Annotated in this window: 38 protein-coding genes (1 of these 38 cut by a window edge); 22 read left to right on the top strand and 16 right to left on the bottom strand. The window is 68.5% G+C overall.

Annotated features, from left to right (window positions below; translation table 11 throughout):
• Positions 1-173, top strand: the final stretch of a protein-coding gene (locus tag ACZ5ZX_RS16890; RefSeq protein ID WP_465502914.1) for a hypothetical protein. The gene continues 1270 nt to the left of window position 1, outside the view; the window shows 173 of its 1443 coding nt (coding positions 1271-1443); its start codon lies off the left edge, out of view; it ends in the stop codon at positions 171-173.
• A gap of 73 nt (positions 174-246) precedes the next feature.
• On the opposite strand, the gene ACZ5ZX_RS16885 is transcribed toward ACZ5ZX_RS16890, so the two are convergent.
• From ACZ5ZX_RS16885 to ACZ5ZX_RS16870, 4 genes are all read right to left on the bottom strand, one after another.
• Positions 247-1452, bottom strand: a complete 1206-nt coding sequence (locus ACZ5ZX_RS16885) for an acyl-CoA dehydrogenase family protein (protein ID WP_465502913.1) — start codon at positions 1450-1452, stop codon at positions 247-249.
• Between the two features lie 202 nt (positions 1453-1654).
• Positions 1655-3355 carry an ABC transporter ATP-binding protein gene (locus ACZ5ZX_RS16880; protein WP_465502912.1) on the bottom strand — a complete coding sequence of 567 codons (1701 nt, stop codon included), beginning with the start codon at positions 3353-3355 and terminating at the stop codon, positions 1655-1657.
• Complete coding sequence (locus tag ACZ5ZX_RS16875; protein WP_465503105.1) at positions 3352-5106, bottom strand: ABC transporter ATP-binding protein; 1755 nt, start codon at positions 5104-5106, stop codon at positions 3352-3354. The genes ACZ5ZX_RS16880 and ACZ5ZX_RS16875 overlap by 4 nt, the downstream gene beginning before the upstream one ends.
• Positions 5106-6005 carry an alpha/beta hydrolase gene (locus tag ACZ5ZX_RS16870; protein ID WP_465502911.1) on the bottom strand — a complete coding sequence of 300 codons (900 nt, stop codon included), beginning with the start codon at positions 6003-6005 and terminating at the stop codon, positions 5106-5108. Before ACZ5ZX_RS16870 ends, ACZ5ZX_RS16875 begins: the two co-directional genes overlap by 1 nt.
• 95 nt (positions 6006-6100) lie before the next feature.
• Between ACZ5ZX_RS16870 and ACZ5ZX_RS16865 the strand changes: the two genes are divergently transcribed.
• From ACZ5ZX_RS16865 to fxsT, 5 genes are all read left to right on the top strand, one after another.
• Positions 6101-7135 carry a helix-turn-helix domain-containing protein gene (locus ACZ5ZX_RS16865; RefSeq protein WP_465502910.1) on the top strand — a complete coding sequence of 345 codons (1035 nt, stop codon included), beginning with the start codon at positions 6101-6103 and terminating at the stop codon, positions 7133-7135.
• A gap of 507 nt (positions 7136-7642) precedes the next feature.
• Positions 7643-8359, top strand: coding sequence for a S1 family peptidase (locus ACZ5ZX_RS16860; RefSeq protein ID WP_465502909.1), 717 nt, complete (start codon positions 7643-7645; stop codon positions 8357-8359).
• 188 nt (positions 8360-8547) lie between these two features.
• Positions 8548-10359 (top strand): VMAP-C domain-containing protein, encoded by a 1812-nt coding sequence (locus tag ACZ5ZX_RS16855; RefSeq protein ID WP_465502908.1) that lies wholly within the window; start codon positions 8548-8550, stop codon positions 10357-10359.
• Between the two features lie 13 nt (positions 10360-10372).
• The gene (locus ACZ5ZX_RS16850; protein WP_465502907.1) at positions 10373-11455 is read left to right on the top strand and encodes an AAA family ATPase; all 1083 of its coding nucleotides are present in this window, start codon (positions 10373-10375) and stop codon (positions 11453-11455) included.
• A 1-nt stretch (position 11456) separates the two neighbouring features.
• Positions 11457-15800, top strand: coding sequence for an FxSxx-COOH system tetratricopeptide repeat protein (gene fxsT, locus ACZ5ZX_RS16845; RefSeq protein ID WP_465502906.1), 4344 nt, complete (start codon positions 11457-11459; stop codon positions 15798-15800).
• 1 nt (position 15801) lies between these two features.
• Here the strand turns inward: fxsT and ACZ5ZX_RS16840 are convergent, their stop codons facing one another.
• From ACZ5ZX_RS16840 to ACZ5ZX_RS16830, 3 genes are all read right to left on the bottom strand, one after another.
• Positions 15802-17580, bottom strand: coding sequence for an aKG-HExxH-type peptide beta-hydroxylase (locus ACZ5ZX_RS16840; protein ID WP_465502905.1), 1779 nt, complete (start codon positions 17578-17580; stop codon positions 15802-15804).
• A 38-nt stretch (positions 17581-17618) separates the two neighbouring features.
• Positions 17619-17816 carry a hypothetical protein gene (locus tag ACZ5ZX_RS16835; protein ID WP_465502904.1) on the bottom strand — a complete coding sequence of 66 codons (198 nt, stop codon included), beginning with the start codon at positions 17814-17816 and terminating at the stop codon, positions 17619-17621.
• A 77-nt stretch (positions 17817-17893) separates the two neighbouring features.
• On the bottom strand, positions 17894-18607 hold the full coding sequence (locus ACZ5ZX_RS16830) for a Crp/Fnr family transcriptional regulator (RefSeq protein WP_465502903.1): 714 nt from the start codon (positions 18605-18607) through the stop codon (positions 17894-17896).
• Between the two features lie 269 nt (positions 18608-18876).
• Here ACZ5ZX_RS16830 and ACZ5ZX_RS16825 point away from each other — a divergent pair, with 269 nt between their 5' ends.
• Entirely contained in the window at positions 18877-19203 is a 327-nt protein-coding gene (locus tag ACZ5ZX_RS16825) for a hypothetical protein (RefSeq protein ID WP_465502902.1), read from the top strand.
• Between the two features lie 260 nt (positions 19204-19463).
• Positions 19464-21989 carry a phosphocholine-specific phospholipase C gene (locus tag ACZ5ZX_RS16820; protein ID WP_465502901.1) on the top strand — a complete coding sequence of 842 codons (2526 nt, stop codon included), beginning with the start codon at positions 19464-19466 and terminating at the stop codon, positions 21987-21989.
• 1125 nt (positions 21990-23114) lie between these two features.
• Here ACZ5ZX_RS16820 and ACZ5ZX_RS16815 read toward each other — a convergent pair.
• Positions 23115-24329, bottom strand: a complete 1215-nt coding sequence (locus tag ACZ5ZX_RS16815) for a cytochrome P450 (protein WP_465502900.1) — start codon at positions 24327-24329, stop codon at positions 23115-23117.
• A gap of 133 nt (positions 24330-24462) precedes the next feature.
• Between ACZ5ZX_RS16815 and ACZ5ZX_RS16810 the strand changes: the two genes are divergently transcribed.
• Positions 24463-25398 carry an ATP-binding cassette domain-containing protein gene (locus ACZ5ZX_RS16810; protein WP_465502899.1) on the top strand — a complete coding sequence of 312 codons (936 nt, stop codon included), beginning with the start codon at positions 24463-24465 and terminating at the stop codon, positions 25396-25398.
• Between the two features lie 17 nt (positions 25399-25415).
• Positions 25416-26138 (top strand): ABC transporter permease, encoded by a 723-nt coding sequence (locus ACZ5ZX_RS16805; RefSeq protein ID WP_465503104.1) that lies wholly within the window; start codon positions 25416-25418, stop codon positions 26136-26138.
• Here the strand turns inward: ACZ5ZX_RS16805 and ACZ5ZX_RS16800 are convergent.
• The 3 genes from ACZ5ZX_RS16800 to ACZ5ZX_RS16790 form a co-directional block, all read right to left on the bottom strand.
• Positions 26122-29271 (bottom strand): AfsR/SARP family transcriptional regulator, encoded by a 3150-nt coding sequence (locus tag ACZ5ZX_RS16800; protein WP_465502898.1) that lies wholly within the window; start codon positions 29269-29271, stop codon positions 26122-26124. The genes ACZ5ZX_RS16805 and ACZ5ZX_RS16800 overlap by 17 nt on opposite strands.
• Before the next feature lie 32 nt (positions 29272-29303).
• A complete protein-coding gene (locus tag ACZ5ZX_RS16795) occupies positions 29304-29876 on the bottom strand; it encodes a YbhB/YbcL family Raf kinase inhibitor-like protein (RefSeq protein WP_465502897.1) in 573 nt (190 codons plus the stop codon).
• A gap of 121 nt (positions 29877-29997) precedes the next feature.
• A complete protein-coding gene (locus ACZ5ZX_RS16790) occupies positions 29998-30711 on the bottom strand; it encodes an NBR1-Ig-like domain-containing protein (RefSeq protein WP_465502896.1) in 714 nt (237 codons plus the stop codon).
• Between the two features lie 302 nt (positions 30712-31013).
• Between ACZ5ZX_RS16790 and ACZ5ZX_RS16785 the strand changes: the two genes are divergently transcribed.
• Entirely contained in the window at positions 31014-31835 is an 822-nt protein-coding gene (locus ACZ5ZX_RS16785) for a peptidoglycan-binding domain-containing protein (RefSeq protein ID WP_465502895.1), read from the top strand.
• A gap of 90 nt (positions 31836-31925) precedes the next feature.
• Here ACZ5ZX_RS16785 and ACZ5ZX_RS16780 read toward each other — a convergent pair whose 3' ends face one another.
• Complete coding sequence (locus ACZ5ZX_RS16780; protein WP_465502894.1) at positions 31926-32606, bottom strand: GbsR/MarR family transcriptional regulator; 681 nt, start codon at positions 32604-32606, stop codon at positions 31926-31928.
• Positions 32607-32756: 150 nt separating this feature from the next.
• On the opposite strand from ACZ5ZX_RS16780, the gene ACZ5ZX_RS16775 reads away from it, so the two are divergent.
• Positions 32757-33572, top strand: coding sequence for an oxidoreductase (locus tag ACZ5ZX_RS16775; RefSeq protein WP_465502893.1), 816 nt, complete (start codon positions 32757-32759; stop codon positions 33570-33572).
• Between the two features lies 1 nt (position 33573).
• Here ACZ5ZX_RS16775 and ACZ5ZX_RS16770 read toward each other — a convergent pair whose 3' ends face one another.
• Positions 33574-33843, bottom strand: a complete 270-nt coding sequence (locus ACZ5ZX_RS16770; RefSeq protein ID WP_465502892.1) for a hypothetical protein — start codon at positions 33841-33843, stop codon at positions 33574-33576.
• A gap of 190 nt (positions 33844-34033) precedes the next feature.
• Between ACZ5ZX_RS16770 and ACZ5ZX_RS16765 the strand changes: the two genes are divergently transcribed.
• Positions 34034-34330 carry a DUF1540 domain-containing protein gene (locus ACZ5ZX_RS16765; RefSeq protein ID WP_016331847.1) on the top strand — a complete coding sequence of 99 codons (297 nt, stop codon included), beginning with the start codon at positions 34034-34036 and terminating at the stop codon, positions 34328-34330.
• A 94-nt stretch (positions 34331-34424) separates the two neighbouring features.
• On the opposite strand, the gene ACZ5ZX_RS16760 is transcribed toward ACZ5ZX_RS16765, so the two are convergent.
• From ACZ5ZX_RS16760 to ACZ5ZX_RS16750, 3 genes are all read right to left on the bottom strand, one after another.
• Positions 34425-36605, bottom strand: coding sequence for an RICIN domain-containing protein (locus ACZ5ZX_RS16760; protein WP_465502891.1), 2181 nt, complete (start codon positions 36603-36605; stop codon positions 34425-34427).
• Positions 36606-36762: 157 nt separating this feature from the next.
• A complete protein-coding gene (locus ACZ5ZX_RS16755) occupies positions 36763-37656 on the bottom strand; it encodes a helix-turn-helix domain-containing protein (protein WP_465502890.1) in 894 nt (297 codons plus the stop codon).
• A 40-nt stretch (positions 37657-37696) separates the two neighbouring features.
• Positions 37697-38317 carry a TetR/AcrR family transcriptional regulator gene (locus tag ACZ5ZX_RS16750; protein ID WP_465502889.1) on the bottom strand — a complete coding sequence of 207 codons (621 nt, stop codon included), beginning with the start codon at positions 38315-38317 and terminating at the stop codon, positions 37697-37699.
• 79 nt (positions 38318-38396) lie between these two features.
• Here ACZ5ZX_RS16750 and ACZ5ZX_RS16745 point away from each other — a divergent pair, with 79 nt between their 5' ends.
• From ACZ5ZX_RS16745 to ACZ5ZX_RS16705, 9 genes are all read left to right on the top strand, one after another.
• Positions 38397-39101, top strand: a complete 705-nt coding sequence (locus ACZ5ZX_RS16745; RefSeq protein WP_465502888.1) for an alpha/beta fold hydrolase — start codon at positions 38397-38399, stop codon at positions 39099-39101.
• Between the two features lie 121 nt (positions 39102-39222).
• Complete coding sequence (gene vanH, locus ACZ5ZX_RS16740) at positions 39223-40263, top strand: VanH-AOV family D-lactate dehydrogenase (protein WP_465502887.1); 1041 nt, start codon at positions 39223-39225, stop codon at positions 40261-40263.
• Entirely contained in the window at positions 40256-41296 is a 1041-nt protein-coding gene (gene vanA, locus ACZ5ZX_RS16735; protein ID WP_465502886.1) for a D-alanine--(R)-lactate ligase, read from the top strand. The genes vanH and vanA overlap by 8 nt, the downstream gene beginning before the upstream one ends.
• Positions 41293-41901, top strand: coding sequence for a D-Ala-D-Ala dipeptidase VanX (gene vanX / locus ACZ5ZX_RS16730; protein ID WP_465502885.1), 609 nt, complete (start codon positions 41293-41295; stop codon positions 41899-41901). The genes vanA and vanX overlap by 4 nt, the downstream gene beginning before the upstream one ends.
• 140 nt (positions 41902-42041) lie before the next feature.
• A complete protein-coding gene (locus ACZ5ZX_RS16725) occupies positions 42042-42632 on the top strand; it encodes a M15 family metallopeptidase (RefSeq protein WP_465502884.1) in 591 nt (196 codons plus the stop codon).
• A gap of 1447 nt (positions 42633-44079) precedes the next feature.
• Complete coding sequence (locus ACZ5ZX_RS16720; protein ID WP_465502883.1) at positions 44080-45045, top strand: ParB/RepB/Spo0J family partition protein; 966 nt, start codon at positions 44080-44082, stop codon at positions 45043-45045.
• 132 nt (positions 45046-45177) lie between these two features.
• Positions 45178-46005, top strand: coding sequence for a prephenate dehydrogenase (locus ACZ5ZX_RS16715; protein WP_465502882.1), 828 nt, complete (start codon positions 45178-45180; stop codon positions 46003-46005).
• Positions 46006-46141: 136 nt separating this feature from the next.
• Entirely contained in the window at positions 46142-48094 is a 1953-nt protein-coding gene (locus tag ACZ5ZX_RS16710) for an ABC transporter ATP-binding protein (protein WP_465502881.1), read from the top strand.
• Between the two features lie 2 nt (positions 48095-48096).
• Complete coding sequence (locus tag ACZ5ZX_RS16705) at positions 48097-57540, top strand: amino acid adenylation domain-containing protein (protein ID WP_465502880.1); 9444 nt, start codon at positions 48097-48099, stop codon at positions 57538-57540.
• Positions 57541-57671 lie beyond the last annotated feature (131 nt).

Raw genomic sequence — 57671 nt, 5'->3', positions numbered from 1 at the left:
GCGCGGTACTCCGCGTGAACTACGCCTTCTTCGACTTCGACGTCCGCCCCCGCCATCCCGAACTCGTGCTGCGACGGCTGGCGGCCCCGCCGCCGGACGCGCTCGCGCACTGGACGCTCGACGCGCCGACACTCGGAAAGCAGGAGCTGTACCTGGTGCCGAACGAGGAGTGAAAGCCCGAGCCCGCCCGTGAAACGTTCCGGGCGGGCTCGGGCGGTGACCGCTTCTGGTTCCCGATGTCGCGGCTCAGGTGTACCAGGTGGGTTCCGGGAGTTCGTGGAGCAGCGCGTAGGCGCCGACCTCGCGGCGTTTGTAGGCCACCGGGTCGTGCAGTGAATGCGTGCGCAGGTTTCGCCAGAACCGGTCGAGGCCGTATTTCGTCGCGCTCGCGCGGGCGCCGGTCAGCTCGAAGATCTTGGTGCCGATTTCGAGCCCGGTGTCGATCACGCGCTGTTTGGCGGCGGCGATGAGGACCGCGATCTCGCCGCGCGTTTCGGGCGTGAGTTCTTCGCGTGGCGCGTGCAGCACGGCCGAGATCGCCGTCCCCGCCTTGTCCACCAGCGCTTCGGCGGCCCACAGTTTCGACTGGAGATCGCCGTAGCCGTCGAGGATGTACCACTCCTCGCCGGAAGATCGCTTGTTGTCGCCGCCGTACGGCCACGCGCGGGTGTGCTCGCGCGTGTACTCCAGCGCGGTTTCCAGCGCTCCCTGCGCGATGCCGAGGTAGAAGTTCGCGAACACCAGCTGGATCGCCGGGACGTTCAATGTGTTGTAGGTCAGCGGGCGGAACTTCTTGTCGACGTATCCCGCCGCGCTCGCCCACGGGACGCGCACGTCGGTGATGGTCACACTGCCCGATTCGGTGAGCCGCTGACCGATGTTGTCCCAGTCGTCGTGGAAGACGATACCGTCCTGTTCGGACGGAACGATGGCGAAGATGTGGTCTTCGGTGCCTTCGAGCACCCCTTCGAGCACAGTCAGATCGGAGACCTTGCCGCCGGTGGAGAACGACTTATGTCCATTGTAGACGATCTGGTCGCCGTCTTCGGTGATCTTCAGATCGGAATCGCGGGGGTTGACCGCGCCGCCGAAGAAGAGGTTGTCGCGCGTGTACAGCTCTTCGACCGCGGCGACCTGCTCGTCGGTCGCCACCAGGCGGGCGGCCCAGGCCCAGAGGTAGTGATAGCCCAGCAGCTGGCCGATCGAGCCGTCGCCGCGGGCGACCTCGCGGATCACGCGATAGGCGGTTTCCCAGCTCTGCCCGCCACCGCCGTATTCGACCGGGCCGAGCAGCGTCACCAGGCCGGAATCCTTGAGCAGCCGGACTTCCGCATAGGGTGTTTCGTTCTTCCGATCGCGCTCGGCCGCGTCCACCGCGAGTTTCGCGGCGACGTCTTTCGCGATGGTCAGCCATTCCGTGGCGGACCGGACCCGGTTCTCGGTCGTGGTCATGCTTCGATTCCGTTCTGTGCGTGGGCGAACGGGAATTCCGGGCAGGGCGGAGTGCCCGGCATTCCCGGGTGATTCTCAAAGCGAGCGCGGAGACTGCCTCAGGCCGGACAGAGAGTGCCTTCCATGCGTCCGAGTAGAGCAGTGGCACTACAGGGTGTCAACGAACGTCCGCGCTCTGAGATCGTGGCCGCCCACGGTGTGGTCATGCGAGTTGCAACTCCCAGAAATCGGCGTACCGGCCGCCCCGGCGCAGCAGTTCGTCGTGGTGGCCTTCCTCCACGATCCGGCCGCCGTCCAGGAAGACCACGTGGTCGGCGCGTTGGACGGTCCGCAGCCGGTGCGCCACCATGACCACGGTCCGGCCGGTCATCAGCCGTTCGATTCCCTCGTGGACGGCGGCTTCGTTCACCGGATCCAATGCGGAGGTCACCTCGTCGAGGAGCACGATCGGCGCGTCCTTCAGCAGCGCCCGCGCGATCGAGACCCGCTGGCGTTCCCCGCCGGACAGCAGCGCGCCGCCCTCGCCGACGTTCGCCGACCAGCCGCCGGGCAGCCGTTCGATCACCTCGTCCAGCCGCGCGGCCGTCGCCGCGGCCCGCACTTCGGCGTCGTCGGCGTCCGGGCGGCCGAGGCGGATGTTCTCTTCGATCGTGCCGTCGAAAAGGTAGACGTCCTGGAACACGATCGCGATCCGCGACATCAAGTCCTCGGTGCTGATCGCGCGGACGTCGGCTCCGCCGACACGGACCGCGCCCGAATCCACGTCGTAGAACCGCGCGAGCAGTTGCAGCACTGTGCTCTTTCCCGCGCCGGATGGACCGACGACGGCGAGCCGTTGTCCTTCGTGGACGGACAGGGTCAGTCCGTCGAGCACCGTGCGGTCGCCGTGGGCGAAGACGGCCGAGGAGAATTCCAGATCGTGCCGTTCCGGCCGGACCGGGGACGGCGGTTCCGGCAGCGGTTCGGTCCGCAGCACCTTGTCGAGCCTCGCCAGCACCGAACGCGCGCCGCGCAGCTTGCCGCCGATGTCGGTCAACGAGAGCAGCGGATCCGCGCAGCGCGCTGCCAGCACGAGGATCGTCAGCACCTCCGCCGTCCCGATCCGCCCGCCGAGGGCGAGGAAAGCGCCCAATGCCAAGAGAACCGTGAACATCGCCTGCACCGTGAACGTCAGGCCCACGATGCCGGGCAGCGCCGACAACGTGGATCGGCGGTTCGCCCGCTGGAGGTCCCGCAGCGAGTCGTCGAGCAGCCGGAACCGTTCCGCGGCCCGCCCGCCTGCCCGCAGCACCGGTTGCGCCTGCAGATACTCGATGACCCGTCCGGTGGCCTCTTGTCCGCGTTCGGCGCCCTCCTCGTCGGCGGCGGCCGTCGAGCGGCCGGTCCAGACCTGGATCGCCGCCACGACGGGGACGGCGATCAGCGCGGCCAGCCCGAGCCGCCAGTCGAAGACGAGGATCACGAACACGATCGTCAGCGGGGTGACGCAGGCGGCGATGAACGGGGCCAGCAGATGCGCGATCACGCTCATCGCCCGCAGGACACCGGGTCCGGCCAGCACGGACACCTCGCCGACGCGGCCACTGCTGTACCAGCCGATCGGCAGCCTGGCGAGATGGTCGCCGAGCCGGTGGTACATCCCGCGCAGCAACGTCGTCCCGACCCGGAAACCGGAGAGATCACTGCGATAGCGCAGGATGGCGAACACCGCGACGGCCGCACCGAAAGCGAACAGCCACGGCGGCGCGTCGCCGGGAGTGCTCCCGAACAGCGTCCGCAGCAAGGGAACCAGCAGGGCGTAGGACAGGCCTTCGACGATCGCCGTCGTCGTCATCAGTGCCACGGTGCGTCGCACCGGCGGGGCGTACTCGGGCCCGAGAACACGCAGCAACATCCGGATCATCGGGGTTCTCCCTGGGTTTCGGCCGGGCGGTGGGCATGCCAGAAGGCGGCGAACTTCCCGTTCCGTGCCAGCAGTTCCGCGGGTGTGCCGCGTTCGGCGATGGTGCCGTTCTCCAGCATCACGACGGTGTCGGCGTCGGCGACCGTTTCGAGGCGGTGGGCGATCACCAGGACCGTCCGATCGCCCCGCGCCGCCGTCAGTGCCTCGCGCACGGCGAGTTCGGTCCGCGGATCGGCGAACGCGGTGGCTTCGTCGAGCACCAGGACCGGCGTGTCGGCGAGCAGTGCGCGGGCCAGCGAGATCCGCTGGGCCTCGCCACCCGACAGGCCGGTCTCCTCCTGGAGCACCGTTTCGTAGCCGCGCGGGAGTTCGAGGATGCGGTCGTGGATGTTCGCCTGGCGGGCGGCGCGGACGACGTCGTCGAGGTCGGCGTGGGGAACCGCCAGCGCGATGTTGTCCGCGACCGACGCGCGCAGCAGGCGGACGTCCTGGAACACGAAGGAGACCTTGCGGTACAGCTCCCGGCTGTCGATCTCACGCAGGTCGGCCCCGCCCAGCAGGACGGAACCCGTTACCGGGTCGAAGAACCGCGGCAGCAAAGCGACCAAAGTGGACTTTCCGCTGCCCGACGGCCCGACCAGGGCGGTGACCGTCCCCGGTTCGAGCACCAGGTCGATCCCGCGCAGGACCTCGTGACCGGCTTCGTAGCCGAACCGGACGTCACGCAGTTCCACGCGATGACCCCGTGGTGTGACCGGCTTCGACGGCTCCGGCAGTGCCGGAACCCCGAGGACGTCCCGGATCCGGCCGACCGCGCGCCGCGCGGCCTGCAGTTCGTCGAAGCCGTGGCCGAGTGCGGCCACCGGCGCGGTCAGCCCGAGCCCGAGTACCAGGAACGGCAGGAGATCGGCCGGTGCCAAAGCGCCGTTCGTGATCAGGACCGTGCCGCCGATCAGCACCACCAGCAGGACGAACGGGGGCGACAACGCCAGCTGCATCCCGGCCGCCGGTCCGGCCATCCCGCGCACCCAGCGGGTGAAGGTGGCGACGAAATCGTCCGCGGCGGTGCGGAATCTGCGGTGGGCGCGCCCGGTGCCGCCGAACGCCTTGACCACCGCGATGCCCTGTACGAATTCGACGACCGAACTCGAGATCGCCGCCATCCCGCGGTCGAACTCCTCCTGCTCGCGCAGCCGGGAGGGCGTCATCATCAGCGGGACCAGCGCCACCGCCAGCAGCACCGGGATCAGCGTGATCAGGGTGAGCCGCCAGTCGATGGTGAGCAGGTAGACCAGCGACACCAAGGGAACGACGAACGCGGAGACGAGTTCGCCGGGGGTGTGGGCGATGAACGGGTGCACCGCGCCGACGTCCTCGCCGACGACCTTGGCCAGTTCACCGGTCCGGCGGCCGGAGAACCAGCCGATCGGGACGCGCCCCAGGCGCTGCGCCAGCAGACGGCGGAAGGTGAGCTGGACCCGGCCGTCGAGCAGATGCCCGATCCCGGACGACGCCGCGGTGAACAGCAGCCGGACGAACAATCCGCCCGCGCCCACGAACACCGCGGCCCAGACGCGGCCTTCGTCGACCGGGCCGGACGCGAGCAGCGTCCGGCCCAGTTCGACGACCGCCAGCAGCGGCGCCAACCCCGCGATGGCGCCGATGACCTGAAGGACCACGAGAGCGATGAAACTCCCGGTATAGGGGCGCAGCAGCCGGGCCAGGGTCGGCGCCCGTTCGGCGGTCGTCATCACTCGGCCAGGGCGCGGCGCAGGGCGACGCCCAGTTCCGTGAGCTGACGGCGCGACACGTCGGCGCTCAGGATCGCCTGCGATCCGTGGAAGGTGCCGGACCACTGGTGCAGTTCGACCGGCACCCCCGATCGCAGCAGCCGGACCGCGTAGTCGATGTCCTCGTCGCGGTTGGGGCAGAACTCGGCGGTGGCCATATAGGCGGGCGGCAGCCCGGACAGATCGGTGGCCCGCGCCGGGGCGGCGTACGGCGAAGAGGCGGGCTGTCCGGCCAGGTAGTGCCGCCACATCGCGGACACCTTTTCGCGGTTCATCCAAGGCGTGTCGGTGAAGGACCGGGCCGACCAGGTCTCCTGCCGGTCGTCGAGGCCGGGCTGGTTGAGCAGCTGAAAGCGGATGGACGGGCCTTGTTCGTCGCGGGCCCGCAACGCCGCGGCCGCCGCGAGGCCTCCGCCGGCACTGTGCCCGCCGATCGCGATCCGGTCCGGGTTGACGCCGAGTTCCGCGGCGTTCCCGGCCGCCCAGTTCAGCACGGTGTAGACGTCGTCGAGCGCGGCGGGGAACGGATTCTCGGGGGCGAGGCGGTAGTCCACCGAGATCACCACCGCGCCGGAGCCTTCGGCGAGCCGGGCCGCCCACGGATGTTCGGTCTCCAGGTCGCCCATGACCCAGCCGCCGCCGTGCAGCCAGACGATGGCGCCTTGCGCCTCGTGCGGGCGATAGACGCGGATCGCGACGTCCGGGTCACCGGGCACCGTCCGGTCCTCGACGGTCATCGCCGAGGTGTCCGGTTTCGGCACCGACGTGGCGAGTTTGGCGAAGTTCGCTCGTTCGGTGATCGGGTCGTCGAGCTTGGCGGGAGGGAACAGGGCGATGAAGGCTTCCAATTCGGGATCCATGACGATCATCCTTCCGGTTCCGGGCCCGGAGGTCGGCCGCCAACCGTCGCGGGTAATCGCCACCTCGCGCGACGATCGCCGCGTACGCTCACCTCATGGAGGCACTGGCGGCGCGGCTGTCGCATCTGGATTCCGACGTCGAAGGCGTGATCCGGGTCGTGATGTTCTACGACACCCTGATGCGGCGGCGGGTCGACCTTCCCGCGCTCGCCCGCGCCACGGCGGGTCTCGCGGAATGCGTCGCGGGCATCCGCCTCCACAGCACGGGACGCACCATCCGCATGGGGCCCGACGGCCGGGAAGCCGCCGCGTCGTCCGCGCCCGGATCCACCACGGTGGCGATCACCCTCGACGACGAGGAGATCGGCACCGTGTGGCTGGAACGCGAGAGCGCGCCCGGCGCACTCGACGACGCGGTGCTGGAGCGGCTCGCGATCGCCGTGGCGACCGTCGTCGAACGCTACGGTCCGGCCCGCACCACCATGGCCGATCCCGCACTCGTGGAACTCGTGATCAGTTCCACCAGCGACGACGCCGCCAGGAACCGGGCCCTGCGCCTGCTGGGTTTTCCCGCCGACGCGCCGATACGGGTGGTCGCAGTCCGGTCGAGCGTCCCGCTCGAAAAGATCGGCGGCCTGATCTGCCAGGGGCGTCCGGTCAAGGCGGCGCCGCTCACGGACGTCGGCATCATCCTGGCGGCCACGGTGGACGCGGCCCGGTTGCCGGAAGGTGTTCGCGCGGGCATCGGAGCCGCCGGATGCCCGCATCGGTCCTGGCAGGACGCCAGGACCGCGCTGCGCTTCACGACCGATCGCCGCCCGGTGATCCACTACGCCGACCTCGGCGCGCTGGCACTGCTCGCGCGGGTCCCCGAGGCGGACACGCGGGCCAACGCCGACGTCATCGCGATCGCGGACCTGTCCGCGGATCCGGAGGACCTGCGGACCCTGGAGGCCTACTGCGCCACGGGTTCCGTGCGCCAGGCAGCCGACTCGCTCCACCTGCACCACAGCAGCGTCGCGCGACGGCTCACGCAGATCGGGAAGAACCTGGGCATCGAACTGAACGAGCCCAGTGGCCTGACGCGGGCCCGGCTCGCCCTCACCGCCTGGCAGCTCCTCGAGGACTGAGGGCGCGTTGGGTCGTGAGTGGCGATTCACCCACCTGTCACGCTGAGTCACTCCCGGCCGCAATCTGGCCCCCGGCGACCTGGGACTGTGTGGATATTGCTTCATCTGACGCAACAAAATCAACACGGTCACCGATCTCCACGCTCCGGGACGACAAGCGGGCCGCGGCCGGGATTCGATCACGCCACGTTTGCCTTACCCCTCGATAACCTGAATCGTCACTCGCGACCCGCGGCACCTCAACGGCGGTCTCACGTGACTGACCGGACGACACGCGTGATCCGGCAGGCGACACGCGTGACTGGATGGAGGACACACGCGCAGCCAGGTTCGGACTACCTAATGATCTTCGTCCGGTACTCAAAAATCGCCGCCGTCCGTCATGGAAATAAATAGGTAGCCGACGCGAACTTTCGTCGGTTACCGGGTTCCCTTGGCACGACACAGAATCAGCGCGTTGGTCCCCACGGACGCGGCCGGGACCCGGCCGCAGAAATGAGTCGGAACATGCGACTGCGTTCCCTTGTCCTGCTGGCGGGCACCGCCTTCATGGCGTTGCTCGGCACGACCGCCCCCGCCGCGACCGCCGCCGAGCCATCCGGCGCGCAGCCGATGATCATCGGTGGCCAGTACGCGCAGAGCGCTCCCTGGGCGGCCCGGCTGTTCGTCAACGGTCAGCAGAACTGCACCGCGACGATCATCGCGCCGCAGTACATCCTCACCGCGAAGCACTGTGTCGCGAGCAGTGGCAGCTACACCTTCCGGATCGGCAGCCTCGACCAGCAGAGCGGCGGCACCATGGCCACCGCGGCGAGCATCACCCGGCATTCGGGCGCGGACCTCGCCATCGTCCGGCTGACCAGTTCGGTCAACGCCACCTACGCGCCGCTCGGTACCACGAGCAACGTCGCGGTCGGCCAGAACGTCCAGGTCTACGGCTGGGGCGCGACCAGCCAGTGCGGTTCGGAGATCAACTGCCAGTCCCGCTACCTGAAGGTCGCCACCGTCCGGGTCAACTCGGTCAGCTGCAGTGACTACAACGGCGGCGTCGCGGTGTGCGCGAACTGGGTCGACGGCATCACCGCCGGCGGCGACTCGGGCGGCCCGATGTTCTCCGGCGGCCGTCAGGTCGGTGTCGCCTCGACCAGCGACCGGTCGAACAACACCGCCTACACCAACATCACCCGGTACCGCAGCTGGATCCAGCAGGTCGCCGGCGTCTGACCCCCGGTGAAAGCGGAGCCCTCCCCGGCGTGGCCGGGGAGGGCTCCGTGTCGTGGTGGGGAAATCACCAGCACGGGAAAGGGTGAAGTCATTTGTCAATTGACACTCAACCCCAGGGCGATTGACGCGATAATGTGGCGGTCGGCGCCGATGTCGGCGTCGGTGTCACGGACCTTGGGAGGGGGCCAGTGGTACGACCGACACAGGCTCTCGACCGCACGATCGTCGTGGTGGACGTCGCGGGGTTCACCGCCCCGGACCGGTACCTTCCCGATCGGCTGGCCGTCCGTCAAGGCATGTATGAGCTGCTGAAGACCGCTTTCGCCGAAAGTGACGTCGACTTCGACTCCTGCGCGCGGGGGGATCGCGGCGACGGCGCGCTGATCCTGTTGCCGCCCGGGACGACCAAAAGCGTTGTCGCCGACCGGTTGCCCGATCGCATCGCGGTGGCGCTGCGCCGGTACAACCACACCCGGACCCCGCAGGCGCAGATCCGCCTCCGGGTGAGTCTCAACTCCGGCGAGGTGCTGAACGACGGGAACGGGTGGGTCGGCGAGGCCGTCGACACGGCGTTCCGCATCCTCGACGCGCAACCGGTGAAGGACGCGTTCGCGGAATCCGGCCGCATGCTCGCCTTCATCTCTTCGGAGCGCTTCTTCTCCGACGTCATCGAGCGGGATCCGGGTCTGCTGCCCGAGTCGTACAGTCCGGTACCGGTTTCGGTGAAGACGTTCACCGGAACGGCTTATTTACGGCTGCTCGGCGAAGTCACCGCGCCGATGTCGAAACCGTCCGCTTTCGTGGCGGAACCCCTCGGCGAATCGGTTCTCGCGGACGTGAACAGCGCGGTTCTTGATTTGATCCCCCGCAAGGATCTGGCAGGCCTCCATCACCATCTGACCCGGATGGAGGTCCCCCAGTTGGCGGTGATGATGAGCCGCGCGCTCGGTCCGGCGGTCCCGTTGCCCCGGCTGGACGGCGTCACCGACGCGTGGAGCGCCTTTCACCTGCTCACCGACTTCAACGCGGGCCCGGACGGGATCCCGCCCGCCGTAACGTTTCTGCGTCTGCTCGCCGAGAGCGCCGAAGGTGAGCCGGGCGCCATGATCGCCGGCTGGATCGCCGACCAGGCACGATCGCTGCGTCTCGGCCCCGCCCTCGGCTACCAGCGGCAGAACCGGCCGCCCATTCCCGAGCGTCCGCATTTGCATTTGATGATCATGCTCGAACCCGTTTCCGCGGATCCGACGCGGTGCACGCTCGCATTCTGGCGTCAGGATGACCCGGAAGTGTGGCCGCCGGCGCTGGGCGGGGTCCGTGAAATCGGAATAGACGAGGTCGAGTTCAGGGTCGACGACGTCATCCTGGAGACTGAGGGTGTCTGGTCGGGCCAGAGTGTGTCCGCGTCGGTGGAATTCCTGCTGCCGCGCACGTTGATCAATTTGCCCGTGCAGCGGTGGGCCAAGGAACATGAGACCGGTCAGCCCCAGCCGCTGCGTTACGGGTACCGGTTGGGAATACGGTCATTGGAGAGGATGCGGGCGAGGCATTGGCATCGCGCATGGCACGTTCGCTGGGACTCGATGGTGAAGGATCCGTCCCCCGATCGCCTGCACTATTCCGGTTGCGCGGAGTTCGAGGACCATCCGATCGACGCGATACTGAGCGACGACCACTGGGTCGGGCTCGTAATGGCGAAACCGCCGTCGCCCCAAGCGGAACCGGGTGCGGAGCCGGACGAGCTGACGAGCGCGCTCCGCAGTGGATTGCCGGTGGTGCTCTGGCATCCGGACGCCGAGCCGGAGAGCCTGCGCGAGCTGCTCGACTGGGTATTGTCCACCGATGCCGGTTTTATCGAACTTCCGGATCGTCGCAAACTGGCGAATTCCGGTGCGGCGGTACCGTTCAAGAATTCTCTGGCTCACGACCTGGTGGTAATGTGGGACGATCCGAAACGCGTAATCGTTCTAGACCAGCCGTTGATCCCGACTCGACAGTAAGGGGATGCCGCGGATGAGCGTGAACGAACAGGACGCGGCCGTGGACGGTCGGACGCCGCGGCTCGATGCACCCGATTGGTGGATTTACCGGGGCACCGGCAGGCCGATCCACGACATCGATCTCGCGCAACTGCTGCCCGCGCCGCCGCCCTGGCGTTCCTATCGCGGGGATCCGCCACCGGAGAACGACGTGCCGCCGCCGGACGACGGCGAGGCGGAGCGCCGTCTCGGCACCGCGTTCACCTTCTCCGAGCGGGACACCGACGCGGAAGAACTGAACATGGTCAACGCCGCCCTTTATCTGCGGCGTCCCTTGCTGGTCACCGGAAATCCGGGCACCGGGAAGTCCAGCCTCGCCTACCGGATCGCCAGGGAACTCGGCCTCGGCCGGGTGCTGCGCTGGGCGATCACCAGTCATACGTCGTTGAGTTCCGGGCTGTACGGCTACGACGCGATCGGCCGGGTCCAGGCCGCGGCGACCAGCCAGGCTCAGCGCGGCGGTGAGGCCGAAGAGCCGCCGATCGGTGATTTCGTCCGGCTCGGCCCGCTCGGCACCGCGTTCCTGCCCGGCAGGCTGCCTCGCGTGCTCTTGATCGACGAGCTGGACAAATCCGAGGCGGATCTGCCCAACGATCTGCTGTCGATCTTCGAGGACGGCGAATTCTCCATCGAGGAATTGGCCCGCGTGCGCAACCGGCATCCCGAAGTCGTCGTGCACACCGCCGATCCGCAGCGCACCGCCGTCGTCCGTGACGGTCGCGTCGCCTGCCACGCCTTCCCGGTCATCGTCATGACCAGCAACGGAGAGCGTGAGTTCCCGCCCGCGTTCCTCCGGCGGTGCCTGCAATTGCGGATCGAGAACCCCGACCACGACCAGCTCGCGGCGATCGTGGCCAGTCATCTGGTCGACGAGGACGGCGAACACCGTGACAGGCTCATCCGTGACTTCGCCGAACGGAGCAAGGCGGAGGGCGGTCTTCCCACGGACAGGTTGCTCGATGCCGTCTATCTCGCGACGTCGGGCGCCTACCGGCCGGATCAGGAGGAATGGCCGCGGCTGGTGAACGCTCTTTGGCAACGACTGACGGTGCGGTGACATGGCCGGGCCGGGCAGCGAATTCAAGCTGAACTGGACCGATGTCGCGGACATCGTCTGGCTGGCCGCGGCCATCGCTCCCCAGCGCGAAGCCGAGCGGCCAGACCCCGTCGAGGAGCCGAAGCCGCCATCCGACGACGTGCGGATTCGCAACGCGCCTTCGGAGCGCCGGGAAATCCCGCCGCCGCCCGAATCGCGGCAGGTCCCGCCTCCCGGTGGCGAGGCACCGAGCGGCGAAGACGGCTTGGCCGTGGAGATCGACGCCGTCCCCGGCGCGCCGCCCGAACCGGCGGTGGACGGCACGGGACCGGGCGGAACCGTGGTCCTCGAATCGCTGGCGTACTTCCGCGCGTTGAGAAAGGTGAAACGGGAGACGCCCTCGTTGCGACACAACGATGTGGTCCTGGACGAAGAGGCGACCGCCGTCCGGGCCGCGGAGACCGGACGGTGGTGGCCGGTCACCCGATCGAGAAAAGAGCGCTGGCTCGACCTGACGCTCGTCATCGACAACGGCCCGTCGATGGCCTTGTGGCGGCCGCGGGTGTCCGCGTTCGTCGAACTGCTCCGGCAGGTGGGTGCTTTCCGTACCGTTCAGGTCCGGTTGTTGGAAACCGCGAAGGACAACGGTCAGGAGGGTCCCGTTCTCCGTGGTGGCGCGCCCGGCGCGCCCGCCCGCGACCCGAACGAGATCCTGGATTCGTCGGGACGGCGAGTGGTGCTGCTGCTGACCGACGGTGTCGGGGACGCTTGGCAGAAGAAGGACGCGCTGTACCCGATGCTGGCGCGCTGGGGTGCGTCGATGCCGGTGAGCCTCGTCCACCTGCTCCCGCAATGGCTGTGGGGCCGCTGCGGGATGAACCCCCGTAAGGCCCGCTTGCGGGTCCCGAACGCGTTGGCGCCCAACGGTCGCTGGAGCTGCGACCTCGCGGACGCCTGGCTCGATCCCGGTTCGGGGATGCCGGACGGGACCGTCCCCGTCCCGGTGCTCGAACTGCGGCCGCCGTCGCTCGGCTGGTGGGCCGGACTGATGACCGGCGAAAACGCCACGGCCGTCGAAGGAACCGTCGTACTCACCACAGAACGGATTTCCCGCCCCGAATCCGACGACCCGCCGGTAACTTTGTCACCCGCCGAAAGAGTGCACAGATTCCGCAGTGTCGCGTCCCCTCCGGCGCTACGCTTGGCGCAGTTGCTCGCGGCGGTACCCGTCCGTCTCGACGTGGCGAAGCTGGTGGGGCAGCGGTTCGTGCCGGAGGCGAGACTGGAGCACCTCCTCGAACTTTTGCTTTCGGGGATCATGTACGCTCCCGGACTCAGGGAAGGTAAGTCCACTTGGGACACAGGTGGGGTCTTCGCTTTTCCCGAGGCAGTCCGGGAATTGTTGCTCAGTGGCGCGCGGCGGTCGGAGACGGCCAGTGTCGTCCGAGTGGCCGCCACCCATTTCGGTGGCCGGATTCCGCTGCTCGGTCACCTCCGAGACGCCATCGCCGACCCGAACAACACGCCGGATCCGGTGCTCACCCAGGAGTCCTCGTCCGACGTCGAACTGGAGAGCGTTGTCATGCGCGCGCTGTCCGGGCCGTACCTGTCCCGCGCCGACCGGTTGCGGAACGTCGTTCAAGGCCGTAGTTCCCTCGTGTCCAAATCCGTCATCTCCCAATCTGAATCAATCAAGACATCAATCAAGACTGTGAGCCCAAAGATGCCTGAGACGGCCGAACGTCCCTCTGCCTCGACGACCACGACGCAGAGGCGCTCGTCCTACCTCAGTGAACCCGAGTCGAACGAACCGACGACCAGGATCGTCCATCCCGCCGCGTCGGAGACCTCCCGCGATTTCCCCACCCGCGAAGCCGACGACCCGCCACTGGTCTTCGGGAACGTCCCGCCGCGCAACCCCAACTTCACCGGACGGGACGAACTCCTCGTCCAGCTCACCAAACGGTTGAGCAGCGGGACCACCGCGGTGCTCCCGTCGGCGTTGCACGGCCTCGGCGGTATCGGCAAAACCCAGATGGCCACCGAGTACATCTACCGGCACCTCCAGGATTACGACCTCGTCTGGTGGATCGACGCCGCGCACACCACCCAGATCCGGGCCGGTCTCACCGAACTCGCCGGGGTCCTCGGCCTCCAGGGCGCGTCGGAGGCGAGTGTGGCGGTACCCGCGGTGATCGAGGCGCTCCGGACCGGACGGCCGTTCCGGCGCTGGCTGCTGGTCTTCGACGCCGCGGAAAGCCCGGAGACCGTGCTGCCGTTCTTCCCGCGCAACGGACCCGGCGAAATCCTGATCACCTCGCGGAACTCCGATTGGGCGGGCATCGCGCGGCCGTTGGAGCTGGCGGTGTTCAAACGCGAGGAAAGCGTCGAACTGCTCGGCCGCCGCGGCCCGGAGATCGACCCGGACGACGCCGACGAACTCGCCGAGAAGCTCGGCGATCTGCCGCTGGCGGTCGAACAGGCGGCGGCCTGGCGTGCGGTGACGGGAATGCCGGTGCAGGAATACCTGCGCCTGTTCGACGAGTCGGTCGAGGAGATCCTCGACACCGCATCGGCACCCGACAACGAGGTTTCCGTCGCCGCGGCGTGGAACGTTTCGTTCGAGGAACTGAAGACCCGCAACCCGGCGGCTCACCAGATCCTGCACATCTGCGCCTTCTTTTCCCCGGAACCGATTTCCCGTGATCTGCTCACCGGGGTCAACCGGGTTTCGATCTCCCCGGAGCTCGACGCCGCACTGCGCGACCCGATCAAACTGGCCCGCGCCATCCGCGACATCAACCGGTACGGCCTCGCGAAGATCGACCACGGCAACAACACCCTGCAGCTGCACCGGCTGGTCCAGCTGGTCCTGCGCAACCGGGTCATGGCCCGGCAGGTGCACGCGCGGATGCAGCACGGTGCCCATCAGCTGCTCGCCGCGCTGGATCCGAACGACCCCGAGTCGAGCAGGCACTGGTCGCGCTACCGCGAACTGCTGCCGCACGCGTATGCGGCGAACGTGCTCGATTGCGACGACGACTGGCCGCGTCAGCTCATCATCAACCTGATGCGTTATCTGTTCGAATACGGCGATCACGAGGAGGCGGCCCGGCTCGGTCTCGAAGCACGGCGGCGGTTCACCGAAACCCTCGGCCCCACGCATCCGCAGACACTCGACGTCTCTTCGAGGCTGGGCCTCTACCTGTGGGCGATCGGCCGGTACTCCGAGGCCGCGGAGCTCAACCAGCGCACACTCGCGTTGCGCCTCCAGATCTCCGGGGAAGAGAACGAAGAGACCTTCGCTCTCCAGCGCAACATCACGATCGATCTCCGGGCGCAGGGCGACTTCACGGCGGCGACCAAACTGAGCGAAGAGATCTTGCACAAGGCCAAGCGGATGTTCGGCGAAGACGACCCGGAGACGCTCTACGCCGCCTACCAGCACGCGATCAGCCTCCGGCTGACCGGCGCCTACCGGGAGGCGCTGGAACTGGATCAGGACACCCTGCGGCGGCGGATCGAGGTACTCGGCCGCGATCACGTCCGCACCTTCAGCGTCAACAGCGCGCGGAACGTGGACCTGCGTGAGGCGGGCGAATACGGTCAAGCCCGGATCCAGCAGGAGAGGCTCACGGAGGCCTTCATCGCCCGCTTCGGCGCGGACCAGCTGGACGCGGCGGGCAACTCGCTCCTGCTGTCGGTGGCCAGGCGGAAGGACGGCGACCACCCTGGCGCGCTGAGCCTGTCCACCGAGGCACTCAAGAGGTTCCGGCTCGCCTATGGCGACGACCATGGCACGACGATGGCCTCGGCCCTCGCCCATTCGATCGATCTTCGCCACTCGGGCGATCTGGCCGGGGCGAAGAAACTCGGCGAGGAGACCTTCGAGCGGTACCGGAGCGGCCTCGGCGAGCATCACCCGCACACCCTCGCGGCCAACGTCGACCTGGCGGTGACGTTGCGGCTGATGGGTGACCCCGCGTCCGCCCGTGTCCTCGACGAGCGCGCGCTCGAGCAGTTCCGGGTCACCATCGGCCCGGACCACCCTTATGCCGTCATCGCCACGATCAACCTGGCGAGTGACCTGTCGGCGTTGGGTGAGCTCGACCGGGCGGTCGAACTGGGCCGGGACGCTGTCGAGCGCGGCACACAGGTGCTCGGGGAGGACCACGCCACCGTCCTGGCGGCGGCGTTCAACCTCGGGCTGGATCTGGCCGCGTTGGGCCGGACGGAGGAGGCGGCGCCGTTCCACGACCCGATCCTGGCGCGGTACCGCCGGATTCTCGGCGAGGCCCACCCGGGAACGCAGGCGGCCGGTCGTGGTGCCCGTGCCGACTGCGACATCGATCCGATCTTGATGTGAGTCAGTCCGGTACGAGCTGCCCGATCCAGGAGGCGAGCTGGTCCACCGTCGGTGGCCGTGGAGCGGCTCGCAACCGCCGGTGCACCGCGCGGACGAGTTCGGGACAGCGCAGCAGGGCACGGGCGGCGGGATGGGGGCCTCGCGCGGAGAGCGCGAGGCCCAGCCCGACCAGAGAGTTCGGCCGGTCCGGGTCGGTGGCGAGTTCTCGCCGGTATCCCTCGATGGCGTCGAGGAAATCGCCCGCGGCGTAGGCGAAATCCGCGGCGGTGGCGTCGGGTACCGCCGGCGCCGCTCCGTCCGGTGCGGGCGGGGTGCCGCCGACGGCCAGCCGGATCAGGTCGGTTCTGGCGTGGGACCAGTTCCCGTCCGGTACCGGTGTCGGTGGAAGGTCGGTCGCGTCGAGGGTGGCAGGCGGTCTCGGCCTTCCGTCGAGCCACGCCGCCGCCAGTTCGGTGACCACGGCCGGGGCAGGGCGGAGGTGGCGGGCGCGCCAGCCCGCGAGGTGGTCCCGGCAGGCGGCCGCGGCCAGTTCACTCGCCTCCCTCGAGACGGATTCTTCCCGCCAGGCGCCGAGGCGTTCGGCGACGCTGTCGAGGAACCGGCGTCCGGCGGAGGTCAGGGTCGCGTCCGTGCGCAGGGCCAGCAGGGTGCGCCACGTCTGCTCGCGCCAGTACGCGAACTCGAATCCCGAGCGCCGGGGGATCCGGCCGGCTCTGGTCAGCGCACGCCAGAACGCCGTGACGCCGAAGAAGGCGTAGACCCCTTGCAGGGCACCGCTCAACGGCCTCGGATCGTCTCGCCAGGCTACGTAGATCCGTTCCCGCGGGTCGGGTTCGTACAACTCGACCAAATGCAGCAGACCGCCGAGCACGATGTGCTGGAACTCGTGGATGAGGGTCTCGGCAAGCGACGCGCCGTCGGCGGGGAGACCGACCACCGCGCTGCCGAACGCCTCCCCGGTCGAAGCGCTCGGATTCCGGAACAGCACCCGGGGTTTCGGTACCAGCGAGGCCAGGCCCACCGGCATGATGCGGGCCAAACCGGGGAGATGGGCGGCGATCAGATGGCAGGCCTCGTCGATCAGCCGTTGCCAGTCCGCCAGATCCTTGTCCGGCAGCCGTTCCGGCGGGATCGGCTCGTAGAGCCCGCGATAGGGGTCGAGGTCGTCGAGCCACAGTGAGAACCGGTGTGTGCCGACCTGGCTCCGCACCCGCCGGATGCCCCACCATCCCGGGGCGTCGGACGCGGGCGCGTTCGGTAGCCGGACCGTCGTTTCGCCGTTCGTCACGCGGTAGCGGCCGTCCGCGCCTCGTACGGTGGCCGAGGAGAACGTCGCGGTGGCGGGAAATCTGGCCATGCCGAGTGACGGGAGCATCGCGTTGCCCTGCCAAGCCGGGATGGCGGTCTCGAAGTCCAGCTCCGACCGGATCGCCGCGGCCGCCGCGATCGCGTGCGCGTGCCCCAGGTGCATCCACAGTGGACCGACGCCGTCGGTTCCGTTGCGCAGCAGCCGAGTCGTGTATCCCGCCCAGCTCCCGGTGTACGGATTGGTGAGCATCCGGTTCACCGCCCGTGGCGCTCGTGCTTCGGCACGGGCGAGGAGTTCCCAGGCGGAATCCAGCGGTGGCAAGGGGCCCGAATGCTCCGGGAGCTTTGCAGCGTCGGTCAGCAACGTGTGAATCAGCAGTTTGCGCCGGCTCCGCTCGGCCCGGCGCAGGCGCCGAGCCATGTCCTCGTCGCCGTCAAGGCGCGCGAGGGCGTCGAAGTCCCGCCACGACAAGCGGTGGAACGTGGGACGAGCCTCGGCCGGTGGCGGCATCAGTCGATGCGCTCACCGGCTCCGTTGGACCCGCTTCTGTAGCGTGCGCGGACGTTGGTGGTGCGTTCGACGACGTGGTGCGCCGAATGGCGGAAGGCGTCGCTGTCGAGCTCTCGTAACGCGGTGAAAGAGACCGCGTCGAGATCGATCAACGCGGATTCGATGTCCGGTTCCGTGTACGCCGAGAAAGAACTCATCGTGCCGATTCCCTCCACCCCGTGAAACGGTTGCGAGAGTTGAACCTTGACCAGGATAGCCGAGATTTCCCCACCGATCAGTCCTCTTCCGGCGGGGGAGGCCGTCCGGCGGCCAATTCACGCAGCGCGCGGGGCCTGGTGATGGTGACGCGCTGGCGGGCGGTGTGCACCACGCCCAGCCGCCGGAGTTCGTCCAGTCCCCGGATCAGGGTGCTGCGGGAGACGCGGGCGAAGCCTGCCAATTCCCCTTGGTTGAAATGGAGATCGACCTGTTTCTCCGCCGTCGGGTCGAGGTCGTGCTGGAGTGCCAGTTCCAGCAGTACCGCGGCGAGCCGCTGCGGGAAATCCGGTCCGCCGGATTCGAGCCGCAGACGGTCGGATTGCTGCAGCCGGATCGCCGCGGTACGGAAGATCTCCTCGGCGATACGTGGCTGGGCGCGCAGCACACCGAGGAATTTCTCCCTCGGCACGATGAGGGTGTGCACCTCGTCGATCGCCGACATCGTGGCGGACCGGGGGAGTCCGCTGATGGGGGCGATTTCACCGACGATTTCCGAGGGGCCGCGCGCGGCGAGCGGGGCGTCTTCGCCGCGATAGTTGGTGGCGCTGATCTTCACCCAGCCGCGCAGGACGACGAACATGCTGGTGGGCGGGCTGCCCTGGAGGGCGAGGATCTGGCCGGGCTGCCACACCTTCAGGTGGCCGGCGTTCCGGAGAGCGGTTTGCTCGGCGGGCGTCAGGCGACGCCAGGTCCCGAGTTCTCCGTGCTCACCGGCGGAGGAACCGGTCATCCTCGTCCTCCGGTTCCACCGGAACCGGATCGGCGCTGTGTTCCATTTGACGCATCAGCAACTCCCCCGACTCGTCAGCATGGTCAGTGGGCGGAACGGCCCGGAAGTTTCGCACCGGAATCGGTAATTGTGCCAGGCAAGGGGTGAGTCCACCAGGCCTCGGCCCGGCGGCGGGGGAGGATGTCATGCGTAGTGCCGAAAGTGTGTTGGGACGGCCGAAGGATCATCGCCACACGGCCGCCGGTCAGAATCCGCGGACCCCCAGGGCGGTGGGACGGAGGCCGGCTTTCTTCGCGCCGCATCCGCCGCTGATGTCGGGCGGGTGGTACCAGTGCGACGATCACGAGGTCGTCGGGCCGGGGCGGTATCCGGTTCCGCGTCCGCAGGCCAAATCCGTCAAGGCGGCTTTGCTGTGGACGCTTTTCCTGGGCCCCTTGGGGTTCTGCTACGTGTCACCCATCGGAGGGCTGATCGCGACGGCGGTCTCGGTCACGGCGATCACCTTCGGGGGAGCTTCGCTGATCGCCGTGATCTGGCCGGTCGTCATGGTGCTCTCGCTGGCGGCCTTGCCCCGGCGCTCCGAAGACGGGAGATGAGTGACACCGAAGCCGTCCGGCCGGAACCGGCCGGATGAGCCGGGTGGGGGCCGCTCAAGGGGGGCGGCCCCCACCGCGGGCTCCACCCTGCTGAAGGTGCCACCATCCGAAAGTCGCTTCCTTGTGCTCCGATCATGCGGCAGGCCGCCGAAACTCTTGAACCCGAGCAGCGGTATATGTTTCCATCTGCTCGTTAGCCGCGCCAAAGGTGCAGTTTCGAACACCTTCGAACGGGTTCAACGCAGTTTCTGGAGGGCTCCGTGCGCCGTCGTACCCTGCTGAAGGCCGCTGGTGCGGCTTCCGCCTTCACCCTGCTCCCCGCGAGCGTCCGGCAGGCGCTCGCCGCCGACGCGCCGACGGGTGGCCTCGACGTCATCGAGCACGTCGTGGTCTTCATGCAGGAAAACCGGTCTTTCGACCACTACCTGGGGACACTGCGCGGTGTCCGCGGCTTCAACGATCCGGCCGCGATCAAACTGCCTTCGGGGGCGTCGGTCTTCCAGCAGCCCGACGGCGCGGGCACCTTGCTTCCGTACGCGATCGACGACCAGTTCATGGCCGACGTCGACCACAGCTGGTCGGGCGGGCACCGGGCGTGGAACAAGGGCCGTCACGACGCGTGGCGCGCGGCCAAGGGCGTGCGCTCGCTGACCTATCACACGCGATCGGCGCTGCGGTTCTACCACGAGCTGGCCGACGCCTTCACCGTCTGCGACGCCTACCACTGCTCGGAAATGGGCCCCACCAATCCGAACCGGATGTACCTGTTCACCGGGAGCCTCGGGTACGAGCCGGACGGGACGACCCGCGCCATCGGCAACGCGGCCTGGCAGAACCCCGGGCACACCGGCTACACCTGGAAGACCTACGCCGAGCGGCTCCAGACCGCGGGACGCAGCTGGCGGGTCTATCAGGAATGGGACAACTACGGCGACAATTCGCTGGACTACTTCAGCAGTTTCCTGGCCGTCGGCACCAAGGCGCTGTCGAAGGTGAAGGACTCCGCGGGCAAGGCGTTTCCGAAGCTGGAGTACTTCTACTACGCGCTGGCCTCGGCTTCGGCCGCGGAGCGGACCCGATTGCTCGACGGACTGGCGGCCGGCGTGGCGACCCTGACCGCCGCCGAGCGTGCCCTCTACGACCGCGGTCTCGCCAGGGTCGCGCCGAAACAGTTGCCGATCGCCTTCAAAAGCGATGTCGACGCGGGCAGGCTGCCGTCGGTGTCCTGGATCGTCGCGCCGGAAGCGCAGACCGAACATCCCGCGTGGGGGCCCAACACCGGTGCGGATCTGGTCAAATCGATCCTCGACACGATCGCCTCCAAACCCGAGGTGTGGAACAAGACGCTGTTCCTGCTGACCTACGACGAGGACGGCGGCTTCTTCGACCACATGCCGCCGCCCGCGCCGCCCGCGTCCGATTCGGAGGGCAAGAGTTCCGTCGCCACGACCGACGAATTCGTCTCCGGTGAGCCGATCGGGCTGGGCGTGCGCGTGCCGATGTTCGTCATCTCGCCGTGGAGCCGGGGCGGGAAGGTGTGTTCGGAGGTCTTCGACCACACCTCCGTGCTGCGGTTCCTGGAACGGTGGAGTGGCGTCGGCGAACCGAACATCTCGCCGTGGCGGCGCGCCGTCTGCGGTGATCTGACCTCGGCGCTGGACACCACGGCCCCGAGCGCGACCTATCCGGCGCTGACCAAACCGGTGCCGACGAGCGGGCCGTGGAACACCCAGCCGCAGCCGCCTTCCGTGCAGAAGCCGCCTGTGCCGGAGAGCGGGGTGCGGACGGCGCGGCCGTTGCCCTATCAGGTGACGGCGTCGGGACGCGTGACCCCTGAGCGGTTCTGGATCGACTTCGCCAACACCGGAACCGCGGGCGCGCATTTCTACGTCTACGCCACCGCATACCGGACGGACGGGCCTTGGCGGTACACCGTCGGCGCGGGCGCGACGCTCTCGGACTACTGGCAGGTGGGCACCCCGGACGGCGCGTACGACCTCACCACGCACGGCCCCAACGGTTTCCTGATCCGGTTCGCGGGCAACCGGATCACCGCGACCACCGCGGGCAAACCGAATCCGGAAGTCGTGCTCCGGCAGGGTTCCGGCGTCGTGTACCTGAAGATGACCAACAGCGGTGGCGCCGCGTGCGAGCTGACCGTGCGCACCGGGAACCGGGGCGGCGGGCCGTGGAAGTACGCGGTCGCTCCCGGCGCGACGGTGGAGGACTGGTTCAGCGTCGAAGGCGGCATGGGCGGCTGGTACGACCTGACCGCCCAGGGACCCGACGGTTTCGTGCGCCGGTTCGCGGGCCATGTCGAGACGGGCGCCGAGACCATCAGCGACCCGGTGATGGGCTCCGGGCCGCTCCCGGCCACCGTCCGCTCGGCCGACAGTCAGGAGACCGTTGGCGAATCCGGCGCCGCCACGAACGCCGTCGACGGTGATCCCGCGACCTATTGGCACACCAAGTGGTCGGATCCGTTGCCCCACGAGCTGCAGCTCGATCTGGGTGCCGCCCGCACCGTCACCGGCCTGACCTATCTTCCGCGCCAGGACGGCTCCGACCACGGCCGCATCGGCGGCTACGAGGTCTACCTGAGCGCCGACGGTTCGGCCTGGGGGAGCCCGGTCGCCACCGGGACCTTCCCCGACGACGCGGTCCTGAAAACCCTGCGGTTCTGGCCGACCCGTGCCCGCTATGTCCGCCTGCGTGCCCTCACCGAGGCGGGCGGACGGGGCCCGTGGACGTCCGCGGCGGAGGTCGTCGCGCTGGGCTGGAGTTGACCTGACGGGCAGAATTCCCTGCCCTCAACCCCCCTGGTCGCCACGACAGCCGGATTTCTGGTGCTCGGCCAGACCCTCGCCCGCCCCAAGACCTCGTGAGTGGTGATGACGGTCAGAGGGAAGGCGTAACTCGCGTGCCTGGATCCCGCACTCGGGTGTTCCGGCTTCAAGCACGCGAGATCCGGCTCTGAGCACGTGAGTGCGGTGCTACGTCAACCAGGCCGCTGCTCTGCCCGGATGCGCCACCTTCGCCTCAGCTCTCGATAAGGCGTCGCAATCGTCCACAAGGGACACCGTCGTGGGTGTTATTGAGAAGTAGGGCAAACTCTGGTGCGTTCGGTGTCCCCAATGTGGCATTGAGGGACTCGTATTTGTGTGGAGCTTGTGCGGGTTGCCGACGCGGTCCGGGTGGGGAAGATTCCGGACGTTGAGCGTCCGGAATCTTCCCCGCTCGATCGCCGGTCCACCGGTCGTGAGCGGGCACAAGCTTGATCAACGGAAGATCCGGGACGTTGAGTGTCCCGAATCTTCCGTTGATCAAGAGGTGAGACCAGGCGACGATGCCCGCGGAACCACCCCCGTCCAGATCGGGCGTAGGTACACAAATGCGGGTTCCCCTTGGAGACTTTGCGTGTCCCAAAGCCACATTGGGGGCACCGGTTCCGCGACGCGACCGGAACCCCGTTCTGAAGGGAACTTTCGAGACGTTCAACGTCCCAAAGGGAGCCTTCGCGACACCCCAGGCCACGAAGACCTCACCCGGCCCCGGCGGGCACCAACCCGCCAGGTTCGCGTTACCTCTCGATAAGTAGCGTTGGTACGTGAATCGTTGGACCTGAGGCTGGTGTGACTAAGGGGACTTTTGTGGTGGTGTCTTTGCGCGTGAAGGCCCCCTTCCCTCGGCTCAGCCGAGGGAAGGGGGCCTTCACGCGCATCAGAACCGGGCGTCAGGGATTCACATCCACCCGCGAGCGGGCGCGCCGGCGCCCATCCCCAGTTCTAACGCTACTTAGTGAGAGGTAAGGCAAAGTTGTCGTGGCCGACACCTCTGCGGCCTGTTCTGTCGAAGCTGTGGCCCCTGCTTCTCATGTCGCGAAAGCTTCTTTCGGGACACCTCACGAGGGGCTACGCCCAGGTGACGGGCAATTCGTGGACGCCGTAGATGTTCATGTCGGTCTTGAGCTTCACCTCGTCGGCGTCCACGGCGAGCTTGAGGTTCGGGAAGCGGCGTAGCAGTCCCTCGAAACCCGCGCGCATCTCGATCCGCGACAGCTGCTGGCCGAGGCACTGGTGGATGCCGTGCCCGAAGGACAGGAGACCGCGGGCGTTGCGGCGGATGTCCAAGGTGCCGGGGTTCTCGAAGCGTCGCGGGTCGTGGTTGGCGGCCAGCAGCGAGATGATGACGGTCGACCCCTCGCGGATCGTTTCGCCGCCGAGTTCGATGTCTTCCGTGGCGTAGCGGAAGAAGATGTCGGCGACGGACAGGTAGCGAAGGAGTTCTTCGACGGCGCCGGGGAGCAGTTCCGCGTCGGCGCGCAGTTCGGCCAGCTGTTCGGGGTGTTCGAGGAGCGCGAAGGTGCCCAGCGCGAGCATGTTCGCGGTGGTCTCGTGGCCCGCGAGCAGCAGGAGGAAAGCGGCGCCCGCCAGCTCCTCGATGGCGAGGTCGTCGTGGCGGCCGAGGTCGGACAGGATGTCGTCCTCCGGTGTCTCGCGTTTGCGCGTGACCAGTTCGGTGAGGAAGGTGTTCATCCCGATGAACGCGGCCATTTTCTCTTCCAGCGTCTGGTCACGGACCATGAGCTGGGCGGAGTTGGCCTGGAAGTTCTCCCGGTCCTCGTAGGGGACGCCGAGCAGTTCGCAGATCACCAGCGACGGCACCGGCAGCGCGAACTCCTTGACCAGGTCGACCGGTGGGACGAGGTTCGTCATGGCGTCCAGCTGCCGTTCAGTGATTTCGACGATGCGCTCTTCGAGCTGCTTCATCCGTTTCACGGTGAAGGCGCCGGTGAGCCGCTTCCGCAGCCGTCCGTGGTCCGGCGGGTCCATGGCGACGAACATGCCCGGCATCGGCGGGGACGGTTCGGTCGGGGCAGGCATGCCCGGCGTCTCGTACGGCATGTGGAGGACGCCGATGTCCTGGCGGGAGCTGAACCGGGTGTCGGCCATCAGCTGCCGGACCTCTTCGTAACCGGTGACGAGCCAGCCTTCGTGGCCGTCGGGGAAGATCATGGGACTCACCGGACGGGCGTCGCGCAGCCGCGTGATCTCGCGGGGCGGGTCGAAGGGACCCGCGTCGCGCTGCATGGGGAGGCCTTGCGGGACGGGAACCGGCTGAGTCATCGGGACGCCTTTCGTGGTGGGTGTGAGGACGACCTTCACCGATCGGGCTGACACCGGCCTGACACCGCGCTGACACAGCCCGTGTCAGCGGCGTGGCGGAGGCGTGTCAGCACGGCCGCCCAAAGTGGCTCCCATGACAGAAACAGCGATCGCGGTCTCCGGACTGCGCAAGACCTTCGGAGACAAGGTCGTGCTCGACGGTATCGACCTCGACGTCCGGGCAGGCACCATTTTCTCCCTGCTCGGCCCGAACGGCGCGGGCAAGACGACGACGGTGAACCTGCTGACCACCTTGATGAAGCCCGACGGCGGGACGGCGAGGGTCGCCGGGCACGACATCGTGACCGGGGCCAAGGCGGTGCGGGCGGCGATCGGGGTCACCGGTCAGTTCGCGGCGGTGGACGAGCTGCTCACCGGGCAGGAGAACCTGCAGTTGATGGTGGACCTGAGCCGGGGCTCCACCGGTGGTAAGCGGGTCGTCGACGAACTGCTGGAACGCTTCGACCTGGTGGAGTCGGCCCGGAAGCCGGCCTCGACCTATTCCGGCGGCATGCGCCGGAAACTGGATCTGGCGATGACGCTCGTCGGCGAGCCGCGGATCATCTTCCTCGACGAGCCGACCACGGGTCTGGACCCGCGCAGCCGTCGCACGATGTGGTCGATCATCCGCGAACTGGTCGCCGGCGGCGTGACCATCTTCCTCACCACCCAGTACCTCGACGAAGCCGATCAGCTCGCCGACCGGATCGCGGTCCTCGACCAGGGCCGCCTGGTCGCCAAGGGCACTCCCGACGAGCTCAAGCGCCAGATGCCGGGGACGCACGTCCGGCTCCGGTTCGCCACCGTCGCCGAACTCGACGCGGCGGCGCGGATCTTCCCCGGTGCCACCCGGGACGACGAGGCGCTGGCCCTGCGGGTGCCCAGTGACGGCGGGACGAAGTCCCTGCGGTCACTGCTGGACCGGCTCGACGAGTACTCGATCGGCGCCGAAGAGTTCTCCGTTCACACCCCTGATCTCGATGACGTTTTCCTCGCCCTGACGGGCCACAAGACGGAGGCCGTACAGTGACCACCCCCTCGATCGTGATGCTGCGCCGCAACTTCAAGCACATCACCCGCAATCCGACCTCGGTGTTCAACGCCGTCCTGATGCCGGTCGTCATGATGCTGATGTTCGTGTACGTCTTCGGAGACGCGTTCAGCGTCGGCGTCGACTACATCGACTACGCGACGCCGGGATTGATGCTGCTGGCCGTCTGCTACGGCCTCGGTGCCACCGCGACCGCGGTGAACTCCGACATGACGAAGGGCATCATCAACCGGTTCAAGGTCATGGACGTCTCCCGCGGCGCGGTGCTGACCGGGCACGTCGTGGCGAGTGTGCTGACCAACCTGGTCGCCATCGTGGCACTCGTCGGGGTGGCCTTCGCCCTGGGCTTCGCGCCGTCCGCGAGCTTCCTCGACTGGCTCGGCGTGCTCGGTGTCGTCGTGCTCCTCGGTGTCGCGGCGGGCTGGCTCACGGTCGCGCTGGGTCTCGCGGCGAAGTCGCCGGAAACCGCGGGTATGGCGTCCGTGCCGCTGGTCATGCTGCCGTTCTTCAGCAGCGCGATCGTGCCGGCGGAGAAGATGGGGCCCGGACTCCGTGAGTTCGCGGAATACCAGCCCTTCACCCCGATCATCGAGACCCTGCGCGGGCTCCTCAACGGCGCACCGGCCGCCGGTGACGTGATCCCCGCCCTCGCGTGGAGCGCCGGGATCGCGCTCGTCGGGTACCTGTGGGCGTCCTCCACCTTCAAGAAGCGAGCGTGACCTCGGCCAACGTGGTCCAGCTCGTCCGCGCACCCTCCTGCGCCGCCTCCGCGAACTTCGCTTCGCCGAGGCGGCGCAGCGTCGTCTGCTCGACCTTGGCCACGTCCGGATGGGCACGATCCGGCAGCCCGCGCAGCTTGTCGGCCGCCCCCAGCAGCCGCGCGGCCTGCTCGGGCTCGTCGCGGCGCAGCGCCAGATCGGCGACTCCGACGACGATCTGGGCGATCAAGGGCTGGAACTGCGCTTCGGCCGCCGCCTGGCAGGCCGCCTCGCGATGCTTGCGGGCCTCGTCGAGATCGTCGGCGAGGTAGCCGAGCAGGTCGTGCGTGATGGCACGGACATGTCCCAGATCCGCTTCGGCCCCCATCACGCTCGTCGCGATGCCGAGTTGCCGCGAGGCTTCCTCGGCCTCACCGCGCCAGTGGGCGAGTTCCGCCTGCGCGAGGGCCAGCATGCCCAGCGTGCCCGGCCAGGTCACCTGTTCCGCGTACCGCATGGCCTCGGCGTTGGCGGCCGCGCTGGCGTCCTCGTCACCTCGCAGCCAGTACAGCTGGGCGAGCCGCGACCGCAGCCGGATGAGGTCCTCGACGGAGCCGACCTCGGTCACCACCGTGACCGCCTGTTCGTAGTACTCGCACGCGCCGGCGAACTCGCCGCGCGTGGCCATGCGATCGGCCAGCTCGGTCAGGGCGAACGAGATGCCGAACCGCTCGCCGAGCGCCCGGAACTCGGTGAGGGCCTGCTCGAGATAGGTCTCCGCCTCCCGTCCGGGACGACCGAGCGCGATCCGCATCTTGCCGAGGTGCAGCCTGGCCAGCGCGCGGACCCAGGGGTCTTCGTCGGCCAGTACCGGCTCCCACGCGACCAACGCGTCCGACCCGGCCAGCATGCGTTCCAGCGGGACGACGAGCCCCGTCAGCGGGTGTTTCATCTCGGCGTTCTGGCTGAGCCGGTACGACTCGTGGATCCACTTCGCGGCGGTGTGTTCGTCGGCGTAGCCGGAGCTCACGAACAGCGAGACGAGCCCGTACACCACGGCTCCGACCCCGTCGGCCACCTCGCCGGGGAGGTCGACGGCCGCGGAGACCAGCTCCATGCCTTCGGTCCGGTGCCCGCCGAGCCACCAGTACCAGCCGCACGCGGCCGCGAGCCGCATCGCCTCTGGCGCCTCACCCGCCGCGAGCGCGCCGCGCATCGCGGAACTGATGTTGTCTTGTTCGGCATTGAGTTTGGCGAGCCATTCCAACTGCTCGGTACGGCGAAGCATCGGCTCCGCGGCCTCGGCGAGTTCGGTGAAATAGGCGAGATGCGCGTGGCGCGCCAATACCGTTTCGCCTGCCTCGGCGAGCCGTTGCTCGGCGTATTCCTTGATGGTGCCGAGCATCCGGTAGCGCGGTGCCTCGTCGCCCGCGGCGACCAGCAGCGATTTCTCGGTCAGCGCGGTGAGCAGCTCGAGCACCTCGTACTGCTCGACGGCCTCGCCGACGCAGACCCGCTCGGCCGCTTCCAGGCTCGCCCCGCCCGAGAACACCGAGAGACGGCACAGGACCGTCCGTTCGGCGTCGGTCAGCAGTTCCCAGCTCCAGTCGACCATCGCGCGCAGCGTCCGGTGCCGGGGCAGCGCGGTCCGGCTGCCGCCGGTCAGCAGGCGGAACCGGTCGTCGAGCCGGTTGGCGAGCTGATCGATGGACATGGTGCGCAACCTCGCCGCGGCCAGTTCGATCGCCAGCGGCATCCCGTCCAGTACCCGGCAGACGCGCGCCATCGTCGCCAACGTGTTCTCGTCGGCCACGAAATCCTTGCGCACCACGCTCGCCCGGTCCCTCAGCAGCCGGACGGCGGGGGAGGACTCGATCTCACCGGGACCGGCGTGCCGATCCGGCAGGGCCAGCGGGACGACGTGCCACAGTGCCTCGCCGGTGATGCCGAGCGGTTCCCGGCTCGTCGCGAGGATCCGCAGCCGACGGCATTCCCCGAGCACGCGATGGGCGAAGGCCGCGGCCGATTCGATCACGTGCTCGCAGTTGTCCAGGATCAGCAGTACTTCGCGGTCGCGGATCGCGGAGACGACCCGGCCGGTCGGCTCGGGGTTCGGTGTGTCGGCGAGCAGTGGGTCCCGCAGGCTGAGCGCGGTGAGCGTCGCCTGCGCGATGTTGTTCCCGTCGTGCTGTCCGGTGCCGCTCTCGGCGCCGATGGCCGCGAGCTCCACCAGCCAGGCGCCGTCCGGGACACCACCGAGCAGGGTGCGCACGGTTTCCGTGGCGAGCCTGGTCTTTCCCGAACCGCCCGGCCCGATCAGGGTGGTGAGCCGGTGCTCGGCGACGAGGTCACGCACGGCGGCGACATCGGCGTCCTTGCCGACGAAACTGGTCAGTTCCGCGCGCACGTTGGTCTTGCGGTTCTCCTCCCGCCGCCCCAGTTCGCCGCGCAGCAGCGCGACGTGTACCGCGGACAGCTCCGGCGAGGGATCGACGCCCAGTGCGTCGGCCAAGGCCTCCCGCGTGCGCTGGTACACGAGCAGCGCCTCGGTGTCGCGTCCGGTCGCGGCGAGTGCCCGCATCAGCGCGGCGACGAGCCGCTCGCGCAGCGGATGCGCGGCCACCAGGTCGGTCAGTTCCGTGACCACCTCCGCGCCTTGGCCGAGGTCGATCTCGGCGTCGAACCGGTCTTCCAAGGCCGTCAGGCGCAGCCCTTCGAGCCGGGTGACCGCCGCGTCGAACGCGCCGCTTTCCGGCAGGCCGACGTCCTGCATGGCCGCGCCGCGCCACAGGGCGAGGGCCTCACGCAGCCGCCGCGGCTCCGTGTCACCCCGGCCATGGCCGAGGAGGCGTTCGAACCGCACCGCGTCGACGTCGTCGGGCGCCACCTTCAGCCGGTAGCCGTCGGTCTGCCCCTCGACGACACCGTCCGGCAGTACCTTCCGCAGGCGGGAAACCAAGCGCTGCAAGGCGTTCGTCGCGTCGGCGGGTGGCTGTTCACCCCAGATCCAGTCGACGAGGGTGGCCTTCGGGACCACCCGCCCCGGTTCGAGCGCCAGCGCGATCAGCAGCCCGCGCAGCCGGGCGCCCGGGACGTCGGCGAGGCCGCCGTCGTCCGTGCGAACCTCGAAGGGGCCCAGAATCCCGATCTGCATTGCGCCGATTTTGCCACGATGATCGGCCGGTCTTACGACTTACCGCTGATCCTGGCCGAACCGACCGAGGCGGCGGCGATCGCCCTGGCGGCGGTCTGGGTCGACGAACCGGAGTTCAGGCTGGTCAGCGAAGTCCGGTCGAGGGCGTGCACGACGAATTCGTAGGTGTTGACCGTCGAGGGTGAGCACGGTCCCTGGTAGCCGTAGAGGCTCGCGCTCCCGCGGTAGTAGACCTGCCTGGCGCCCGCGGGGACCGAAGGCCGGTAGACGTGCTGGACGTTCTGGGGGAGCGAGGTCGTGCTCACCGGGATGTCGTAGATGACCCAGTGGATGAGGTTGGCGTTGTCCAGGTCGCGCATGACGAGCGCGTAGCTCTTGGCGGCGGTGGGAGCACCCGACCAGGCCAGTGGCGGGGATTCGTTCTTCTTGGCGGGGTCGTTGCCGCCGCCGCTGGTGCACTCGTGGACCTTGGGGATGACGCCGCCGTCGACGAAAGCGGTGCTGGACAAGGTGAACGCGCTTTGTTCCGCTGCCGCCGTGGCAGGCGAAACGGCGAACAGGCCGGTGAAGAGCAAGGCGCAGAACACGATTCTCGTGCTTCTCATCGGAGGCTCCCGAGGCAGTGGTGGTTCCCGTGCGCCCGATTCAGCCTAGGCAGCCGGAAAACCGGCGGCTAGCGCACTTTCCCGGCCGATCGGGGTGTTTTCGCCGGTTCCCGGCCGCGGCTCAGGCGCGGACGAGGACGGAGAAGTAGATCGGTTTGCTGGCGGGGAACAGTTCCCGGTCCTGTTCGTCGACCATCTTCCAGAAGATCTTGCAGTCGACGGGTGCGGTCGGCGGAGTGCTCACGGTGACCGTCACCTGCACATGCCCCTGCGGGGCGGTGTCGTTGACCGGGATCCGGTCCGGGGTGCGGCAGGTGCCGGGCGCGACCGGGAGGTCGGTGCGGCGCAGATACCGCTTCCGCCAATCGACCGTGCCGGTGTTCTTGATCTCCCACACCTTCACGAACTGGGTGCCCGGTTTGACGACGGTGTCGTCGGGGATGGTCACGTCGGCGATGAACTTGCTCGAGTCGCCGGGATGCGGCGGCCCGGCCACTTCCTGCCCGCCGGGCAGCAGGATGACCACGACGGCGGCGACGGCGGCGACAAGGACCAGGGCGAGCGGGATCAGGACACGTTTGGACCGCCATCGCGGAGCGGGGTCCGGTTCGCGGTCGGCGGCGAGCACGAGCTGGACGCCTTGCCATCTCGCGTGCCACTCCTCCTCGTCACCGTCGCAGGCGCGGACGAATTCCCGGACCGTCTCCCACGGCTGGAGCCGTTTGCCGGTGACGGTGAGGTGCAGGGTCGCGTGGGACACCGCGCCGGACTTCGCGGCCATCTTCCGGAACGACGGTTCCCCGGCCCGCGTCCGCAGCTTCCGGAGCTCGTCCATGAAGGCTTCCAGCTCCGGTGCCCGTTCGTCTGTTCGCGGTTCCGACACGCTTCCCCTCGCGATCGTGTCTGATGTGACAACGATTTTCGTCACTCTGCGCGGCCAGGTGACTATATCGCGACCGGTGTCCGGATCGCCGTGCCGACCAGCGGCATCGCCCTGGCCGTCGCCCTGTCAAACGCTGTCAACCTGCGCTTTTTGACGTCAGACGTTCCGTACAGCCGGTTCCGGCTGACACCGCTTCCGGGCCAGTGTCGACCACGAGCTGTTCACAGGGAGCAGCGCCGAGAGAAGGAGCAGTCATGCGCAAGGTGGCAACCGCCGCGATGTTCACCGCTCTGTCCGGAGCCGCGCTCATGGGGATCACGGCGGGACAGCCCGCGGTGGCCGCGCCGACGGTCAACATGGAGGCCGTGGTCAAGGCGGCCATGTGGGATCCGTACAAGTCCGACCAGTCGATCACGCCCGGCTCCGGTCCGAGTGTCAAAGTCGTCGAAGAGGCGCTGGCGGCGAAGAACCTGCTCGACAAGAAGCAGGTCGACGGTCACTTCGGCACTTCGACGGTGACCGCGTACAAGAAGTACCAGAAGTCGCTGGGGCACAGCGGCCTCGCCGCCAGTGGCCTGCCGGGCAAAGGCTCGCTGACCGAGCTGGGCAAAGGCCGCTACACCGTGACGGCGCCGATCAGTGTCGGCTCGAAGACCACCGTGGACGGCAAGACGGTCAACAAGCGCACCGCCGACATGCTCGCGGCCGCGGAGAAGAAGGCCGGGGTCAAGTTCACCGTCACCCAGGGCTCGTACAACGCCGGCGGGGTCGGTGCCTCGGGCGGTACGCACGACGGTGGGGGCGCCGTCGACATCTCGGTGAACAACATCTCCAACAAAAACGCCGCGGTGAAGGCACTGCGCGAGGTCGGGTTCGCCGCGTGGCACCGTACGCCGAGCCAGGGCAACTGGGCGGAGCACATCCACGGCATCGCGATCAGCGACACCGACATGTCGCCGCAGGCCCAGGCGCAGGCCGGTGACTACTTCAAGGGGCTGAACGGGCTGGCGAGCCACGCCAAGGACGACGGTCCCCAGGTGAAGAAGGTGACCTGGGAGGAATTCAAGCGCGGATGACCTCTTGAGGAGGCGCGTGCCGTGAAGGCCTCCTTCCCTACCTTGAAAGTAGGGAAGGAGGCCTTCACGGACTTTCAGGGGAGAGGGCCTTCAGGGGAGAGACCGCCGCCAGTGTTCGGCAGCCGCGCTCATGTCCTGGTGCAGAGACCGGAAGAACCGGTTGCTGTCGGCCAGCCGGGCGCCCGCCGGGCCGTCGACCAGCCCCGCACCCCGCCGGGTGAGTTCCGCCCACCTGGTCATCGCATCGAGACTGGCCTGCCAGGCCCGGTAGCCGAACTGGTCGTCGATGACGTACCGCTGCCGCCTGCCGTCACGTTCGCGGGCGATCAGGCCGCGTTGTTCGAGCCAGCCGACGGCCTTGGAGACCGACGCCGGGCTGACCTCCAGGTGCGCGACGAGGTCGACGGCGGTACCGCTGCCGGTGTCGCTGGTGAACAGGCAGGCCAGGACCCTGGCCATCATCGGCGGCACGCCTGTTCCGGCCATCATCTCGGCGAACTCGCGCTCGAAGTCGCGAAGTGCCTCCGGCGTGCGCACACCCGGGTCGGTGTGGACGGGCGGACCGGGGGCGCGGCGGCGTGCCCGCCACCGGGTCGCCTGCTGTGCCTGGTGGGCCCGGTAGCGGTGGGCGCCGCCGTTGCGCGCCACCTCGCGGATGATCGTCGACTTGGGGCGGGCCATCCGGCGGGCGATCTCGGCGTAGGTGAGCCCGGCCGCCAAGCCCGAAGCGATCTGCCCGCGTTCTTCGTAGGTCAGACGGTTTCCCGGCACCCGTCCTCCAGGCTCGGTGCATTCAGCTCCATGGTCATTGCATCGATTGTAGGTCCGTGACCTCGATGAATGGCCTTTTCGCGTGGTAGGACCCGGAAAAACGGCTCTACTGTTTCGTCGACAGTGAAGAGATCGGGAGGTGCACGCGGAATGACAGCCAAGGTTTGCCTGGTCACCGGTGCTTCGTCAGGGATCGGCCACGCCACCGCGCTGGAACTGCTTCGCGCCGGCCACACCGTCTACGGTGCCGCGAGGCGCGTGGAGAAGATGGCCGACCTCCGGGCCGCGGGTGGTCATCCGCTGAAGATGGACGCCCGCGACGAGGACGACCTCCGCCGCGCGGTGGAAACCGTCCTCGACGAGCAGCAGCGGATCGACGTCCTGGTCAACAACGCCGGAACGGTGCTGCACGGTGCCATCGAGGACGTACCGCTGGACAGCGCGCGAGATCAGCTCGAAGTCAACCTCCTCGCGCCTGCCAGGCTGGTGCAGCTCGTGCTGCCCGCCATGCGCGCGCGGCGGTCCGGCACGATCGTCAACGTGTCGTCGATCGGCGGCGAAATCGCCCTGCCGCTCGGCGCTTGGTACTACGCGTCGAAGCACGCGCTCGAAGCCTTCTCCGACACGCTTCGCATGGAGGTCGAGCCCTTCGGCATCGACGTCGTGATCATCCAGCCGGGCATCATCAAGACCGAGTTCGAAGACCGGACTTCCGCGCAGCTCAGGGAGATCTCCGGCGGCGGGGCGTACCGGGAGATGGCGGAAGCCATGGCACGGCACGGCGAAACCGGCCTCAGCGACGGCTCGGACCCCGGCGTCGTGGTCGAAGCCATCCGCCGTGCCATCGAGGCTGAACGTCCGGAAACGCGCTACGCCGTCGGCCACCTCGCGGAGAAGCTCCTCGAACTCAACCGGACCCTCCCGGACCGGGAGTTCGACGCGCTGGCCACCCGCGCCACGAAATGACTCAGACGCCCGACCGTTTGCCGATGGGCTCGGGCCCGGCTCCCCGGCGGCGAGTACGGACCGCCCCGACCCACAGCAGCACGGACACCATGGCACTCGGCGCCGCCGTCAGGTAGACCGGCCACGCGCGGAAACCGGACACCCACAACATGACGACCAGGCCGAAGGTGATCAGGGTCCAGGCCAGGGCGAGGCTGTTGCCCCGGTGTCTCCATCGCGCGAAGCGGCCTCGTATGCCTGCCGCTCTCCTCGCACCGTCAGCCGGTTTCATGACCGGTGGGTACCCGCTCTTCGCCTGGTCAACCCCAGAAAATGCGGCGCGCTCCGCCGCGTTCGGTCCGCTGACCGCGGGGTGGCGGCACCGATGGGTGAGGCCCGGCCGTTCGAATTGCCGCGGGCATGGGGCGGTGTGACCCTGAAAGGACCGAACGACACCACCACCACGAAGTACAGGAGTCGTCATGACCACCACCGAGATGCCCGCCGTCCACGAATGCACGGTCAGCGGCTGTTCCTACAACCACGACGGCTGCCACGCTTTCGCCATCACGGTCGGTGGCGGGAACGGGTCGGCCGACTGCGGAACCTTCGTCCCGCTCAACACCAAGGGCGGTCTCGATCGGGTGACCGCGCAGGTGGGTGCCTGCTCCCGCTCCGATTGCCGCCACAACTCCGCGCTGGAATGCACGGCTTCGAGCGTGCGGGTCGGGCCTGGTGAAGGCGACCACGCCGCGAACTGCCTGACCTACGCCCCGTAAGGATCGCCAGGTCGTGAGTGGCGATTCGGGTTTGTACACCCATAGCCACGCCAGTCCAACTCAGCCCACCACGGACCGCAAGCCGACGAAACGGTCAGCCGATCGTCCACAACTGGAGCGCGGACCCGGTGTCCGCGCGTTGCGTGACGGCCGCACCGTCCGAAGTGGACGCTGTGGTGAGGAGCAGTCCCGACCGGACACTGGCGAGCTTGTACCTGCCATCCGGCTGTTTCGCCGCGGTCCAGCGCTGGTTGGATCCGCCGGTGCACGTCCACTGGATGACCCGCGCGCCCGCGGTGGTCACGCCGCCTTCGACGTCGGCGCACAGCTTCGAATGCGCGTTGGTCAGGGTGTAGGAACCGTCGGACTGCCGGGTGAACAGCCACTTCTGGTTGTCACCCTGGTTCGGCGCCCAGGTGATCAGGGGCGTTCCCGCCGCCGTGGACGAGTCCGGGTCGTCGAGGTTCTTGCCGGACGCGGCGAGGGTGTGGATCCCGCCGAGAGTGCCCGCGTCGGCGTCGGTGAACGTCAGTGTCTGCTCGGCCGCGGTCCGGCCATCGCCGACGGTGCTTCCGCTGGTGTCGGTCCACGACCGTGGAGGGGTGGTCTCCGCCTGCCGGGACGTCTTGCCGGAGAGGCCGAGGACGAGCCCGCTGTAACGGTTCACCAGCCGGAACTTTCCGGCGTCCACAGTGGACCGGATGACGAACCATCGCTGACCGACGGTCGCGGACGAGGTCGCGGTGGGTTTCGCGCCCCACGCCCGGCCGGCCTGGACGGTGTCGACGCCGAGGAACTGGCCCGTGGCGGCGTTGACGACACGGTACGAGCCGTCGCCGTCGGGGGAGAACTGCCAAGCCTCGCGGTCGGAGCCGGTCGTGCTCGCGACCGAGGTCGTCGCGGTTCCGGTGCCCTGCGCGAGCACCCGGCCGTCACCGAGGCCGATGCGGTACTTACGTGAACTGTCCACAGGGGACGGTGCGGGTGCGGACGACGTGATGGTCTGCGTGGTGTACTCGCCACCCGCGCCGCCGGAGCACGCCACCGCGCAGTAAGACCGGAACTGCTTGCCGATGATGGTGGAGTTCGTCTTGTTCGCGGCATCGACGAACCAGCGGTACCAGGACTGGTTGGTGTAGGAGCCGGTGTCGCCGATCAGCCGCCACTTCTGCGTCGACAGGTCGTCGGTCGCGTAATAGCGCTGCGGGACGACGCTGTCCACGGCTTCCGGTGTGCCGATGTAGAGCCCGAGATACGCGTTGTAGGCGATGTTCATGACGAACAGATCGGATTTGCGCGGCAGCTGCCCCGCGGCGATCTGCTGGCTGACGTTGCCGGTGTTGGCCGGGTCGTAGTCGTCCGCCACGGGTGTGTAACCGGTGTCGCCCGATGAAGACACCGGGACCATGTTGCTCTCGCGGCCGCCGACACCGGGCTGGGTCCAGCCGCCGTCGAACCACTTCTGCCACGAGCCGGTCGCCATCTTGCCCGAGATCGGCGCCCTGGCGACGTGTGCCAGGCCGGTCATCGGACCGCCGGCGCCCGCCTTCGGCACGATGCGCGAGCCGTAGTAGACGTAGAAGTAGCCGGACGCGGTGTCGACGAACAGGCGCGGGTCGCCGTCGCCGTAGTCGAACGTCTGCTGCGGGAAGGCCGCCGTGTCACCGCGTTTCGTGCTGTAGGGCGAGGTGATCGCGTGGTCCTTGATGGCCCAGGTCCGGCCTTGGTCGGTCGATACGGCCCAGTCGATCGCGTCGTAGTGGGAGAACGAATACGCGCCGAACGGCTCGGGGGTGAACTCGTTGTGGATCAGGCCGTACCAGTCGCCGGTGTCCGGATCCACCCAGACGCCGACGGGATCGCAGAAGTTGCGCTGTGAATAGCCCGATCCGGGCGGCGGATAAGTGGCTTCCTTGCCGGTGGGGCTGTTGTTGCAGCGCCAGGTCGTATCGTCGTTGCGATCGGCCGGATTCGCCGGGTTCACCGCGCCACTGATCGGGTTCTTGCCGAAACTGTCGAAATCGCGTCCGCTGTAGAAATCCCATTTCCGCGGCTCGTTCGCCCCGTAGAGCGCGGCCGCCTGCTGGAAGTAGAAGGTGCCGTCCTTGTCGACGTAGGCACTCGCCGGTGTGTCGGTGGTCGGGCTGAACGACTTCTTGGCGTCCACGGTGATGGTGTACGTCGCGTCCAGCGGCGCGGCGCCGGACGGCACCGGTACCACCGTGGTCGCCGCCACGGCCAACGCCGCGGCGCCGAGAAGAGGCAGGGTCCGCATGACTCTCTCCCAAGGGTGACCCGCACCACAGTTGGCGGGGCGGTCGCCGATGCTATGAACGTTAATGCGCGTAAGTCAACGTGTTCACTCAACTTCAAGCGCCTTACATGCACTTATTGCGCGGAAAGTCCAAGCGTCGCCGTGCGGAAGTCCAAGGTCATCCGAGCCCGTCCTCGGGCACCAAAGGCGGGTCGTCGGGGGCCGGGATCCGCGAACTCCAGCCGCCGGGGACGGTCTGGGCCCGCGATTCGCGGAACCGGCCGGGGGAGACGCCCACCCGGCGGGTGAAGAGGCGGGTGAAGTAGGCGGCGTCTTCGTAGCCGATCGCCTGAGCCACGCCCTGCACCGGCATCCGCGTAGTGGTCAGGAGTTCCTTCGCGCGGTTGAGGCGAAGCGTCAGCAGATGGTCCTTCAGCCCGGACTCGGTACTCCGGCGCACGGCCGCGCGTAGTTCGGCCAACGTCATACCTTGGCGAGCCGCGATCTCCGCGACGCTGATCGGCAGCAAGGCGTCGCGAGCCAGTGCCTCCAGCAGGGAACCGCCGCTGGGGGTGCGGTCGGCGCGTGCCCGGCGCAGCGCCACCAGCAGATGGTGCACGGCCGCCGACGCGTCGACCTGCGCCAACGGGCTTCCGCCGCGCGCGCAGCGCACGATCCGGTGCACGATGTCGCGGACGACCATGACGTCGCCCAAGGGCACCACCGGCTCCTCGGGGGTGACGTAGCCGAGTTCCACGTAAGCGTCCACGGCGCCGCCGTGGAAATCGACGAAGCACTCCTCCCAGCCCTGCTCGGGATCGGGCGCGTAGTGATGCCCGACGCCGGGGACGAGCCACAGCAGTGCGGGTGCGACGACCTCCTGCCGTTCCCCACCCGGCACGGCGAACCACCCGTGGCCCTTGGACACGATGACGGCCACGTAGTGATCGAGCACCCGGGGGCCCACGACGGGCAGGACGCCGTGCTGCAACCCGACGCCGAGGCACACCAAACCCAGCCGTCGGTGCACGGCGGACGGTGTGAAGTACCGCATCCAGGTCCGGTAACCCATGTCCGCATCTTCGCTCAAGGGGCCCGCCCGTGGCCCCGGCTCACCGCCGCGGGTCAGAGTCGCCGGCCGGTTTCAGGCCGAGCGCGAGGTGGAGTTGCCGGGCCCACCAGCGAACCTGAGCGGCCGGATCGTCCGACGCGGTACCCGTGACTCCGGCACTGCGCCGGAAGGCGCTTCCGTACAGGGTCTCCGTCGCCATCGCCTGGTGCAGGGCCGCGACCGCGAGCCGCGTGTCGTCGAGCGAACCGCCGTCAGAGCGCAGTCCATGGAGGGCGTCGACGACCGGGGAGAGCATGCCGCTGCCCTGGTCGCGCCAGCCCGCCGTGTGCAGCGCCACCGCGAGCTCGCCGAAACCGCGCTGGTAGAGGGTATGGAGCGCCTCGACGAGTGCGAGCAGGTCGGCGTCGTGGTCCAGCCAGCCGGCGAGGAGATCCTGAAGCGCGTCCCGGAGGCGGCGGCCTCCGTGCCGGAGCAGCTCGGCGAGCAGCTTCTCGCGGTTGCCGAAGTGGTGTGCGACGCCGGCGTCGGTCATGCCGACCCGCGCGGCCACCGCGCGCATCTGGACGGCGGCCACACCGGACTCGGCGAGCAGCGAAGCCGCCGCGTCGAGGATCAGCAGGCGAGCCTCCTCGGGAGACCTTCGGGCTCGGGGCGTCGTCACGGTCGGCATCCTACCTTGATGTGCCAAGGTAGTTGGGCTACCTTGACCTCTCAAGGTAATCGGCCCCTGGAGCGACCTCATGACTCGATCAGCGACCGCCGAAATCAGCCTCGACCTGGGCGAAGTCGTCCTGCGGGGCACGGTGACGGGTACCGGCCCGACGGTCCTGTTGCTCCACGCCGGCGGAGAGCGCCGCGGTGTCTGGGCACCGGTCGCCGAGGTACTGGCCGGGCATGGGCTCCGGACGGTGGCCTTCGACCTGCGCGGTCACGGCGAGAGCTCCGGCCGCGCGACCACGCTCCGGGCGCTCGCCCGCGACGTGGTCGAGATGATCGGTCGTGAACCGGCGCCGATCGTCCTCGTCGGCGCTTCGGTCGGCGGGCTGGCCGCCATCGCCGCCCTCGCGGACCCCGCCGTCGCGGCCAGGGTGAGCGGTCTCGTGCTGGTCGACGTCGTACCGGACCTGGACCCGGCGCGAGCGCGCTCGTGGCTGGACTTCCAGGGGCTCGGCGGCCGGTACACCCAGATCGTGGAGGACGTTCTCGGGTCAGGCTCCGCCCTGTTCGCGACGGCCGGCGCACTGGACCTGCCCATCCTCGTGGTGCACGCGGGGCGGGAGTCGCCGCTCAGCGAGGCCGATCTGGACCGGTTGCGCGCGGCCAACAGCCGGGTCACCGTCGTCCGCGTTCCGGCCGCGGGCCATCTCGTGGCGAGGGACGCTCCGGAAGAACTGGCGCGCCTCGTGTGGGCGCACATCGTCGCGGTCAAGGCCGACGCCGGGTAAAGAGCCGATGGCGGTGACCACCAGTGACGCACGTTCGCTCGCCCGTAATCGGCGATGGTGGTGACCAGGGGTATAGAACCACATACCGGTCGGCGACAGCGCGCTGCTTACACTGCTGGGCATGACCTACAGCGAACCAGCACCGGTAGCGGGCACCCGCACGCGATCGCTGGCGTCCGCGTCCCCCTCCGCCGAGGAGGTAATGGGGATCACGATCTATGGATGCGGGCAGGATGAAGCCGTCTTGTTCCGGGAGATGGCTCCTCGCTTTGGGGTGCGGCCGACCATCGTGGCGGAACCGGTATCCGAGGCCAATATCGAACTGATCGCCGGGAACCGATGCATCAGTGTGGGTCATAAAACCCGAATCGAGAACTCCACTCTTCTCGCGCTCAGCCAGGCCGGTGTGGTCTATGTCTCGACGAGGAGCATCGGGTTCAACCATATCGACGTGGAATATGCCGAGAGTGTCGGCATCACCGTCGGAAACGTCTCTTATTCGCCGGACAGCGTCGCCGACTTCACGTTGATGTTGATGCTGATGTCGCTGCGGAACGCGAAGTCCATCATCCGCCGGGCGGATGTGCACGACTACAGACTGCATGACGTGCGCGGGAAAGAGCTGCGTGACCTGACCGTCGGCGTGGTCGGGACGGGGCGCATCGGCGTCGCGGTCATGGACCGGCTGCGCGGTTTCGGCTGCGAAGTGCTGGCCTACGACAAGGTCCCGGCAGCCGACGCCACTTACGTTTCTCTCGACGAATTACTGCGGCGGAGCGACATCGTGACGCTCCATGCGCCGCTCAACGCGGATACATACCATCTCCTCGGTCGTGACAATATCGAGCAGATGAAGCACGGCGCGTTCATCATCAACACCGGACGCGGTGCGCTGATCGACACCGAGGCCCTCATCTCGGCTTTGGACAGCGGAAAATTGGGCGGGGCGGCACTCGATGTCGTCGAGGGTGAGGAGGGAGTCTTCTACGCCGACTGCAGTGACAAGAACATCGAAAGCAAACCATTGCTGCGGTTGCAGGAACTGCCGAACGTCCTCATCAGCCCGCATACCGCCTATTACACGGATCACGCTTTGAGTGACACCGTTGAAAACTCTATCGTCAATTGCCTGAAATTTGAAAGCGGGAACCAGCATGGGTAAGTTGAAACTCGGCATCATCTTCGGGGGATCTGGCGAAGAGCATCCAGTCTCGGTCAAGTCCGCGGTCGAGGTCGCGAAGAACCTCGACCTCGAGAAGTACGACCCGTACTACATCGGGATCACCCTGGCAGGCGAGTGGAAGCTTTGCGACGGCCCCAGCGCGGACTGGGAGTCCGGCGAGACCCGCCCGGTCGTGATCTCCCCGGACCGGAGCGTGCACGGCCTGCTGGTCCTCGACGAGGGCAAGTACGAGACGATCGCCCTCGACGTGGTGCTGCCCGTCCTGCACGGCAAGTTCGGTGAAGACGGTGCGATGCAGGGCCTGCTGGAGATCTCCGGCATCCCCTACGTCGGCTGCGACGTCCAGAGCTCGGCCCTGTGCATGGACAAGTCCCTCACCTACGCCGTCATCCGCGGCGCGGGAATCGCGACGCCGAACTTCTGGATCGTCACCTCGGACAACGACGTCGATCCCGACAAGCTCACCTACCCCGTCTTCGTGAAGCCCGCGCGTTCGGGTTCGTCGTTCGGCGTCAGCAAGGTCTCCGACAAGGAAGAACTGGCGAGCGCACTGGCGACCGCGCGGGAGTTCGACGCGAAGGTCCTGATCGAAGAGGCCGTCGTCGGCAGCGAGATCGGTTGCTCCATCCTCGGCAACGGCGACGACCTGTTCGCCGGCGAGGTGGACCGGGTCGCGCTGACCCACGGGTTCTTCAAGATCCACCAGGAAGAAAGCCCCGAGACCGGTTCCGAGAACTCGTCCTTCATCGTCCCCGCCGACATCCCGGCGGAGTCGCGCACGCTCGTGCAGGAGACGGCGAAGGCCATCTACCGCACCTTGGGCTGCCGGGGTCTCGCGCGCGTGGACCTGTTCCTCAAGGAAGACGGAAGCGTCGTGCTCAACGAGGTCAACACCCTGCCCGGCCTCACCTCGTACAGCCGTTACCCGCGGATGATGGCGGCCGCCGGCCTGCCGCTCGGCGAGGTCGTCGACCGGCTGGTGGCGTTGACCTTGGCGGGTCGTAACGGATGAAGGATGATTTCGTCTTCGTAGACGAGGTCGTCCCCGGAATACGGTGGGACGCCAAATACGCCACCTGGGACAACTTCACCGGTAAGCCGGTGGACGGGTACCTGGTGAACCGCATCGTCGGCACCAGGGCCTTGTGCGCCGCACTGGAAAAAGCGAAGGACGAAGCCGCGTCTCTCGGTTTCGGCTTGCTTCTCTGGGACGGGTACCGCCCGCAGCGCGCGGTGAACCGCTTCATGCGCTGGGCGGAAGAGCCGGAGGACGGCCGGAAGAAGGCGCGGCACTATCCGAACATCGACCGGCCCCAGATGTTCGAAAAGGGTTACGTGGCAACGAAGTCGGGGCACAGCCGGGGTAGCACGGTCGACCTGACGATCTACCACCTCGCCACCGGTGAACTCGCCCCCATGGGCGGCGACCACGACGTGATGGACGTCGTCTCGCATCATGGCGCGGAGGGGATCACCGAAGAAGAAGTGAAGAACCGGCTCCACCTCCGTTCCATCATGGAGGCGAGCGGGTTCAGCGCTTATGAGTGCGAGTGGTGGCATTACAGCCTGAAGGACGAACCCTATCCGGACACCTATTTCGATTTCCCCATCGAATAGCCGGGCCGGTTGCCGGTTTAGCAGGTCCGTGAAGGCCTCCTTCCCTACTCTCAAGGTAGGGAAGGAGGCCTTCACGGACTTCCGGGGCTTGGCTGCAGGCCACCCTGCATCGGTGGTGGCACGCGGTGTTGACTGGACGCATGATCCGCAGCGAACCAGTACGGACAAGGGTCCGCCGGGTGCTCAGGGCCTCCGCCGCCGGCCCGCGAGTCGTCGTCGCGGCGATCGCGAGGGCGTTCGGCTACCGGTTGGTCCGCATCCAGCCGCGCGACGCGCTGGGCGAGGAGCACGGGGCCATCCCCAAGGGGACGACGGTGTTCGACGACCGGGTGCCCGGGGTCGTCAATCTCGATCCGGATCTCCTCGCCGCCCTGCGCAAGGCCGCGACGGCCGCCGCGGACGACGGGGTCGAGCTCTTCGTCAACAGCGGCTGGCGCTCCCCGGAGTATCAGGACCGGCTCCGTCGCAAGGCCGTCGCGAAGTACGGATCCGAAGAGGAGGCCGCCCGGTGGGTGGCCACCCCGGAGAAGTCCATTCACGTGGCGGGTGGCGCGGCCGATATCGGGCCGCCCGCTTCCGCGGCGTGGCTGTCCGAGCACGGCGCCGATTACGGGTTGTGCCAGATCTACCGCAACGAACCCTGGCATTACGAACTGCGCCCCGAGGCGGTGGAGAACGGATGCCCGCCCATGTTGCCCGACCCGAGTCATGACCCGAGGTTGCGGCACTGACCTCACCTGCGCCGCGAACGCGCCTGACGAATCGTGTTAGAACGTCACATACTGCGCGTACTCACCCCGCTTGACCCGGTCGTTTGTCACGCGGACCCGATTAGTCGCCTCCGTGAACACGACATCTTCGCCTTATCCCCCGGAAGGTTAAAAGGAGCACTCGGTACCGGGGGAACAAAACTCGACTGTCTTGTCGAGAGGGGCGGCGTGTCTTGGCGTAATCGCCTTTGCTCGGTGTTCGCGATCGGCGTAACCCGCGGTCCCGTCGGCATAATCGGGCGAATCGTGCCAGTGGGATAAGTCCCCCGGTTTCGGCGGGCAGGGGCGGAGCAGGCGCGCCAAAACAAAAGGTTCTCGATATCCGCGTTGTCAAGCCGTGAACGGACAATGACGGAATCGCCGTGTGCGGCTCGCCCGGGTGACGGGATCGGCTGAGCCATCCTCGCCCCGTCGGAACGAGCTCTGATGTTTTCGCAGGTCAAGCCCGTTGTGGGCAGGGGCCCGGGTGCCTCCCGTTGTACTTTCCGTCGACCGACGCGGTGCTTCCACCAGTACACCCCCTCGCTTTGCTCCGGGGGTTCGACCTCTCGATCGCCCGTCATGATCACCCGTTCGCCGCAGTGGTTCCCCGAAAGGAATACCGGTACGGCCATTCGTGTGAAGAACTGTCGATGAACGGAATATGACCCCCCTAGTCCATGCTCATCGCGGGCGAAAAATCAAGGCCCGCGAACGGTCTAACCGGAGGTTGCGAACAGCCTAACCGGGTGGACGTCTAGGGGGTGGTTCCGCGCGGGTGCGCTTTACGCACTGTACGGCTCGTGCGTCAACAGAAACGGGAAAAGTTTCGAAAAATGATCTTGGGTGGGGACCGCACTGCGGAAATCACACTGTTCGTCAATTGCCGACAACGATCGGTCATGCCATGCTGACAGCGTGTGCACTCACTGGGGATGTGCCACCTGCTGGGGACTTAGGGGGTGCGACGGTGACTCGCGACCGCGAGGAAATCGTAGAAACCAACCGGTGATACCACTGGTCTGAGCTCGGCCTTCGCCGAGTACGCGAGGCCGCCCTGTTCCGAAACCTCGCATCGCAGCGCGCTCCGGCGTCGTCGAGCCGAACCGACAACGGCTTGTCGAGCCGATGTCGTTGTGCGCTCGTCTCACCGAAGCACGCACAGGGGCGAGCAGAGGACGCCGGCCTGACCCGGTGGTGCCATCGGAGCGCAACGTCGCCTCCGGTCACCGGGTGGACCGTGGAAACGGCCCGTGCACGTACGGGTCTGTCAATGGTGTTCGCGGGATCCTCACTGCCGAGGCTCCCCTCTCGCGGCCGGCCCCGTGCCTGCCGAAATCTCGGTGTCCAACCACGGATCTCGAGCAGTTGGACCGTGGGTTCCATGTCGTACCGCAAGTTGCCGAATAACAGATTCATTGGGGGCTAGGTGGATCCGACGAGAGTTGACGTTCTCGCTCTCCCGGTCGTCGAAATCGAGCTGTCCCGGCTGTCTTCCGTTTGCTCGCCACGAACCTCGGGCGAGGATCCGGAGCACGTCGAGACGCTGTTGTCGGCAGAGTGGGAGCTTCCGCCCATTCTCGTGCACCGACCGACGATGCAGGTGATCGATGGCCTGCACCGGTTGAAGGTGGCGCGGGTCCGGGGCGATACGAAGATCTTGGCGAGGTTCGTCGAAGGCACCGAATCGGATGCCTTCGTCCTGGCGGTCGAGGCGAACATCCGGCATGGGCTGCCGCTGTCGCTCGCCGACCGCAAACGTGCGGCCGTCCAGATCATCGGGACGCATCCGCAATGGTCCGATCGGCGGGTGGCCTCGGCGACGGGGATCTCCGCCGGCACGGTGGCCGACCTGCGAAGACGCGGAGGAGAGAACGGGAACCAGGCGAGAATCGGGCGGGACGGCCGGATCCGTCCCGTCGACAGTTCGGAGCGGCGGAAACTCGCCGCCGAGCTCATCCGCAACGATCCGGGCCTTTCGCTCCGTCAGGTCGCCAAGCAGGTCGGCATCTCCCCGGAGACGGTCCGCGACGTGCGGGGAAGGCTGGAACGTGGTGAGAGCCCGACCCCGGACGGGACAAGGAGACTGCGCCCGAAACCGCATCCGTTGAGTTTGACGGAGCCGGACCTCGGCCAGACCGTGGACCGTGAACGGCTCGCCATGCTGGAGCGCCTCAAGGCCGATCCCGCGCTGCGGCTGAGCGAAGTCGGCCGGATCCTGTTGCGCATGCTCACCATGCACTCCATCGACGGACAGGAATGGGAGCGGATCGTGCGCGGTGTCCCGCCGCATCTGTACGGCGTGGTCGCCGGATTCGCCAGGGATCACGCCAGGGTCTGGGCGGGTTTCGCGGATCACCTGGAGAACCGGGCGACCGATCTGGCCGCGGGATGAGCGTTTGACCTACCCGGTGGCCGACGGCTCGCCGCTCGGCCACCGGTCGATCCGTTGTCCACAATGGACACGCGGGCCGATGCCCAGTCCTCGCGGCTGGACATCGGCGAGGGGGCGGCCTAAGAAAGAGCGGTGACCCTCCAGAAGGCGCTCGTCGTCGGCACCGGACTGATCGGCACCTCGGCCGCGCTGGCCCTTCGCGGGAAGGGTGTGGCCGTCTACCTTTCCGACGTCGACCCGGATGCCGTACGGCTGGCGGGGGAGCTCGGCGCCGGTCTGGGGTGGACCGGCGAGCAAGTGGATCTGGCGGTGATCGCCGTACCGCCGCATCTGGTCGGGGAGCGGCTGGCCGCACTGCAGAAGCAGAATGCCGCGAGGACCTACACCGACGTCGCCAGTGTCAAGGTCGATCCGATCGCCGACGCGGAGCGGCTCGGCTGCGACCTGACCTCTTACGTACCAGGACATCCGCTCGCCGGCCGGGAGCGATCCGGCCCGGGGGCCGCCCGCGCCGAGCTGTTCTCCGGCCGGCCCTGGGCCCTCTGCCCCGGCTCCGCGACCAGCGCGGACGCCATGCGGCGGGTGCGGGAACTGGTGTCGTTGTGCGGGGCGAAAACGGTCGTCGTCGGCGCGGATGAGCACGACTCGGCGGTGGCGCTGGTGTCGCACGCCCCGCACGTGGTGGCGTCCGCGGTGGCGGCGAGTCTGGCGTCCGCCGACGAGGTCGCGCTGGCGCTGGCGGGCCAGGGGCTGCGCGACGTGACCCGCATCGCCGCCGGAAATCCCTTGCTGTGGCGGATGATCCTTTCCGGGAACGCCGATCCGGTCGCGGCGGTGCTCGACCGGATAGCGGCCGATCTCGCCACGGCCGCCTCGGCGCTGCGGTCCGGTGATCTGGCCGGACTGACGGATCTGCTGGAGCGTGGCGCGGACGGCCGGCGCCGGATCCCCGGCAGCTGAGACGAGCGCGTTCCGCGGCGAAAACCGTTGCCACCGCGTCCAAGTGCCGAAAGTGCTCGCTTGGACCCACTCGTGGACATCGACTCGATTAAGCACGATTGAGATCGCCGACTTGGCGTATGAGAGAGGTGACCGGATGGATGTGGTGTTGCGCTTCGGGGGGGTGGACAAGAGTGATGACGATCCCGATCCCTGGGTGACCAAGGTCAACAAGGGGACTGTGCGCCGCGTCCTCACCTACTTCCGCCCGCATATCGGCAAGGTGGCGCTTTTCGTTCTCGTCGCCGTGCTGGAGGCGCTTATCGTCGTCGCGACTCCGTTGCTGCTGAAGGAGCTCATCGACGGCGGCATCGTCAAGAACGATTCCGGGGTCGTGGTCCTGATGGCCTGCCTCACCGCCGGACTCGCCTTGGTGGCCGCGGTGCTGGCGCTGGTGTCCGGCTACATCTCCGGCAAGATCGGGGAGGGGATCACCTACGACCTCCGCGTTCAGGCACTCGACCACGTCCGGCAGCTGCCGATCGCGTTCTTCACCCGCACCCAGACCGGGGTGCTGGTCGGTCGGCTGCACACGGAACTGATCATGGCGCAGCAGCATTTCACCGGTCTGCTGATGGCGGCCACCGGTGTGGTCATGGTCGTGGTGGTGCTGGCCGAGCTGATCTACCTTTCGTGGCTCGTCGCCATCATCACGCTGGTGCTGATCCCGCTCTTCCTGGTGCCCTGGATCCGCGTGGGGCGGGTGATCCAGCGGCGCAGCGTTGGCCTGATGGACGCGAACACCGGCCTCGGCGGACTTCTCCAGGAACGGTTCAACGTCCAGGGCGCGATGCTCTCCAAGCTCTTCGGTCGCCCGGCCGAGGAGATGGCCGAGTACGAGGAGCGGTCCGGCCGGATCCGCGACATCGGGGTGAGCCTTTCGGTCTGGGGCCGCACGGCCTTCGTCATGATGGCGCTGATGGCCTCGCTCGCCACCGCGCTCGTCTATGGCATCGGTGGCGAGCTCGTGCTCGCCGGCGCGTTCCAGCTCGGCACGCTGGTCGCCATCGCCACCCTGCTCTCCCGGCTGTTCGGGCCGATCACCCAGCTGTCCGGGATGCAGGAACTCGCGCAGACCGTCGTGGTGAGCTTTTCCCGGGTCTTCGAGCTGCTCGATCTTAAGCCGCTGATCCAGGAACGCCCGGACGCGGTCGACCTCGAGAAGGACGTGGCGCCGGACGTCGAGTTCGAGAATGTGAAGTTCCGTTATCCCACCGCGGACGAGGTTTCGCTGGCGTCGCTGGAGCACCTGAAGGGCGAGCGGGAGCGTGGGGAAGTGGCGCCGGAGGTCCTTCGCGGCGTGAGTTTCCATGTGCGGGCCGGAACCCTCACCGCGCTCGTCGGCCCGTCCGGCGCGGGGAAGAGCACGATCACCCACCTGGTCTCCCGGCTGTACGACCCGAACTCCGGGACCGTGCGCGTCGGCGGGCACGATCTGCGGGATGTCAGCTTCTCCTCGCTCCGCGAAACGGTCGGTGTGGTCAGCCAGGACGCCTACCTCTTCCACAACACGATCCGGGAGAACCTCCTCTACGCCCGTCCGACGGCCACCGAGGACGAGCTGATCGAGGCGTGCAAGGGGGCCCAGATCTGGGACCTGATCGAATCCCTTCCGCTCGGGTTGGACACCGTCACGGGTGACCGCGGCTACCGCATGTCGGGTGGGGAGAAACAGCGACTGGCCATCGCCAGGCTGCTGCTGAAGGCACCCACGATCGTCGTGCTCGACGAAGCCACCGCCCACCTGGACTCCGAGTCGGAGGCCGCCGTCCAGCGGGCGCTCAAGACCGCGCTGCGCAGCCGGACCTCACTGGTGATCGCCCACCGGTTGTCCACGATCCGCGAGGCCGACCAGATCCTCGTGATCGACGGTGGCGGGGTCCGGGAACGCGGCACGCACGACGAACTGCTCGCCGAGGGCGGTCTCTACGCCGAGCTGTACCACACGCAGTTCGCCAACCCGGCAAACGACGCGCCCAAACCGGAAGTCGAAGAACCCGAGCTGGACGAGCCCGAGCCGGCGATCCAATACATGGGTTTCGGAGGATGACGATGAATTCCGCAGCGCGGACCACGCCGACGGTGCTGGACCTGTTCGCCTCGCATGTCGCCCGGACACCCGACGCGGTGGCCGTCGCCGACAGCGATCAGGTTCTGACGTATCGGCAGCTCGACGAGCGCGCGGCCCGGCTTGCCGGGCGGTTGATCAACCGGGGCATCCGTCCCGGCGACCGCGTCGCGGTCATGATGGACCGTTCGGCCGACCTGGTGGCGGCGTTGCTCGCCGTGTGGAAGGCGGGGGCGGCGTACGTGCCGGTGGATGCCGCCTACCCCGCTCCGCGGGTGGAATTCATGGTGGCGGATTCGGCTGCCGCGCTGATGGTGTGCTCGGCCGCGGCGCGTCACGCCGTACCGTCGGGGATCGAGTCGATCGAGGCGGACGCCGCCACGGACGACGAGGTCCCCGGCGCGGCCGCGGCGCCGGTGGGCCCCGGAGAGCCGGCGTTCGTGATGTACACGTCCGGCTCGACGGGCACGCCGAAGGGAGTGGCGATCTCCCAGGGCAGCGTCGCGGAATTGGTGCGGGACCCCGGTTGGGCGATCGAGCCGGGTGAAGCGGTGCTCATGCATTCGCCGCACGCCTTCGACGCGTCCCTGCTCGAAATCTGGACGCCGCTGGCGGCGGGTGCCCGGGTGGTGATCGCCGAACCGGGTGCGGTGGACGCCCGGCGGCTGCGGGCCGCGGCCGCGGCCGGGGTGACGAGGGTGTACCTGACCGCGGGGAGTTTCCGCGCGGTGGCGGAGGAATCGCCGGAATCGTTCGCGGCGTTCCGTGAGGTGCTGACCGGTGGCGACGTAGTGCCCGTGCACGCGGTGGAGCGGATACGGGAAGCCTGCCCGCTGGCGCGGATCCGGCATATGTACGGCCCGACGGAAGCGACGATGTGCGCGACGTGGCTGCTGGTGGAGCCGGGTGACGAGCTGGGTCCGGTACTGCCGATCGGACGTCCGCTGGCCGGCCGCCGGGTCCAGGTGCTCGACGAGTCGCTGCGGCCCGTCCAGCCCGGCGTCGTCGGTGACCTGTACCTCTCCGGGAGTCTGGCGGAGGGCTACTTCGGCCGGGCGGGACTGACGGCGGAGCGGTTCGTGGCGGATCCCGCCGCGCCAGGGCAGCGGATGTACTGGACCGGGGACCTCGCCCAGTGGACCGCGGACGGTGAGCTGCTGTTCGCGGGCCGCGCCGACGACCAGGTGAAGATCCGCGGTTTCCGGATCGAGCCCGGCGAGATCGAGGCCGCGCTGATCGCGCAGCCGGAGGTTCAAGACGCCTTCGTGGCGGCGATCGACGGACGGCTCGTCGGCTACGTGGTGGCCGACGGGGAGGTGGACACCCTTCTCGTTCGCGAGCGGCTCGGTGCGGTGCTGCCGGCGTATCTTGTCCCGGTCGTCGTGCTCGCGTTGGACGCGCTTCCGTTGACCCGTAACGGAAAGGTGGACAGGGCGGCGCTGCCCGTTCCCGGGTTCGAGGCGAGCGCCACGAGCCGCGAACCCGCGACCGAGGAAGAGCGCGTCCTTTGTGGACTGTTCGCCGAGGTGCTGCGGCTCGACCGCGCCGGTGTCGACGACGGCTTCTTCGCGCTGGGCGGCGATTCGATCTTCGCGATGCGCCTGGCGGCACGGGCGGCCAAGGCGGGCCTGCTGGTGACGCCCGTCCAGATCTTCGAGGAGAAGACCCCCGCCCGGCTGGCGGCCGTGGCGCGCCCGGTACCGGCCGAGCGGCCCGTCGACGGGCCCCTGATCGAGCTGACCGCGGCGGAGGAGGCGGAGCTGGCGATCGCCGCTCCGGCCGCCGACGAGATCTGGCCGCTGGCGCCGTTGCAGGAAGGCCTGCTCTTCGAATCGATCCTCGACGACCAAGGGCCGGACATCTACCAGGTTCAGGTGATCCTGGAGCTGAACGGACCGCTGAACGAGGCCAGGCTGCGGGCCGCTTGGGAAGCGGTCGTCCGACGGCACGCCGAGCTTCGGCTGACCTTCCATCGGCTCGAATCGGGCAAGACCGTGCAGGCCGTCCACGGGGACTTCACCCTGCCGTGGCGGTCGGTGGACCTGAGCGGGGCCGACGACGTCGACGCGGCCGTCGAGGCCTTGGCCGGGCAGGAACAGCAGAAGCGGTTCGACCTCGCCGCCGCGCCGCTGGTCCGGCTGGTGCTGGTCCGGACCGGTGAGGACCGGCACCGGCTGCTGTTCGTCATCCACCACATCCTGGTCGACGGCTGGTCGGTGGCGGTCATTCTCAACGAGGTGTCCGAGGCGTACGCGGCGGGCGGACGGCTGCCGGAACCGCGCGGCGGTGCCTCGTTCAAGGACTACCTGGCTTGGCTGGACCGGCAGGACAAGGACGCGGCCCGCGCGGCCTGGCGGACGGAACTGTCCGGCCTCGACGAGCCCGCGCTGATCGCGACGGCGGCCGCCGCGACGGACTACGACTACCGGGCCACCCACCTGTCCCCGGCTCTGCACACCAGGTTGCTGGAGTTCTCCCGCGAGCACGGGCTGACGCCGAGCACGGTGGTGCACGCCGCGTGGGCGATGGTGCTGGCGCGCCTGACGCGGCGGACCGACGTGGTGTTCGGCACCATGGTCGCGACCCGGCCCGCGGAACTCGAAGGTATCGAGTCGATGCCGGGCCTGCTGATGAGCGCGGTGCCGGTCCGGGTGTCCTTGGACGGCGGGCGATCGGCCGTGGACCTGCTCACCGATCTGCACAGCCGTCAGACGGCCCTCAAACCGCATCAGCATCTGGGCCTGCCGGAGATCCAGAAGGCGGCCGGACCCGGCGCGACCTTCGACACGCTGCTGGTGGTCGAGAACTACCCGCGGGAGTACGCCGCCCAATGGACACATCGGCGCACGATCGAGGGCACCCACTATCCGTTGACCCTCGGCATCACTCCGGGGGACCGGTTCAGGATCCAGCTCGGCTACTGGCAGGGGCAGGTCCCGGAGGTCGTCGCCGAGTCGCTGCTGGACTGGTTCGTCGGCGCGATCGACGCGCTGGTCGCCGACCCGGCGGGCCTGGTGGGGCGGATCGGGATCGGCACCGCCGAGAAGCGCCGCTGGGAACCGCCGCTGGTGGCGGGCGAGCCGCTGCCGACGCTGGTGGGACGGATGGCGGCGCGGCTGCCGGACAACGTGGCGCTGGCGGACAGCGACGGCGAGCTGACCTACGCGGAGCTGTGGGAGCGGTCGCTGAAGTTCGCGGCCGTGCTGCGGGACCACGGTGTCGGCTCCGAATGCCGGGTCGGCCTGGTGGTCGGCCGATCGTCCTGGTGGACGGTGGGCATGCTGGGCGTGTTGCTGGCAGGCGGCACGTTCGTGCCGGTGGACCCGGCCTATCCGGACGAGCGCAAGGAATGGATCTTCCGTAGCGCGGATCCGATGCTGGTGGTGTGCGCCGAGGCGACGCGGACAACGGTGCCCGCCGAGTTCGCGGACCGGCTGCTGGTGATCGACGAGGTGGATCTCTCGGCGGGCTCGGACGCGGAGCTGCCGCGGGTGGATCCGCGTAGCGCCGCGTACGTGATCTACACGTCGGGGTCGACCGGTACCCCGAAGGGTGTCGTCGTCACCCATACCGGACTGGGGAATCTGGCGCTGGCGCATATCGACCGGTTCGGGGTGACGCCGTCGTCGCGCGTGCTGCAGTTCGCGGCACTCGGCTTCGACACCATCGTTTCCGAGGTCATGATGGCGCTGTTGTCGGGGGCGACGCTGGTCGTGCCGCCGGAGGAGGATCTGCCGCCGCGGGCGTCGTTCACCGACGTGCTGGAGAAATGGCGTATCACGCAGGTGAAGGCGCCGCCGTCGGTGCTGGGCACGGCCGAGACCTTGCCGGAAACGGTGCAGACGGTGGTGGCGGCGGGAGAACTCTGCCCGCCGGGGCTGGTGGACCGGTTGTCCGCGGACCGGCGGATGATCAATGCCTACGGGCCGACCGAGACCACGATCTGCGCGACGATGAGCCTGCCGTTGTCGCCCGGTCAGCATCCGATCCCGTTCGGCGGCCCGGTCCCCGGGGCACGCGGATATCTGCTGGACTCGTTCCTGCGTCCGTTGCCGCCCGGTGTCACCGGTGAGCTGTATCTGGCCGGGATCGGCGTGGCCCGCGGCTATCTGGGCCGTCCGGCGCTGACGGCCGAGCGGTTCGTCGCCGATCCGTTCACGCCCGGTGAGCGGATGTACCGGACCGGGGATCTGGCGTACTGGACCGAACAGGGCGAGCTGGTGTCCGCGGGACGCGCCGACGACCAGGTCAAGATCCGCGGGTTCCGGGTCGAACCGCGTGAGATCGAGTTCGCCTTGTCCGCCTACCCGCGGGTCACCCAGGCCGCGGTGACCGTCCGCGACGATCGCCTGGTCGCCTACGTGACCCCGGGCGACATCGACACGCAAGCGGTGCGGTCGCAGCTCGCGTCCCGGATGCCGCAGTACATGGTGCCCGCCGCGGTGGTGGCGCTGGACGCCCTGCCGCTGACGGCGCACGGGAAGATCGATCGGCGCGCGCTGCCCGATCCCGATTTCACCACCGGGCCGCCCGCCAGGGAACCCGCCACCGAGACCGAGCGGGTGTTGTGCGAGTTGTTCGCCGGCGTGCTCGGCCTGGAGCGGGTCGGGGTGGACGACAGTTTCTTCGAGCTGGGCGGGGATTCCATCCTCTCGATGCAGTTGGCGGCACGCGCGCGGCGGTCCGGGCTGACGTTCACCGCGGCGGACGTCTTCGACGGGAAGACCCCTGAGCGGATCGCGCGGCTGGCGGAGGAGTCGGCGCCGCCGGAGCACGGTCGTTCCACGACGCCCGACGGTGCCGGTGAGCTCGAGTGGACGCCGGTGATGCGGATGCTGGGTGACGGCGTCACGGGACCGGGGTTCGCGCAGTGGACGACGGTCGGCGCGCCCGCGGATCTGACGGTGCAGGCGCTGGCGGCGGGATTCGCGGCGCTGGTGGACACGCACGACATGTTGCGGGCACGGGTCGTCGACGACGAGAGCGGCCGTCGCTTGGTGGTGGGTGAGCGCGGATCGCTGGACGTGGCGCGCTCGGTCACCCGCGTGAGCGTCGACGGTCGCTCGCCGGACGAGGTCGCGGAGGAAGCGGCCCGAGCGGCCGTGAGCCGGTTGGATCCGTCGGCGGGGGTGATGGCGCAGGCGGTGTGGGTGGACGCCGGACCGGATCGGGTCGGCCGCCTGGTGGTCGTGGCGCATCACTTGTCGGTCGACGGCGTGTCCTGGCGGGTTCTGCTGTCGGATCTGCAGCTGGCCTGCGAGGCGGCGGCCGCGGGACGGAAGCCCGCGCTGGAGCCGGTCGGCCTCTCGTTCAAACAGTGGGCGAACCGGTTGAAGGAGTGGGCGGTCTCCGCGGAACGCGTCGCCGAACTGCCCGCGTGGAAGGCGATTCTCGGTTCGGAGGAACTGACCACGAATCAGGCCGCGGAAGGTGCGGTGCGCTCCCGCTCGTGGGTGGTGCCGAACGCGCAGACCTCGACGTTGGTGGGGCGGGCTCCCGTGGTGTTCCACTGCGGGGTGCACGAGGTCCTGCTCGCCGGGCTGGCCGGAGCGGTGGCGCGCTGGCGCGGCGGGGACGCCGTGCTGGTGGAGGTGGAAAGCCACGGCCGTCATCCGGCCGACGGGGCGGATCTGTCCCGGACGGTCGGCTGGTTCACCAGCGCGTATCCGGTCCGGCTGGAGATGGCGGGGACCGATCTGGCGGACGCGCTCGCCGGGGGTCCGGCGGCCGGGCGGTTGCTGAAGGTGGTCAAGGAGCAGTCGCGGGCCGTGCCCGGCGACGGGCTCGGCTACGGCTTGCTGCGGTATCTCAACGACGCGACGGGGCCGGTGCTGGCGGAATCGCCGTCACCGCGGATCGGGTTCAACTACATGGGCAGGTTCGCCACCGGTGAGAAGAGCGGTGTGCGGGCGTGGCAGCCGGTCGGCGACATCGGCAGTTCGCTGGAACCCGGCATGGGCCTGCCGCACGCGATCGAGGTCAACGCGATCGTCGCGGATCTGCCTGGCGGCCCGGAACTGACGTTCCTGCTGGAATGGCAGGAAGGCCTGCTTGACGAGGCCGAGGTCGAACGGCTGGGCGAGGGCTTGCTGGACATGCTGTCCGGGTTGGCCCGGCAGGCGGACGATCCCGCCGCGGGCGGGCACACCGTGTCCGACTTCGCCCTCGTCGACCTGGACCAGGGCGAGATCGAGGCCCTCGAAGCGGAATACGCGGACGCCGGTGGGGTCGCCGACCTGCTCCCGCTTTCGCCGTTGCAGCACGGGCTGGCCTTCCACGCGGGCTACGCAGGCGGGGTCGACGTCTACACCGCGCAGGCGGTGCTGGAGCTGACCGGTCCGCTGGATCTGGGGCTGCTGCGGAAGTCGGTGCGCGGACTGCTGGATCGGCATCCGAACCTGCGCGCCGGTTTCCGGCACGCCGCCGACGGGACCGCCTACCAGGTGATCCCCGGTGCCGTGGCGGTACCGGTGACCCTGGTCGACGTGACCGGGTCGGCGGATCCGGTCGCCGAGGCGGCGGCGGTGGCCGCGGCGGAAAGGGCGAAGCCGTTCGAGCTGGCCGAGCCCCCGCTGCTGCGGGTTACGGTGATCGCGCTGGGCGAGGACGAGCACCGGCTGGTGCTGACCAACCATCACATCCTGCTCGACGGCTGGTCGACGCCACTGCTGTTGGACGAGCTGTTCACGCTTTACCGCCACGGGGCGGTTCCGGCCGCGCTGGCGCCGGTCACCCCGTACCGGGATTACCTGGCCTGGGTGCGGGAAAGCGATCAGAAGGCGTCGACCGCCGCATGGCGTGACGCTTTGGCGGGTTTGCCCGAGCCGACCCTGGTCGCGGAGGACCGGCCGGTACCGGTCCAGCTGCCAGGGCAGCTGTGGGCGGCGCTGGACGAGACGTTCGCCGAGGCGCTGGCGGCGCGGGCCCGCGAGTGCGGGGCCACGGTCAGCACGATGCTGCAGGCGGTGTGGGGCATGGTGCTCTCGGCGCTCACCGGCCGCGACGACGTGGTGTTCGGGTCGGTGGTGTCCGGGCGACCGGCCGAGCTGCCCGGCATCGAGACCATGGTCGGCTTGTTCATCAACACCGTCCCGGTCCGGGTCCGGATGCGGCCGCAGTACACCTTCGCCGAACTGGTGCGGCGGATGCAGGACGAACAGGTCGCGTTGCTGGCGCATCACCACGTCGGGCTCGCCGACATCCAGCAGGCCGCCGGGCTGGGCCGGTTGTTCGACACCCTCGTCGTCTACGAGAACTACCCCAGGCCTGCCGAGACCGCCGACGCGGAACCGGATCGGTTGCGGGTGGGGGACTTGTCCGCCGCCGATGCCACCCACTACCCGCTGGCGCTGGCTGTCGTGCCAGGCACCGATCTCCGGCTGCGGCTGGAGCACCAGCCCGCGCTGTTCAGCACCGAGCAGGCCACTGCCGTGCTGGAGCGGTTCACTCAGGTGCTCGAAGCCGTCGTCGCCGATCCGCGTCTGCCGCTGGCTGCGGTGCCGATCCTCACCGAGTCCGAACGGCGACAGCTGCGAGCGCGTAACGAGACCGCGGTGGAGGTGCCGGACCGGACGCTGCCGGAGCTGTTCGCCGCGCAGGTCGCCGCCACCCCGGAGGCGACCGCGGTGACCTTCGAGGACCGGTCGCTGTCCTACGCCGAACTCGACGCCCGCTCCGATCGGCTCGCGCGCCGGCTCATCGATCGAGGTGTCGGACCCGAAGACCTGGTCGCGGTCATGCTGCCCCGGTCGCTGGAACTGGTCATCGCGTTGCTGGCGGTCACCAAGACCGGCGGTGCCTGGCTGCCGATCGATCCGGTCTATCCGGCCGACCGCGTCACCTACATGCTCGATGACGCCGGACCGGCACTGGTGATCACCACCGCGGCACTTTCGGCGACCCCGGCCGGTGCGGTGCTGGCCACCCGGTCGACGACGATGGTGCTCGACGATCCCGGAGTGGTGGCCGAACCGGCAGGTCCGGACCGGGCGCCGGTCACCGACGCCGACCGCGTCCGGCCGCTGGATCCGCGCGACCCGGCCTATCTCATCTACACCTCGGGTTCCACCGGTCAGCCCAAGGCCGTCGTCGTCACCCATCGGAACCTGGCGAACTATCTGTTCCATTGTGGACGGAAGTATCCCGGTCTGCGGGGACGATCGCTGATGCATTCGTCGATCGCCTTCGATTTGACGGTGACCGCGGTGCTCACTCCGCTCACCGTGGGCGGCACTGTTCAGGTCGGCGCACTGGAAGATTTGATCGGCACGGTGGAGAGCGCTCCGTCGTTGTTCCTCAAGGCCACGCCGAGCCATCTGAAGACGTTGGACACCGGTACCCGGGAAATCACCGTGCCCGGCGACCTGCTTCTCGGCGGCGAACAGTTGCCTGTCGACACGATCGCCCAGTGGCGCCGGACGTACCCGAACACCGTGGTGGTCAACGAATACGGGCCGACCGAGACGACGGTCGGATGTGTCGAATACCGGCTCGAACCCGGTCAGCCGGCGCCCTCCGGCGATGTGGTGCCGATCGGCACCCCCATGACGAACGCGCGGGCGTTCGTGCTGGATTCGTGGCTGCGGCCGGTGCCGCCGGGCGCGATCGGCGAACTGTACGTGGCAGGTGCGGGAGTCGCCCGGGGCTACCTCGGCCGGCCGGGGCTGACCGCGACGCGGTTCGTCGCCGATCCGTTCGGTTCCGGTGAGCGGATGTACCGGACCGGGGACCTGGTGCGGTGGAATCCGGACGGGGAACTGGTGTTCGCCGGCCGGGTCGACGATCAGGTGAAGATCCGCGGATACCGGATCGAGCCTGGAGAGATCGAAGCGGCACTGGTGGCGCAGGACTCCGTCGGCCAGGCGGTGGTCGTGGCCCGTGACGGTGCTTCCGGCAAACGGCTCATCGGATACGTGACGGCCGCCGGGGAGACCGGACTGGACGAAGCCGAGGTGCTCGACGGTGTCGCGGCCCGGTTGCCGCGGTACATGGTGCCGGTGGCGGTGGTGGTGCTCGAAGCGCTGCCGTTGACGGCGAACGGGAAGGTGGACCGGGACGCGCTGCCGGATCCCGACTTCAACGGCCGCGCTTCGGGCCGGGAGCCGGTCACGGAGGCGGAGCGGTTGCTGTGCGCGCTCTTCGCCGAGGTGCTCGGCCTGGAGCGGGCCGGTGCGGACGACAGTTTCTTCGAACTGGGCGGGGATTCGATCCTTTCGATGCAACTGGCGGCGCGGGCCCACCGCGCGGGAATGGCCTTCGGCGCGCGCGAGGTGTTCGAGCAGCGGACGCCCGCGGCGATCGCGGCGATCGTGGAGCGAGCGGCGAGTGTTCCCGTCGCGGCGGAATTCGCCGCGTCCGACGTCGCCCTTCTGGAACTGGACCAGGACGAGATCGACGAATTCGAAGCCGAATTCGAAAGCGGCCGCTAACTGCTGCTGCTGCTGAGTGTGGGCGGGTTGGTCGTGAGTGGCGATTAGGGTTATAAACCCAATACCCCAGGACCTCCCACCCCGAATTCAACCGGGTGTACTCCGACAAGAAGCCCATTTCGGATCGAGGG

Source organism: Amycolatopsis sp. NPDC033938 (assembly GCF_055575975.1).
Note: the sequence above shows the minus strand (reverse complement) of the source record. Positions and strands in the feature narration are given on the sequence as shown.

What these genes read in the sequence shown, in the direction of transcription:
- ACZ5ZX_RS16725 (WP_465502884.1), top strand. Translation starts at nt 42,042, where the DNA reads ATGATCCGCAGCGAACCAGTACGGACAAGGGTCCGCCGGGTGCTCAGG.
- ACZ5ZX_RS16865 (WP_465502910.1), top strand. Translation starts at nt 6,101, where the DNA reads ATGGAGGCACTGGCGGCGCGGCTGTCGCATCTGGATTCCGACGTCGAA.
- ACZ5ZX_RS16770 (WP_465502892.1), bottom strand. Translation starts at nt 33,843, where the DNA reads ATGAAACCGGCTGACGGTGCGAGGAGAGCGGCAGGCATACGAGGCCGC.
- ACZ5ZX_RS16835 (WP_465502904.1), bottom strand. Translation starts at nt 17,816, where the DNA reads ATGAGTTCTTTCTCGGCGTACACGGAACCGGACATCGAATCCGCGTTG.
- vanA (WP_465502886.1), top strand. Translation starts at nt 40,256, where the DNA reads ATGGGTAAGTTGAAACTCGGCATCATCTTCGGGGGATCTGGCGAAGAG.
- fxsT (WP_465502906.1), top strand. Translation starts at nt 11,457, where the DNA reads ATGGCCGGGCCGGGCAGCGAATTCAAGCTGAACTGGACCGATGTCGCG.
- ACZ5ZX_RS16785 (WP_465502895.1), top strand. Translation starts at nt 31,014, where the DNA reads ATGCGCAAGGTGGCAACCGCCGCGATGTTCACCGCTCTGTCCGGAGCC.
- vanH (WP_465502887.1), top strand. Translation starts at nt 39,223, where the DNA reads ATGACCTACAGCGAACCAGCACCGGTAGCGGGCACCCGCACGCGATCG.
- ACZ5ZX_RS16745 (WP_465502888.1), top strand. Translation starts at nt 38,397, where the DNA reads ATGACTCGATCAGCGACCGCCGAAATCAGCCTCGACCTGGGCGAAGTC.
- ACZ5ZX_RS16755 (WP_465502890.1), bottom strand. Translation starts at nt 37,656, where the DNA reads ATGGGTTACCGGACCTGGATGCGGTACTTCACACCGTCCGCCGTGCAC.
- ACZ5ZX_RS16860 (WP_465502909.1), top strand. Translation starts at nt 7,643, where the DNA reads ATGCGACTGCGTTCCCTTGTCCTGCTGGCGGGCACCGCCTTCATGGCG.
- ACZ5ZX_RS16795 (WP_465502897.1), bottom strand. Translation starts at nt 29,876, where the DNA reads ATGAGAAGCACGAGAATCGTGTTCTGCGCCTTGCTCTTCACCGGCCTG.
- ACZ5ZX_RS16705 (WP_465502880.1), top strand. Translation starts at nt 48,097, where the DNA reads ATGAATTCCGCAGCGCGGACCACGCCGACGGTGCTGGACCTGTTCGCC.
- ACZ5ZX_RS16810 (WP_465502899.1), top strand. Translation starts at nt 24,463, where the DNA reads ATGACAGAAACAGCGATCGCGGTCTCCGGACTGCGCAAGACCTTCGGA.
- ACZ5ZX_RS16790 (WP_465502896.1), bottom strand. Translation starts at nt 30,711, where the DNA reads ATGGACGAGCTCCGGAAGCTGCGGACGCGGGCCGGGGAACCGTCGTTC.
- ACZ5ZX_RS16800 (WP_465502898.1), bottom strand. Translation starts at nt 29,271, where the DNA reads ATGCAGATCGGGATTCTGGGCCCCTTCGAGGTTCGCACGGACGACGGC.
- ACZ5ZX_RS16710 (WP_465502881.1), top strand. Translation starts at nt 46,142, where the DNA reads ATGGATGTGGTGTTGCGCTTCGGGGGGGTGGACAAGAGTGATGACGAT.
- ACZ5ZX_RS16775 (WP_465502893.1), top strand. Translation starts at nt 32,757, where the DNA reads ATGACAGCCAAGGTTTGCCTGGTCACCGGTGCTTCGTCAGGGATCGGC.
- vanX (WP_465502885.1), top strand. Translation starts at nt 41,293, where the DNA reads ATGAAGGATGATTTCGTCTTCGTAGACGAGGTCGTCCCCGGAATACGG.
- ACZ5ZX_RS16830 (WP_465502903.1), bottom strand. Translation starts at nt 18,607, where the DNA reads ATGACCGGTTCCTCCGCCGGTGAGCACGGAGAACTCGGGACCTGGCGT.
- ACZ5ZX_RS16880 (WP_465502912.1), bottom strand. Translation starts at nt 3,355, where the DNA reads ATGATCCGGATGTTGCTGCGTGTTCTCGGGCCCGAGTACGCCCCGCCG.
- ACZ5ZX_RS16850 (WP_465502907.1), top strand. Translation starts at nt 10,373, where the DNA reads ATGAGCGTGAACGAACAGGACGCGGCCGTGGACGGTCGGACGCCGCGG.
- ACZ5ZX_RS16870 (WP_465502911.1), bottom strand. Translation starts at nt 6,005, where the DNA reads ATGGATCCCGAATTGGAAGCCTTCATCGCCCTGTTCCCTCCCGCCAAG.
- ACZ5ZX_RS16885 (WP_465502913.1), bottom strand. Translation starts at nt 1,452, where the DNA reads ATGACCACGACCGAGAACCGGGTCCGGTCCGCCACGGAATGGCTGACC.
- ACZ5ZX_RS16760 (WP_465502891.1), bottom strand. Translation starts at nt 36,605, where the DNA reads ATGCGGACCCTGCCTCTTCTCGGCGCCGCGGCGTTGGCCGTGGCGGCG.
- ACZ5ZX_RS16765 (WP_016331847.1), top strand. Translation starts at nt 34,034, where the DNA reads ATGACCACCACCGAGATGCCCGCCGTCCACGAATGCACGGTCAGCGGC.
- ACZ5ZX_RS16815 (WP_465502900.1), bottom strand. Translation starts at nt 24,329, where the DNA reads ATGACTCAGCCGGTTCCCGTCCCGCAAGGCCTCCCCATGCAGCGCGAC.
- ACZ5ZX_RS16805 (WP_465503104.1), top strand. Translation starts at nt 25,416, where the DNA reads ATGCTGCGCCGCAACTTCAAGCACATCACCCGCAATCCGACCTCGGTG.
- ACZ5ZX_RS16875 (WP_465503105.1), bottom strand. Translation starts at nt 5,106, where the DNA reads ATGACGACCGCCGAACGGGCGCCGACCCTGGCCCGGCTGCTGCGCCCC.